44 protein-coding genes, 1 tRNA gene, 1 pseudogene and 1 other annotated feature are annotated in these 53847 nt (G+C 63.8%); of the genes and pseudogenes, 18 read left to right on the top strand and 28 right to left on the bottom strand.

All coding sequences use genetic code 11. The features are described 5' to 3' along the window. A pseudogene (locus C6W92_RS12665) lies at window positions 1-229 on the bottom strand (MBL fold metallo-hydrolase); the annotation flags it as partial. 29 nt (window positions 230-258) lie between these two features. Beyond that, entirely contained in the window at window positions 259-471 is a 213-nt protein-coding gene (locus C6W92_RS12660; RefSeq protein ID WP_129433789.1) for a DUF2892 domain-containing protein, read from the bottom strand. A 355-nt stretch (window positions 472-826) separates the two neighbouring features. Between C6W92_RS12660 and C6W92_RS18190 the strand changes: the two genes are divergently transcribed. The 4 genes from C6W92_RS18190 (at window position 827) to C6W92_RS12640 (ending at window position 3883) form a co-directional block, all read left to right on the top strand. Continuing rightward, window positions 827-1033, top strand: coding sequence for a hypothetical protein (locus C6W92_RS18190; protein ID WP_347232799.1), 207 nt, complete (start codon window positions 827-829; stop codon window positions 1031-1033). Next, window positions 1030-1224 carry a hypothetical protein gene (locus C6W92_RS12650; RefSeq protein ID WP_129433787.1) on the top strand — a complete coding sequence of 65 codons (195 nt, stop codon included), beginning with the start codon at window positions 1030-1032 and terminating at the stop codon, window positions 1222-1224. The genes C6W92_RS18190 and C6W92_RS12650 overlap by 4 nt, the downstream gene beginning before the upstream one ends. Before the next feature lie 176 nt (window positions 1225-1400). Beyond that, window positions 1401-1457, top strand: a sequence feature (sul1 is cis-regulatory element that is thought to sense ions involved in sulfur or methionine metabolism; They are found in Alphaproteobacteria). Between the two features lie 66 nt (window positions 1458-1523). Next, window positions 1524-3014, top strand: a complete 1491-nt coding sequence (locus C6W92_RS12645) for a SulP family inorganic anion transporter (protein ID WP_129433785.1) — start codon at window positions 1524-1526, stop codon at window positions 3012-3014. Between the two features lie 14 nt (window positions 3015-3028). Next, window positions 3029-3883: a universal stress protein gene (locus C6W92_RS12640; protein ID WP_129433783.1), complete on the top strand. Its 855-nt coding sequence runs from the start codon at window positions 3029-3031 to the stop codon at window positions 3881-3883. 109 nt (window positions 3884-3992) lie between these two features. Here C6W92_RS12640 and C6W92_RS12635 read toward each other — a convergent pair whose 3' ends face one another. The 5 genes from C6W92_RS12635 to C6W92_RS12615 all read right to left on the bottom strand — a co-directional run bounded on the left by C6W92_RS12635 (window position 3993) and on the right by C6W92_RS12615 (window position 10181). Continuing rightward, window positions 3993-4757: an FCD domain-containing protein gene (locus C6W92_RS12635; protein WP_129433781.1), complete on the bottom strand. Its 765-nt coding sequence runs from the start codon at window positions 4755-4757 to the stop codon at window positions 3993-3995. After that, entirely contained in the window at window positions 4726-5682 is a 957-nt protein-coding gene (locus C6W92_RS12630; protein ID WP_129433779.1) for an oligopeptide/dipeptide ABC transporter ATP-binding protein, read from the bottom strand. The genes C6W92_RS12635 and C6W92_RS12630 overlap by 32 nt, the downstream gene beginning before the upstream one ends. Then, on the bottom strand, window positions 5683-7548 hold the full coding sequence (locus C6W92_RS12625; protein ID WP_129433777.1) for a dipeptide/oligopeptide/nickel ABC transporter permease/ATP-binding protein: 1866 nt from the start codon (window positions 7546-7548) through the stop codon (window positions 5683-5685). Continuing rightward, window positions 7545-8492, bottom strand: a complete 948-nt coding sequence (locus tag C6W92_RS12620) for an ABC transporter permease (protein ID WP_129433775.1) — start codon at window positions 8490-8492, stop codon at window positions 7545-7547. Before C6W92_RS12620 ends, C6W92_RS12625 begins: the two co-directional genes overlap by 4 nt. A gap of 108 nt (window positions 8493-8600) precedes the next feature. Next, on the bottom strand, window positions 8601-10181 hold the full coding sequence (locus C6W92_RS12615) for an ABC transporter substrate-binding protein (RefSeq protein ID WP_129433773.1): 1581 nt from the start codon (window positions 10179-10181) through the stop codon (window positions 8601-8603). Window positions 10182-10282: 101 nt separating this feature from the next. Between C6W92_RS12615 and C6W92_RS12610 the strand changes: the two genes are divergently transcribed. After that, complete coding sequence (locus tag C6W92_RS12610) at window positions 10283-10948, top strand: DUF1028 domain-containing protein (protein ID WP_129433771.1); 666 nt, start codon at window positions 10283-10285, stop codon at window positions 10946-10948. An 88-nt stretch (window positions 10949-11036) separates the two neighbouring features. On the opposite strand, the gene C6W92_RS12605 is transcribed toward C6W92_RS12610, so the two are convergent. Further along, a complete protein-coding gene (locus tag C6W92_RS12605; protein WP_241691156.1) occupies window positions 11037-11483 on the bottom strand; it encodes an Lrp/AsnC family transcriptional regulator in 447 nt (148 codons plus the stop codon). Window positions 11484-11587: 104 nt separating this feature from the next. Here C6W92_RS12605 and C6W92_RS12600 point away from each other — a divergent pair, with 104 nt between their 5' ends. Further along, window positions 11588-12523, top strand: a complete 936-nt coding sequence (locus tag C6W92_RS12600) for an EamA family transporter (RefSeq protein WP_129433768.1) — start codon at window positions 11588-11590, stop codon at window positions 12521-12523. 66 nt (window positions 12524-12589) lie between these two features. Here the strand turns inward: C6W92_RS12600 and C6W92_RS12595 are convergent, their stop codons facing one another. Then, window positions 12590-13549, bottom strand: a complete 960-nt coding sequence (locus tag C6W92_RS12595; RefSeq protein WP_129433766.1) for an L-malyl-CoA/beta-methylmalyl-CoA lyase — start codon at window positions 13547-13549, stop codon at window positions 12590-12592. A gap of 257 nt (window positions 13550-13806) precedes the next feature. Here C6W92_RS12595 and dgcN point away from each other — a divergent pair, with 257 nt between their 5' ends. Genes dgcN through C6W92_RS12580 form a run of 3 tightly spaced genes read left to right on the top strand, consistent with a single transcriptional unit; the run spans window position 13807 to window position 16690 of the window. Continuing rightward, on the top strand, window positions 13807-14808 hold the full coding sequence (gene dgcN / locus C6W92_RS12590; protein ID WP_129433764.1) for an N-acetyltransferase DgcN: 1002 nt from the start codon (window positions 13807-13809) through the stop codon (window positions 14806-14808). 51 nt (window positions 14809-14859) lie between these two features. Continuing rightward, window positions 14860-15825 carry an N-acetyl-D-Glu racemase DgcA gene (gene dgcA, locus C6W92_RS12585; protein ID WP_129433762.1) on the top strand — a complete coding sequence of 322 codons (966 nt, stop codon included), beginning with the start codon at window positions 14860-14862 and terminating at the stop codon, window positions 15823-15825. 4 nt (window positions 15826-15829) lie between these two features. After that, complete coding sequence (locus C6W92_RS12580; RefSeq protein WP_129433760.1) at window positions 15830-16690, top strand: D-amino-acid transaminase; 861 nt, start codon at window positions 15830-15832, stop codon at window positions 16688-16690. A 142-nt stretch (window positions 16691-16832) separates the two neighbouring features. On the opposite strand, the gene C6W92_RS12575 is transcribed toward C6W92_RS12580, so the two are convergent. Both C6W92_RS12575 and C6W92_RS12570 read right to left on the bottom strand, forming a co-directional pair. Continuing rightward, a complete protein-coding gene (locus tag C6W92_RS12575) occupies window positions 16833-17861 on the bottom strand; it encodes a proline racemase family protein (RefSeq protein WP_129433758.1) in 1029 nt (342 codons plus the stop codon). Between the two features lies 1 nt (window position 17862). Continuing rightward, on the bottom strand, window positions 17863-19899 hold the full coding sequence (locus C6W92_RS12570; protein ID WP_129433756.1) for an NADH:flavin oxidoreductase: 2037 nt from the start codon (window positions 19897-19899) through the stop codon (window positions 17863-17865). Between the two features lie 116 nt (window positions 19900-20015). Between C6W92_RS12570 and C6W92_RS12565 the strand changes: the two genes are divergently transcribed. From C6W92_RS12565 to C6W92_RS12545, 5 genes are all read left to right on the top strand, one after another. After that, window positions 20016-20699 carry a TetR/AcrR family transcriptional regulator gene (locus C6W92_RS12565; protein WP_129433754.1) on the top strand — a complete coding sequence of 228 codons (684 nt, stop codon included), beginning with the start codon at window positions 20016-20018 and terminating at the stop codon, window positions 20697-20699. Then, entirely contained in the window at window positions 20699-22183 is a 1485-nt protein-coding gene (locus C6W92_RS12560; protein ID WP_129433753.1) for an FAD-dependent oxidoreductase, read from the top strand. Before C6W92_RS12565 ends, C6W92_RS12560 begins: the two co-directional genes overlap by 1 nt. Window positions 22184-22446: 263 nt before the next feature. Then, window positions 22447-22944, top strand: coding sequence for a VOC family protein (locus C6W92_RS12555; RefSeq protein ID WP_129433752.1), 498 nt, complete (start codon window positions 22447-22449; stop codon window positions 22942-22944). Window positions 22945-23002: 58 nt separating this feature from the next. After that, window positions 23003-23869: a branched-chain amino acid aminotransferase gene (locus C6W92_RS12550; RefSeq protein ID WP_129433751.1), complete on the top strand. Its 867-nt coding sequence runs from the start codon at window positions 23003-23005 to the stop codon at window positions 23867-23869. Between the two features lie 50 nt (window positions 23870-23919). Then, complete coding sequence (locus C6W92_RS12545; protein ID WP_129433749.1) at window positions 23920-24441, top strand: glutathione peroxidase; 522 nt, start codon at window positions 23920-23922, stop codon at window positions 24439-24441. Window positions 24442-24709: 268 nt separating this feature from the next. Here C6W92_RS12545 and tdh read toward each other — a convergent pair whose 3' ends face one another. The 10 genes from tdh to C6W92_RS12495 form a co-directional block, all read right to left on the bottom strand. After that, window positions 24710-25732 (bottom strand): L-threonine 3-dehydrogenase, encoded by a 1023-nt coding sequence (tdh, locus tag C6W92_RS12540; RefSeq protein ID WP_206735530.1) that lies wholly within the window; start codon window positions 25730-25732, stop codon window positions 24710-24712. A gap of 1 nt (window position 25733) precedes the next feature. Then, window positions 25734-26669 carry a cysteine synthase family protein gene (locus C6W92_RS12535; protein WP_164989232.1) on the bottom strand — a complete coding sequence of 312 codons (936 nt, stop codon included), beginning with the start codon at window positions 26667-26669 and terminating at the stop codon, window positions 25734-25736. Further along, window positions 26666-27862 carry a glycine C-acetyltransferase gene (locus C6W92_RS12530; protein WP_129433745.1) on the bottom strand — a complete coding sequence of 399 codons (1197 nt, stop codon included), beginning with the start codon at window positions 27860-27862 and terminating at the stop codon, window positions 26666-26668. Before C6W92_RS12530 ends, C6W92_RS12535 begins: the two co-directional genes overlap by 4 nt. Window positions 27863-27937: 75 nt before the next feature. Beyond that, the gene (locus tag C6W92_RS12525; RefSeq protein WP_129433743.1) at window positions 27938-29935 is read right to left on the bottom strand and encodes a hydantoinase/oxoprolinase family protein; all 1998 of its coding nucleotides are present in this window, start codon (window positions 29933-29935) and stop codon (window positions 27938-27940) included. 55 nt (window positions 29936-29990) lie between these two features. Then, a complete protein-coding gene (gene queG, locus C6W92_RS12520; protein ID WP_129433741.1) occupies window positions 29991-31043 on the bottom strand; it encodes a tRNA epoxyqueuosine(34) reductase QueG in 1053 nt (350 codons plus the stop codon). Window positions 31044-31109: 66 nt separating this feature from the next. Further along, the gene (locus C6W92_RS12515; protein ID WP_129433739.1) at window positions 31110-31775 is read right to left on the bottom strand and encodes a glutathione S-transferase family protein; all 666 of its coding nucleotides are present in this window, start codon (window positions 31773-31775) and stop codon (window positions 31110-31112) included. A gap of 61 nt (window positions 31776-31836) precedes the next feature. Further along, entirely contained in the window at window positions 31837-32565 is a 729-nt protein-coding gene (gene mtgA / locus C6W92_RS12510) for a monofunctional biosynthetic peptidoglycan transglycosylase (RefSeq protein WP_129433737.1), read from the bottom strand. A gap of 173 nt (window positions 32566-32738) precedes the next feature. Further along, a complete protein-coding gene (gene gltB, locus C6W92_RS12505) occupies window positions 32739-37271 on the bottom strand; it encodes a glutamate synthase large subunit (protein ID WP_129433735.1) in 4533 nt (1510 codons plus the stop codon). Window positions 37272-37319: 48 nt separating this feature from the next. Then, window positions 37320-37763 (bottom strand): GFA family protein, encoded by a 444-nt coding sequence (locus C6W92_RS12500; RefSeq protein ID WP_129433733.1) that lies wholly within the window; start codon window positions 37761-37763, stop codon window positions 37320-37322. A gap of 113 nt (window positions 37764-37876) precedes the next feature. Next, window positions 37877-39310, bottom strand: coding sequence for an NAD(P)-dependent oxidoreductase (locus tag C6W92_RS12495; RefSeq protein WP_206735529.1), 1434 nt, complete (start codon window positions 39308-39310; stop codon window positions 37877-37879). A 214-nt stretch (window positions 39311-39524) separates the two neighbouring features. On the opposite strand from C6W92_RS12495, the gene C6W92_RS12490 reads away from it, so the two are divergent. Then, a complete protein-coding gene (locus tag C6W92_RS12490) occupies window positions 39525-40331 on the top strand; it encodes an undecaprenyl-diphosphate phosphatase (protein ID WP_129433731.1) in 807 nt (268 codons plus the stop codon). A gap of 6 nt (window positions 40332-40337) precedes the next feature. On the opposite strand, the gene C6W92_RS12485 is transcribed toward C6W92_RS12490, so the two are convergent. After that, entirely contained in the window at window positions 40338-41318 is a 981-nt protein-coding gene (locus tag C6W92_RS12485) for a complex I NDUFA9 subunit family protein (protein WP_129433729.1), read from the bottom strand. A gap of 145 nt (window positions 41319-41463) precedes the next feature. Here C6W92_RS12485 and C6W92_RS12480 point away from each other — a divergent pair. Beyond that, window positions 41464-41550 (top strand) — tRNA-Leu (locus C6W92_RS12480). A 141-nt stretch (window positions 41551-41691) separates the two neighbouring features. Continuing rightward, window positions 41692-42657: a site-specific integrase gene (locus C6W92_RS12475; RefSeq protein WP_129433727.1), complete on the top strand. Its 966-nt coding sequence runs from the start codon at window positions 41692-41694 to the stop codon at window positions 42655-42657. A gap of 193 nt (window positions 42658-42850) precedes the next feature. Here C6W92_RS12475 and C6W92_RS12470 read toward each other — a convergent pair whose 3' ends face one another. Both C6W92_RS12470 and C6W92_RS12465 read right to left on the bottom strand, forming a co-directional pair. Further along, window positions 42851-43300, bottom strand: coding sequence for a Hint domain-containing protein (locus tag C6W92_RS12470; protein ID WP_129433725.1), 450 nt, complete (start codon window positions 43298-43300; stop codon window positions 42851-42853). Window positions 43301-43320: 20 nt separating this feature from the next. Beyond that, on the bottom strand, window positions 43321-44661 hold the full coding sequence (locus C6W92_RS12465) for a Hint domain-containing protein (protein WP_129433723.1): 1341 nt from the start codon (window positions 44659-44661) through the stop codon (window positions 43321-43323). A 154-nt stretch (window positions 44662-44815) separates the two neighbouring features. Here C6W92_RS12465 and C6W92_RS12460 point away from each other — a divergent pair, with 154 nt between their 5' ends. Beyond that, window positions 44816-45958, top strand: coding sequence for a phosphotransferase (locus C6W92_RS12460; RefSeq protein WP_164989231.1), 1143 nt, complete (start codon window positions 44816-44818; stop codon window positions 45956-45958). A 40-nt stretch (window positions 45959-45998) separates the two neighbouring features. On the opposite strand, the gene C6W92_RS12455 is transcribed toward C6W92_RS12460, so the two are convergent. The 4 genes from C6W92_RS12455 to C6W92_RS12440 form a co-directional block, all read right to left on the bottom strand. Then, the gene (locus tag C6W92_RS12455) at window positions 45999-46427 is read right to left on the bottom strand and encodes a FecR domain-containing protein (RefSeq protein WP_129433719.1); all 429 of its coding nucleotides are present in this window, start codon (window positions 46425-46427) and stop codon (window positions 45999-46001) included. A 111-nt stretch (window positions 46428-46538) separates the two neighbouring features. Further along, complete coding sequence (locus tag C6W92_RS12450) at window positions 46539-47273, bottom strand: response regulator transcription factor (RefSeq protein WP_241691154.1); 735 nt, start codon at window positions 47271-47273, stop codon at window positions 46539-46541. A 282-nt stretch (window positions 47274-47555) separates the two neighbouring features. After that, complete coding sequence (locus C6W92_RS12445) at window positions 47556-50846, bottom strand: PAS domain-containing protein (protein ID WP_129433715.1); 3291 nt, start codon at window positions 50844-50846, stop codon at window positions 47556-47558. 357 nt (window positions 50847-51203) lie between these two features. After that, complete coding sequence (locus C6W92_RS12440) at window positions 51204-53186, bottom strand: transporter substrate-binding domain-containing protein (protein ID WP_164989230.1); 1983 nt, start codon at window positions 53184-53186, stop codon at window positions 51204-51206. Window positions 53187-53847 lie beyond the last annotated feature (661 nt).

Below are 53847 nucleotides of genomic sequence, written 5' to 3'. Positions count from 1 at the left end.
CGATGATCCATTCGAGGCTCAGCCCCTCGCGCTCGATATGGGCGATGATCGTGTCGGCATGCTCATGGGTGATGCGGCCCGCCGCATAGTCGATATCCATCACCGAATCGACGATCGCGCAGGCGTTGGACACGGGATCCTTGACGATATAGCTGATCGTGTTCGTGGCCGCGTCAAAGAACGCCTCGATCTGCGGTTTGACATCCATGTTCACGGGATAGTTTGCCATGATGGCGCCCCTTCTCATTTGTCCAGAACTCAGCGCTGGCAGGTGCGGATGTCAAAAATTCGGTACAGCGGACAGAATCGCACCCCCGCCGTCCCAAGCATCACGACACCAACCGCCACCGCGATCCATTTCGGCGCACCCACGGCCAGTGCAGGCACGAACCCGCCGAACGCCATCGCCAGAAGCGCAAGACCGATGAGGGCGCGCAACACCCTGTCAACAGTTCCGATATTCGCAGTCATCAAGTCTCTCCGATTTGATTGAAATCACTAACCGAGTATATCTTTTGGTATTTCTTGTCCGTGACTTGGTCACATAAGCATTCTGTAATATGAATATGTTTGGCAAGTATCCTTCTCGCCGCAGCCACCGTTGCGGGCCTCGCAACCGGCGCGCAGGCCGCCGAGAAAACCTCGTCACCGTTGTCACTTCGCCCGAACCGCAGACACAGCTCATGTCGATGGTGTTGACCATGCAGGCGGTCCAGCACGGCGCCCGCACGCGCATCCTGCTCTGCGGCCCGGCGGTGACATCGCGCTCAGGGATGCGCCCGCCACCGCACCGCAGCCGCCGCGCGACATGAGTCCGCAGGGCCTGATGCAAAAGATCATGGAGGCCGGAGCTACCGTCGAGGTCTGCGCGATCTACCTGCCGGGCGCGGGCGCGGGCCCCGAGGCGCTGACCGGCCTTTATCGCACGGCCCTTGATGGCGGCAAAGCCTGTGCCTTTGCGTATTCTTTTCGACCAGCAAGGAAAGCCTGCCTGCAGGTGTTATCACACAGATCAGCCGGTTTCGCGCCATGATGGTCAACTGGCTGGCCGGGGTCTTTGAACTGGGCAGTGCCGATGGGTCGATCAAGGCCGTGCTTGGTACTGACGCGGAGGCGGCTGCCACGCTGCCGCTTCTTGAAGGCGCCCGGCTCGCGGCGCGCGCGGAAGAATATCCCGCCCCTTACGACGCCGCCGTTCAGCTGCTTTTGCACCGTTGCGCTTGATCGAACGCACCAGTAGTGGTCGGTGCCGTCTCTCCCGTGCTTTGACGTGACATATCCGGGAGCGCCCGGGGTGTGCCGTGCGACCAACACCCATTTGCTCCGTGTTGCGATCCGGGGAGCCATATCTAATCGAGTTGCGCTCCATCACGGAACCCTCTATGCCGCGCCGCAGCGAACCTGGACCCGGGAAGAATCCCGGGTGGCTTTTCCGGCCGCCGATCCGCCGGACAACGACAAACAACCGTGCCCTTGCACTCCGGCTTTGCCCCTCATGCCTTGCCGGTATCGGATACCATGACATGATTTCACTCGACGCCTATCGCAGCCAGTGGCTGGGACACATTCGCGGCGATCTTCTGGCCGGTCTGGTCGTGGCGCTGGCGCTTATTCCCGAGGCTATTGCCTTTTCGATTATCGCCGGCGTCGATCCCAAGGTCGGGCTTTACGCCAGCTTCTCGATCGCCGTGATCGTCGCGATCACCGGCGGCAGGCCCGGCATGATTTCAGCCGCGACCGCGGCGACCGCCGTTCTGATGATCACGCTCGTGAAAGACCACGGCTTGCAATACCTCCTGGCGGCAACGATCCTGGCGGGCCTGCTGCAGATCGCAGCCGGGGTTTTCAGGCTGGGTTTCATCATGCGGTACGTGTCCAAGTCCGTCATGACGGGGTTCGTGAACGCCCTCGCCATCCTGATCTTCATGGCGCAGCTGCCCGAACTGGACCCGCGCGACGTGACCTGGCTGACCTATGTGCTGGTCGCAGCCGGTCTCGCGATCCTCTACCTGTTTCCACTTCTGACGACGGCGATCCCGTCGCCGCTGGTCACCATCGTCGTCCTCACCGTCCTGGCGTTCGCGCTCGGGCTCGACGTGCGCACGGTGGGCGACATGGGTGAGTTGCCCGACACGCTGCCGATCTTTCTCATCCCCCAGATCCCGCTCGCCTTCGAGACGCTGATGATCATCCTGCCCTACTCGGTGGCGGTGGCCGTCGTGGGCCTGCTCGAAAGCCTGATGACACAGAACATCGTCGATGACCTGACCGACACGAAATCGAACCGCAGCCAGGAGATGGTCGGCCAGGGCATTGCCAATACCGCGACCGGCTTTATCGGCGGCATGGCGGGCTGCGCCATGATCGGACAGTCGATCATCAACGTCAAATCCGGCGGGCGCGGGCGGCTGTCGACCTTCACGGCGGGCGTCTGCCTGCTGTTCATGGTGGTCGTTCTGGGCGATCTGGTCAGCATCATTCCCATGGCCGCGCTGGTGGCGATCATGATCATGGTCTCGATCGGGACGTTCTCCTGGTCGTCGATCAAGGCGCTGCGCACCCATCCGCGGTCGTCCTCTGTCGTGATGATCGCCACGGTCGTGACCGTGGTCTACACGCATAACCTCGCCATCGGCGTTCTGGTGGGCGTGCTGCTGTCCGGAATTTTCTTTGCAGGCAAGATCGCGCAACTGTTCCGCGTCCACTCCGGGATCAGCGATGACGGGCGTGTGCGCACCTACCACGTCGAGGGTCAGCTATTTTACGGATCGGTCGAGGATTTCATGGATGCCTTCGATTTCAAGGAAGCCCCAGAACACGTCGTGATCGACGTGAGCCGCGCACATATCTGGGACATCAGCTCTGTTCAGGCGCTTGACCTGGCGATACTCAAGTTCCGTCGTGACGGGGCCGAGGTCGAGGTCGTCGGCATGAATGACGCGACCGAAACCCTCGTCGACCGGCTGGCCATTCACGACAAGCCCGGCGCGATGAACACGTTGATGGATCATTGAGGGAGGGGACAATCATGACCAACAAGATCATCGCATTGGTGGACGGGTCGATATATTCGGAAAGCGTCTGTCATCACGCGGCCTGGATCGCGAAGAGAACCGACGCGCCGGTGGAATTGATTCACGTTCTCGGGCGCCGTGGCGGCCCCGAGAAGCAGGATCTCTCGGGCTCGATCCGTCTCGGGGCGCGAACGAAACTGATGGAAGAGCTGGCCGAACTGGACGCGCAGCGGGCCAAATTGATCAGCCACCGCGGCCGCGCCGTCCTAGAGGATGCGCGCGCGATTGTCGATCAGGACGGCGTTACAGAGATCACCACGCGCCTGCGCCACGGTGACATCGTCGAGACGATCACCGAGATCGAAGAGAATGCCCGGGTCATCCTGATCGGCAAACGCGGCGAAGCGGCGGATTTTGCCAAGGGGCATCTGGGCTCGAACCTCGAACGCATCGTGCGCGCAGCCCATCGGCCGGTTTTTGTGGCATCGCGCGCGTTCCAACCCATCCAGTCGGTGCTTGTCGCCTATGACGGCGGCAGCTCGTCGATGAAGGCGGTGGATCACATCGCGCGCAGCCCGCTTTTCGCCGATCTCAAAGTCACCGTCGTCACGGTGGGCAGCGAAACCCTCGAGATCAACAAGGGGCTGGAAGATGCCAAAGCATTGCTCAAGGCGGCGGGCATCGAGGCGGACACGCGTGTCGTCGAGGGGCAACCGGAAACCGAGCTTGGCACGCTTGTCGAGGAAGAAGGCTTCGGCATGGTCGTGATGGGTGCCTATGGCCACAGCCGCATCCGCAGCCTGGTGATCGGCTCCACCACGACCGAGATGGTGCGTAGCTGCAAGGTTCCCGTCGTCCTCATGCGGTGATTTCCATGACGGTGCCGTCTTCTGACCCCTCGGCTTTCACGGCCCACACCGATGGATGATTCCGGCCTTCTCAGTCCTGCCAGTGATCAAGCCTCGGCCCCGGTGGAGGCTATTCAGAGATAAACCGGCTTTTCATCTCGACCTCCTGCTGGCGCATCAGGGACCACGCGGTTTCCATGTGGTCGGACATGATGGCACGCGCCTGATCGGCGTCGCCCTCGCGAAGCGCCACGACAAGCCGTTGCTGGTGGTCGCGCCCCTGTTTCCAAAGCTCGATATTGGGCGGCGAATAGAGGCGCCGATAGACCGTGAGGTCCGTCAGCAGGTTGACCATGAAGTCGATGATGAACCCAAGCAACGGGTTCTTCGCCTGTTCCGCGAGGATGGCGTGAAACCGAAGCGAGGCGACATGCTGTTCGCGTTCCTCGTCGAGCGTCGTGGCCGGCTCGGAATATTCGGCAATGTTCTCTTCGAGAAGCTGCAGAACCTCCTCGGGCAATTGGCCCGCGAGCGTTGCGGCCAGTTCCGGCTCCAGCGTCAGACGAATCTGGTAGAGATTGTCAATGGTCAATCCCTTGAAATAGAAATAGTTTCCGAGAAGCGCCTTGGCGCGTTGGCGGCTGACCTCGTGGACAAAACTGCCGCCCCCGGGGCCGGTGCGCGTCTTGATCAGACCCTGCGCCTCGAGAATGCGCATCGCTTCACGGATCGTGCCCTTGGCCATGCCGAACCGCTCGATCAGCTCTGCCTCGCCGGGCAAGCGGTCATCGGCCTGCAATCCCTGCTCAACCACCCAATCCTTGATCGCCTCGGCAACCTGGACCGGTCTGCTGAGCTTCGGTTCAGTCTTCGATCGGGTGGTGGCAGGCGGCAAGTTGGTCCTCTCCCATTTCTCTTAGCTCCGGCACTTGCGTGCGGCACAGGTCGGTCGCGCGCGGGCACCGCCCGGCAAATGCACAGCCCGGGGGCGGGTTTAGCGGATCGGGCAGTTCAGACCCCTTCTGTTCGGGCGCGGTCAGCGGCCGGCCCACGACCGGTGCACTGTCCGCCAGCAGTTTTGTATAGGGATGCCGGGGGTTTGCAAAGATGCTCTCGGCCTTGCCGATTTCGACCACTGCACCAAAGTAAAGCACGACAATCCGGTCGCTGACCGCCTCGACCACCGCCAGGTCGTGGGTGATGAACAGATAGGTCAGGCCGAATTTTTCCTTCAGATCAGCCAGCAGGTTCAGCACCTGCGCCTGCACCGAGACATCCAGCGCCGAAACCGGCTCGTCCAGGATCATGATCCGCGGGTTGGCCGCCAGCGCCCGGGCGATGCCGATCCGCTGCGCCTGCCCGCCCGAAAATTCATGCGGATAGCGGTCGAGGAATTCCTCGCGCAGGTTGACCGAGGCAAAAATCTCCAAAATCCGGGCATCGCGCTCGGGCCGGGGCATGCGGTGCAGCCGTTTCAGCGGCGCCTCCATCACCTGCCGGATGGTCTTGCGCGGGTTGAGAGAGCTGTTGGGGTCCTGGAACACGTACTGGATCAGCTTGCCAAACGCCGCCGGGTCGGCGGTGTCAAGCGCGCGCCCTTCGATCTCGATATGCCCTTCGGTCGGCTCCAGCAGCCCCACCAGCATCCGCGCCAGCGTGGATTTTCCGCAACCGGATTCACCCACGACACCCAGCGTCTCGCCGGTCTCGACATCAAAGCTCACCGGCCTGACGGCACGCACCCCGGGCGCGGCAGCACCGAAAAGCGGCTTCTTCAGCGGAAAGGTCTTGGCGAGGTTCTCGATCCTGAGCGCGGGCATCTAGACGGCCTCCTCGGGATAGAGGCAGCGCACGGCACGCGGGTGCGTACCCGCCAGCGGAATGTCACCGGCCCGGCAGCTTTCCCGCGCCTTGTCGCAACGCGGCGCAAAGGCACATCCCGGCGGTAGATCGTCCACCGCCGGTGGCAGGCCGGGGATAGCGGCCAGTGCGCGCCGCCCGCCCCCCAGTTCCGGCACGCAGGCAATCAGCCGCCGGGTATAGGGATGGGCGGGGGCATCCAGCACGGCCCGGGTCGGCCCCTCTTCGACGATCCGGCCAGCATACATCACCGCCACCCGGTCACAGAGCTGCGCCACCACGCCGAAATCATGGGTGATGAAGATGATCGCCAGCCCGCGCTCGCGTCGCAGATCATCGAGCAGCGACAATATCTGCGCCTGGACGGTCACATCCAGTGCCGTTGTCGGCTCGTCGGCGATGATCACGTCCGGCTCATTGGCCAACGCCATGGCGATACCGACCCGTTGCCGCATCCCGCCAGACATCTCGTGCGGATAGTCATCGACGCGGCTTTCGGCATTGGGAATCCGCACGTCCTTGAGCAGTTGAACGGCCCGCGCACGCCCCTCGGCCTTGCCGAGCTTGTGATGTGACCGGATCGCCTCGGCCAGTTGCTCGCCTACGCGATAGAGCGGATGCAGCGTCGAGAGCGGATCCTGAAAGATATACGCCACCCTGTCACCGCGCTTCCGGCGCAGGCTTTCATAAGGGGCACCGATCAGGTCCTCGCCCTGGAACCGCACCGCCCCGCCGGTGATCACGCCGGGGGGCGAGGCGACGAGGCCCATGACACTGAGCGCTGTGACGGATTTGCCCGAGCCGGATTCGCCAATCACGCCGAGGCATTCGCCGGGCTTCACGGCCAGCGACACGCCCCCCACGGCGCGGTAGATGCGTTTGCCGACATGGAACTGGGTCTCCAGGTTCTGGATGGCAAGCAGGTCGTCGGTGGCAGCGGGGATATCGCCGGCGCGTTCGACCAGCGTGGTGGCGCGCGGCCGGCTGAGCGCGCCGGACCGCAGCCGCGGGTCAAGCGCATCACGCACCCCGTCGCCCAGCAGGTTGATCGACATCACGATCAGAAAGATCATGATCCCCGGCACGATCGAGGTGTGCGGGTGCGAAATGAGCGCCGAGCGCGCCTCGCCCAGCATCGAGCCGAGATCGGCCTGCGGCGGCTGGCTGCCGAGCCCGAGGAAGCTGAGCCCGGCGGTTTCGAGGATCATCCAGCCCACCGTGGTGGACATCGCGATGATGATCACCGGAGCCACATTGGGCAGCAACTCGGTCAGGATGATACGGGTATGGCCCATCCCCGCCAGCCGCGCCGCGTCGATAAACTCGCGGCCCGCGAGACCCACGGTGATGCCGCGGATATTCCGGGCAAAGAACGGCACGTTCACCGCCGCCACGGCGATGAGCGCGTTCATCAGCCCGGGGCCGAGGGCGGCGACGATGGCCAGCGCCAGCAGGATGTAGGGGAACGCCATCAGCATATCGACGCCGCGCATGATGATGTTGTCGGTGCGCCCGCCGAAATAGCCGGCAACAATCCCGATGGCTGAGCCGATCGTCGCGGCAATCAGCGCCGCGACGACACCGACGGCCAGCGACAGTCTCGTGCCGTGCAGCAGGCGGCTGGCCAGGTCGCGACCGAGGTGATCGGTGCCCAACAGGTAGCCCTCGGTAAAGGGCCGCTTGAAACGATCGGCGGTGGCGGTGGCGTCGGGGTTTTGCAGCGGCAGGAGCGGCGTGATCAGCACCAGGATCAGGATAGCGGTCAGCACCACCGCACCCATCGCCGCCAGCCGGTTGCGAAAGAGAAGTTTCAGGAACGCGGTCATGTCTTGATCCTTGGATCAAGCAGGCCTTGCGCCACATCAACGGCGATATTGAACATCACGTAGCAGGCCGCAACGAAAACGACGCCCCCCTGCACCAGCAACAGGTCGCGCGTCAGGATCGCGTCAACCAGCATCCGGCCCACGCCCGGCCATTGAAAGACAATCTCGATATAGACTGCCCCCGACAGAACGAACCCGGCCTGAATCCCGAGCACTGGAATGATCGAAACCATCGCCGCGCGCAGGGCATGGCCCATGATCACGCGGCGCTCGTGCACGCCCTTGGCGCGCGCTGTGCGGATGAAATCCTGCCTCAGCACTTCGAGCATGGCCGACCGCGACAGCCGCGCGATGACCCCTGTGGCCACGGCTGCCAGCGCCAGCGACGGCATGATCAGGTGGCGGATCAGGTCGGGCAGATCACCGCCACCATAGATAGCGAACATTCCGCTGACCGGAAGCCACCGCAGGTTCACCGCGAAGAGCAGGATCATCATCATGCCCAGAAAGAAGGATGGCACGGAAATGCCGATGAGCACCACGAAGGTGATCGCCTTGTCGGCAAAGCCATACTGGCGGGCAGCGGAAACCACCCCGGCAAGAATGCCGAGCACCGAGCATAGGACAAACGCCGTGCCCGCCAGGATCAGGGTGGCGTTGAACCGTTCCAGCACCTCGTCGATAACCGGGCGGTTCAATGAATAGGACCGCCCGAAATCTCCGGTCAACATGTTGGAAAGCCAGATGAAATATCGATGCACCAGCGGCTTGTCGAGACCCAGGTCGCGATTGATCTTCGCCACGTTCTCTGGCGTGGCGTAGGATCCCAGGATCGCCGTCGCCGGATCGCCGGGAATGAGCGACATGATCAGGAAAACGATGATGGTGATCCCCAAAAGCACGGGGATGGCCGAGATCAGCCGTTTGAGGATATAGCCGCCCATGATCGCCCCTCCGCGCGCCGTGCCGTTTTCTTCACAAGAAAACGCGCCGAGATCCATTCAGGATTCCGGCTGCGCCCCGGGCACGCGTGGCGCCCGGGACCGAAGGTATCAGTTTTTCACCACGTCTTGCAGATACAACAGGAACGAAGGCTCCAGACCGAAGTTTTCCACCCGGTCGCTGGTCACCGCGTTCTGTTTCCAGTTGGCGACAAAGACCCACGGCGCGTCTTCCTGCACGATGGCCTGCATCTCGCGGTAGAGCCGCGCGCGCTCGTCCTGATCGGTGGCCGTGCGGGCGGCGTCCAGCAACTCGTCCACCTTCTCATTGGCGTAGTAGCCCGAGTTGAACCCGCCCTTGTCGGGCCACGCCTCGGACCGCAGCGCCAGGTAAGGCAGCGTGTCAGGATCGTTGGTCATCCACGCCATCTCGGCCATGTCGGCCTTGCCTTCCAGCCCCGGGTTCACCTCGCCCAGAAACGTGTTCCACTCGTAGGTCTCGATCGTCACGTCGAAACCGACGGCCTCCAGATCGGCCTGGATCGCGGTGCCCATCGGCACCGGGTCGAGCATGCCCGAGCCGCCCTCGGTCACGTAGAACGTTAGCTCCGCGCCCTCTGCCCCGGCCTCGGCGATCAGCGCCTTGGCTTTTTCCGGGTCATGCGGGTACGGGTCCAGCGCGTCGTTATAGGCCCAGGCAAAGGCGGGCGGCGTGGGGCCTGCGGCCACGGTAGCGGTGCCCTCCAGCACGTCATTCACGATCGCCTCCTTGTCGATCGCGTAATTGGCGGCCTGGCGCACCTTCTTGTCGGCAAACGGGCCTTCCTTGGCGTTCAGGATCAGAAACCAGACATGCGGTCCGGCCTGCTCTGAAACCTTGAAACCGTCGCCCTCGAACTGACCCAGCGATGTCGGCGGCACCTCGACCATCAGGTCGATACCGCCGGCCAGCATCTCGGCCACGCGGGTGTTGGCATCGGTGATCGGGCGAAAGACAACCGCCTCGGTCCCGGCGGCGTCGCCCCAGTAGTCATCGTTTCGCTCGACGACCACGGCTTCGTTCGAGCGCCATTCGACAAACCGGAACGGGCCGGTGCCCACTGGGTTGCGGCCAAACTCTTCTTCATGCGCCTCGACAGCGGCGGGCGAGACGATCAGACCGGTCGGATAAGCCAGGTTCGACAGGAACGGGGCATATGGCTCGCTGAGGGTGAATTTCACCGTCATGTCATCGACCACCTCGGTCGATTCCACCGATCCAAAGAAGAACGACAGCGGAAACGGGCCGGTATCGTGATAGGGATGGGTCTCATCCAGCATCCGGTCAAAGTTGAACTTCACCGCATCGGCATTGAACGGGGTGCCATCGTGAAAGGTTACGCCCTCGCGCAAGGAAAAGGTATATTCCGTGCCGTCCTCGCTGATCGACCAGTCCGTGGCGAGCGACGGCTCGACCTCGAGCGTCCCGGACTTGTAACGGGTCAAACCCTCGTAAACATTTACCAGTATCCGGAAATCATTCACCGCGGTCACGGCTGCGGGATCGAGCGATTTCGGTTCAGCGATCTGGCCGACGATCAACACGCCGGGCGGGGTTTGGGCGGTTGCAGAGGACGTGATGGCGCCGATGGCCAGCACCGCTCCCGTGGCGGCCGCCATCAGCCCCCGGCGGGTCCAGGTCATGAATGTCATCGTTGATCTCCCTGTTGGCATGATCCGGCTAATTTATCATGATAAATTGCTTCGGTCAATTTTTCATGATAAATTCCGAATTCTGTTGATAATGGACCGACATGACCTTTTCGATTCTCGCCCGCGACCCAGAAACCGGCTCCATCGGCGGCGCCGCCGCAACGGGTTCTCTGTGTGTCGGCGGCTGGGTCCTGCGCGGCGATCTGGCGGCCGGGATGTCGGCCAGCCAGGGCGCCGCCCCATCGACCTTGTGGGGCGAAGACGTGCTGCACATGATGCGCAACGGCGCCGGAGCGGAACAGGCCGTGGACCGGGTCACGAGCGATGACAAAGGCCGCGATTACCGCCAGCTGGCGGCGCTGGACCTGTCCGGGCAGACCGGCGCCTTTACCGGCGCCTCGAACGAACCGGAAAAGGGCAGCCTGGGCTTCGCGGACGGGATCGTTTCCGGCAACATGCTGGCCAGCACAGGTGTTCTTGACGCGATGGCGGATCGCTTCCTGCACACCCGAGGCGGGTTCGATCATCGCCTGTTGTCGGCGCTTCACGCGGCCGCACAGGAAGGTGGCGATTACCGCGGCCTTCTATCCGCCGCGCTACTGGTGCTGCATCCTGGCAAACCGCCTTTGACCTTGCGGATCGACTATCACCCGGACGACCCGATAGGCGCGCTCCGGGACCTGCATGTCAGGGCAACGACGGGATCCTATGCGAAATGGACAGACCAGGTCCCGACCGCCAGAGACAGGCAGCGCACCCTCGACTGACCGGGGCGCGCGGGCCGCGTTGCGGCATAACTGAGGGGAAATCCGCGCCGGTCAAAGGCAGAAGGAATCGGCGCACGGATACCAGCCGTCAAAGCTCCACCAACCGCTCCTCGATCGGTGAGGATTGCACGACAGAAGAGTTCGTCGCGCCGAAGGGGACGATCCTGTCGATAACCGCCTCCATTTCCGCGACATCGCGCACATGCGCCCGCGCGACGAAACAATCGTCGCCCGACACCCGGTCACAGGCGACGATCTGCGGTGTCTCGCGGATCGCCTCGATCATGTTGTGCATCTCTCCTGGCAGCGGCCGCGCCCGGATCAGGATCGTCAGACCATAGCCGAGGCGTGCCGGGTCGATACGCGCACCGTATCCGGTGATGATCCCGACATCCTCAAGCCGCCGCACCCGGTCCGCCACACTCGGTGCCGACAGGCCGACGCGCCGCGAAAGCTCGGCCCGCGGGATGCGCGCATCGGCGGCCAACTCGCGAAGAATCGCTGCGTCGATGGCATCAAACCCAGCTTCTTTCAAACGAAGGCATTCACGCGAATTTACCTCCTTATTATTCGCATATTCCGTGTTTGACATACTTTCTTTCCATATATTTGGCCGCATTTACCTTGCATCATGTCAGGATGAAAGATCAAGCACCGAACGCTCCCGGCGCGATGTCGCGCCTGTCGGACGCCGTCCCTCCGCACGCATGGTTCGGCGTCTCTGCGGTCTTCCACTATCTTGGGCCGTCTTTGGCCGTGCTGCTGTTCCCGGTCGTCGGGGTTCTCGGCATCGCGTGGTTCCGCATCGCCTCGGCGGCGCTGATATTCGCCCCGGTCACGAGGCCCTGGCAAACATTCCGGCGGTCAACGCACCGCGAGCGCGTGCTCCTGCTGGCGCTCGGCGCCTGCCACGCCGTGATGAACAGCGCGTTCTACCTTGCCCTCGACCGGCTGCCGATCGCCCTTGTCGCGGCTATAGAGTTCATCGGGACGATCGGAATCGCGCTGTGGGGGTTACGGACCGGGCGCAACACGCTCGCGCTCGTTCTGGCGGTCGCGGGGGTCGCGCTCTTGATCGACATTCCCGCGCTTCTGGCGGCCGATGGCGCGGCAAGGACATCCGATCTTCTGGGCCTGTTCTGGGCGATCCTGAACGGGGCCCTGTTCGTTCTCTACATCGTTCTCGGGCACAGAATTTCCGAAAGTGGCGCCTCGGGCGGGGTAGAGCGGCTCGGGGCAGCCATGGCGGCGGCGTTTCTCTTCGTCATGCCGATCGGGTTCATGCAAGCGCTCGCCGCCTTTGGTGCGCCCTTGCTGGTGCTGGCGGGGATCGGTGTCGGCATCTGCTCCTCGGTCATCCCCTATGTCTGCGATCAGCTCGCCATGGCGCGCCTGCCACGCGCCAGCTTTGCCTTGCTGCTGGCGCTGCTGCCGGCATCGGCGACGATCATCGGGGCCATCGTGCTGCGCCAGGTTCCGGGCGCGGTGGATATCCTCGGCGTCGTTCTGGTCATGATCGGGGTGGCGGTGCACCGACCGGCGCCGCCGACCGTCCCCGGGTCGACCACCGCCTGAATCCATGCCGCCGGTCACCGCACAGACGCGGACCGGCGCGCATGGCGCCGGTCCCTTTGGGCAGGCTCACATCGCCGCGATCATCTCGGATTGTTTCACGATCACCTCGGCCTGCTTGATCGAGGCAATATCCACCAACCGGCCCTTGTAGGTCGTGGCCCCCTCGCCGCGGGCCTTGGCCTCTTCCATCGCCTTGAGGATCTCGCGCGCCTCCTGCACCGATTCCTCGGTGGGCGTGAAGATTTCGTTGGCCAGCGCCACCTGCTTGGGGTGGATCGCCCATTTGCCGACCATCCCCAGCGTCGCCGAGCGCCGCGCCTGCGCGCGGAATCCCTCGTCATCCGAGAAGTCGCCGAACGGCCCGTCCACGGGCAAGAGGCCATGCGTGCGGCAGGCGGCGACGATATTCGCCTGCGCCCAGTGCCACGGATCGGACCAGTATTTCTCGCCCCCGCGCAGCATGTAGTAATTCTCCTGCGTGCCGCCAATGCCGGTGGTGGACATGCCCATCGACGCCGCGAAATCCGCCGCCCCGAGGCTCAGGGCCTGCATCCGGGGAGAGGCCGCCGCAATCTCCTCGACATGGGAAATCCCCGCCGCCGTCTCGATGATCGCCTCGAAGCCGAGGCGCTTCTCGCGGCCCTTCGCCGCCTCGATCGAGGTCACCAGCGCATCAACCGCGTAAATGTCGGACGCACAACCCGCCTTGGGGATCATGATCTGGTCAAGCCGGTCGCCGCCCTGTTCCAGCAGGTCCACTACGTCGCGGTACCAAAAGGGCGAGTCGAGTCCGTTGATCCGCACCGAGAGCGTCTTGTTGCCCCAGTCCACCTCGTTGATGGCACGCACGGTATTGGCGCGCGCGGCGTCCTTGTCGGTGGGTGCGACCGAATCCTCCAGGTCGATATTGATGACATCCGCGGCGCTCGTAGCCATCTTCTCGAACAGCTTGTCGTTCGAGCCGGGGCCGAAAAGCTGACAGCGGTTGGGCCGTGCGGGCGGTTGGGGTTGCAGGCGAAAGCTCATCTTGGATCGCTCCCTTGGTTCGGAAATTGCGTGGATACTGGGGGCCGAGGTATGAAATTGCACGCGCCTGCGCAAGCCGGTTTCGTACACCACGGGATGCAAACCACACCAGCACCCATGCGCAGAACCTTCGCGAAATCGTGCCGAAGGCCGAAGAATCCCCCGAAATTTCCGACACCCCCATTGATTCCGGCAGAAAATGGCGCAGCATCCGGTGCAGTCTGCGCGCGAATGCGCACCGCGCCAAGGAGACCGCCATGATCGAGACACCGTACCTGCTGTTCCTGGGCGACGCGCCCGACATGCTCGCCGCCAAGGTCGCCATCGGCATCCGCGACTGGCGGCCCGAGAACGCGCTGGGGCAGATCCGCCTGCCCGGCTGCGGCGCCGACCTCGGGCTGCCCGACATGACCCTGGCCGAGGCACGCGCGGCGGGCGCCAAGACCCTCGTCATCGGCGTGGCCAATCGCGGCGGCGTCATCAGCCCGGAATGGAAGAAGGTGCTGATCGAGGCGCTGGAAATGGATTATGACCTCGCATCGGGGCTGCACAACCTGCTTCGCGACGAGGGCGATCTCGTGGCCGCGGCGCAGACGCATGGCGGCACGCTGCACGACGTGCGGGTGCCGACCGTGGGCTATCCCATCGCCAACGGTGTCAAGCGCACCGGCAAGCGCTGCCTTGCCGTCGGCACCGATTGCTCGGTCGGCAAGATGTATACCGCGATGGCAATGGAAGCCGAGATGGTGGCGCGAGGCATGAAGGCCACGTTCCGCGCCACCGGGCAGACCGGCATCCTCATCACCGGCCACGGCGTGCCGCTCGACGCGGTGATCGCCGATTTCATGGCCGGATCGGTGGAATACCTCAGCCCCGACAACGACCCCGACCACTGGGACATGATCGAGGGACAGGGCAGCCTGTTTCACGTCTCCTATTCGGGGGTGACGCTGGCGCTCATCCACGGCGGGCAGCCCGACGCGCTGATCCTGTGCCACGAACCGACGCGGCGCCACATGCGCGGGCTTCCGGGTTATACGCTGCCGTCGCTCGAGACGCTGCGCGACACCGCCCTGCCGCTGGCGCGGGTGTCGAACCCGGCCTGCGTGGTGGCGGGCGTGTCGGTCAACACCCAACACATGGACGAGGCCGCGGCGCGCACCTACCTTGAAAAGGTCGAGGCCGAAATGGGCCTGCCGACCACCGATCCCTACCGTTTCGGCCCGGGCACGCTGGTGGACGCGCTGGCCGCGATCTGATCGGGCGGGGCCTCCGGTGGGGGTGTTTTTGGAAAGATGAAAGGGGACCGCGTGGAGATTTCGGTAACGCGCGACATTTTCCGGCTGGCGCAGGTCTTTACCATCAGCCGGGGTTCACGGACCGAGGCACAGGTGCTGACGGTCCGGGTGCAGGACGGCGGCGCGGCCGGGTGGGGCGAATGCGTGCCTTACGCCCGCTATGGTGAGACGCTGGACAGCGTGGCGGCGCAGATCGCGGGCCTGCCCGGGGCGGTGACACGCGAGACGCTTCCCGATCTGCTGCCCGCCGGCGCGGCGCGCAACGCGGTGGATTGCGCGCTGTGGGATCTCGAGGCCAAGCGTCGCGGTTGCCGCGTGTGGGATCTGGCCGGGCTACCCGCGCCGGGGCCCGAGATCACCGCCTACACGCTCTCGCTCGACAGCCCCGACGCGATGCAGGCGCAGGCGGCAAAACATGCGCACCGGCCCCTGCTCAAGATCAAGCTGGGCACCCCCGACGACATGCCCCGGCTAGAGGCGGTGCGGCGCGGTGCGCCCGATTCGCGCATCATCGTCGATGCCAACGAGGGGTGGAGCGCCGATATCTACGCCGATCTCGCGCCGCACCTCGCGCGGCTCGGCGTCGCGCTGGTGGAACAGCCGCTGCCAGCAGGTGAGGACGACGCGCTCATCGGCCTTGCGCGCCCCGTGCCGGTCTGCGCCGACGAGTCCTGTCACGACCGTGCAAGCCTGCCCGCGCTCGCGGGGAAATACGACATGCTCAACATCAAGCTGGACAAGACCGGCGGGCTCACCGAGGCGCTCAGCTTGCGCGACGCCGCGCGTGCCGGGGGCTACGGCATCATGGTGGGCTGCATGGTGGGAAGCTCGCTCGCGATGGCGCCCGCGACGCTGGTGGCGCAGGGGGCGGCGGTGACGGACCTTGACGGCCCGCTGCTTCTGGCCGAAGACCGGGAAAACGCCTTGATATTCGACGCCGCCGGGGTTCACCCGCCCGAGGCGGCCCTGTGGGGATGACGATATGCGCACTGTCTACGTGAACGGAGAGTACCTGCCCGAGACCGAGGCCACCGTCTCGATTTTCGACCGCGGCTTCCTGATGGCCGACGGGGTCTACGAGGTGACGAGCGTCCTGGGCGGCAAGCTCATCGACTTCGGCGGCCACCTCGCGCGGCTGGAGCGCTCGCTGTCGGAACTGGACATGAAAAAGCCCGCCGCTTTCGACGACCTGCTCGACATCCACCGCGAACTGGTCCGCGTCAACGGCATCACCGACGGGCTGGTCTATCTTCAGGTCACGCGCGGCAGCGACGGCGACCGCGATTTCGTCTTTCCCGACCCCGAAACGACCGAACCGACGCTGGTGCTCTTCACCCAATCCAAGCCCGGCCTCGCCGACAACCCGGCGGCGAAGACCGGAATCAAGGTGATCGGCATCGAGGATATCCGCTGGGGCCGCCGCGACATCAAGACGGTGCAGTTGCTCTACCCCTCGATGGGCAAGATGATGGCAAAGAAGGCCGGCGCGGACGATGCCTGGATGATCGAGGACGGGCATGTGACCGAAGGCACGTCGAACAACGCCTATATCGTCAAGGGCAACACCATCGTCACCCGGCACCTGTCGACCGACATCCTCCACGGCATCACCCGCGCCGCCGTGCTGCGCTTCGCCCGCGAGGCACAGATGCGGGTGGAAGAGCGCGCCTTCACCATGGATGAGGCCAAGGCCGCCGACGAGGCCTTCGTCACCTCGGCCTCGGCCTTCGTCATGCCGGTGGTCGAGATCGACGGCACGGCACTTGGCGACGGCACACCCGGCCCCGTGGCCAGACGCCTGCGCGATATCTACCTCGAAGAAAGCCTTAAATCGGCGGTTTGAGGGGGTCGTTCAAGATAGGCGCGCGACCCGGACCAGCGATCGGTCAAGATTGACGATGGCAGTCGGGGCGCGTGGTGTCTCGGCACGCACTCGGTTTCGTCCGGGCGTTCAAACACACCGCACACCGTCAGGGGGCGTCAGATCAGCGTGCGCCCCAGGTGTCGGACAGCCGATAGCCCTCCGGCCAGGGATCGGAGGGATCCAGCATGTGCTGGTGCATCCCGGTGATCCAGCCGCGGCCGGAAATCTCGGGATGGATGGCCGGGCTGCCCCCGACCCTGGTTTCGCCGATGATCCGGCCCACAAAGGTCGAGCCGATCAGCGAGCGGGCGGTCAGCCGGTCGCCCTCCTTCATCGTGCCACGGGCGTGCAGCACCGCCATGCGCGCCGAAAGCGCGGTGCCGGTGGGCGAGCGATCCACCTTGCCGGGTTGGATGGCGACGGCGGCGCCGGTCTCCATCCCCTCCGGCCCCTCGCGCAGCGGCCCGGCGAACAGGCAGAACGAGATGTGCCGCCAGTCCGGGTTCTCGGGGTGGGAGAACCCCAACTGCGCGTTGGCGGCATCGGTGATCCTGACGCCGAGCGTGGCAATGTCGTGCGCCTCGTCCTCCGTCAGGGAAAACCCCAGCGTTTCCGCGTCCACGATCACGAAACTGTCGCCGCCATAGGCGGTGTCCACTATCAGCGTCTCCACCCCTTCCACCTCCAGGCGTGCGCCCAGCTTCTGCGCGAAGGAGGGGACGTTGCGCACGAAGATGCGTTCGGCCTTGCCATCGCGGCATTCTGCCCGCACCCGGACCAGCCCGCCCGGCGCTTCGAGCACTAGGTGCGTCTCGGGCTCCTGCATCGGCACAAGACCCCCGTCTAGCAGCACGGTCGCGACGCAGATCGAGTTCGACCCGGACATCGGCGGCGTGTCCTCCGGCTCCATGATGATCCAGGCCGCCTGCGCCTCGGGGTGCTTGGGCGGCACCAGCAGGTTGACATGACGAAACACGCCCCCGCGCGGCTCGTTCAGGACGAAATTGCGCAGGCTCTGGTCGCGGGCAATCCAGCGGCTCTGCTCCCAGATCGTCTCGCCCGGCGGCGGCAGGACGCCGCCGACGATGACATCGCCCACCTCGCCCTCGGCATGGGCGGAAATGACGTGGATTGTCCTGGATGATCGCATGTCAGAGCACCTTGCAAAGCCGCAGCGCATCGTAGATCGCCGCGTGTGTGTTGCGCGCGGCGACCGCGTCGCCGATGCGAAAGAGCTGGTAGCTACCGCGCTCATTGCGGGCCACCTCCTGCGAACGCCCTTCGACCAGCGCCTCGTAATCCACCTCGCCAAGATTGGTCGAGCCGGGGCAGAGATCGAAATATATATCGTCCAGCGGCCGCGTACCGTGGTTGACGACCACCTGGTCGACGTGCCGTTCGCGGGTGACCCCACCATAATCGCTGCCGATCACGGCGCGCAGCGCGTTGCCCTCGCGCCGCACCGCGTCGAGTTTCCACGTCACCGTGAACGTCACGTCATGCTTTTGCAACTCGCGCATGGACGGTGTCAGCGACATGGCCATCACTTCCGGGGCAAAGCTGCGGTCGCGGGTCATGATCTCGACCCTGGCGCCGGTCGCCGCGATCTTCTCGGCGGCTTGCAGCGCGGCATAGTCGCCGGCGTCATCGTAGATCAGCACGTTCGCGCCCGGCTGGGCATCGCCGGAAAGAATGTCCCAGGCCGAGACGACAAGCGCGTCGCCCTCATCGAGAACCTCGGTATGGGGCAGCCCGCCGGTGGCCACGATGATCACGTCGGGATCATGGGCCAGCACGATCGCCTCGTCGGCGAAGGAGTTGAAGTGGAAGGTCACACCCATCCGTTCGCATTCGTTGAGCCGCCACTGGATGAGCTGGATCATCTCCTTGCGTCGATCGGTCTGCGCCGTCAGCCGGATCTGCCCGCCGGGATCGTCCGCCGCCTCGTGGACGATCACCTCGTGGCCCCGCTCCGCAGCGACGCGCGCGGCCTCCAGCCCGGCGGGGCCAGCCCCGACGATCACCACGCGCCGCCTGGTTTCGGCCTCGGCGATCTCGTGCGGCTGCTCCAGCTCCCGCCCCGTGGCCGGGTTGTGCAGGCACAGCGCCATCCCCCCCTGGTAGATGCGGTCGAGGCAGTAATTCGCACCCACGCAGGGGCGGATACGCTCTTCCTCGCCGCGCATGATCTTGGCCACGATATGCGGGTCGGCCATGTGCGCGCGGGTCATCCCGACCATGTCGAGCTTGCCCGACGCCACCGCGTGCCGCGCGGTCGCCACGTCCTGGATCTTGGCGGCGTGGAAGGTCGGAAATTGCGTTGCGGCGCGAATCTCGCCGGCGAAATCCAGGTGCGGCGCACTGCGCATACCCTGAACCGGGATCACGTCGGTCAGACCTGCATCGGTGTCGATATGCCCTTTGACGACATTGAGGAAATCGACCATCCCGCAATCCTTCAGCCGGTGCGATATTTGCAGCCCATCCTCCTTGGTGAGCCCGCCGGGCAGGTCTTCATCGCCCGTATAGCGCACGCCGACGATGAAATCGGGGCCGACGCGCTCGCGAATGGCCGTCAGCGTCTCGAAGGTAAAGCGCAGGCGGTTGTCCAGGCTGCCGCCATAGTCACCGTCGAGATCGTTGGTCAGCGGTGACCAGAACTGGTCCATCAGGTGGCCGTAAGCCTGCAACTCGATGCCGTCTAGCCCCGCCGCCTTCATCCGCTCGGCGGCATCGGCGTAATCCTCGATGATGCGGGAAATATCCCAATCCTCGGCCTTTTTCGGGAAGGCCCGGTGCGACGGCTCGCGCTCATGGCTCGACGACACCACCGGCAGCCAGTCCGCCTTGTCCCAGCGGGTGCGGCGGCCGAGATGGGTCAGTTGGATCATCACCGCGCAATCGTGTTCGTGGCATTCGTCGGCAAGCTGCTTCATCCAGCCGACGACCTCGTCCTTCCACGCGAGGATATTGTTGAAGACCGGCGGGCTGTCGCGCGCGACCGAGGCCGAACCGGCGGTCATGGTGAGCGCCACACCGGCCCGCGCCCGTTCGGCATGGTAGGCGCGATAGCGGTCCTTCGGCATTCCGTCCTCGGGATAGGCCGGTTCGTGGCTGGTGATCATCAGCCGGTTCTTCAGCGTCAGGTGCTTGAGCTGATAGGGCTGGAGAAGGGGATCGCTGGTCATGGGAACCTCCGTGAGTTCCGCGGACGATTCCACAAAATGTTCACCTATGTCAATATTGAGTTCATCGGTGTATATTTTTCTTGAATTGCGGGGATTTCAGCCGTAATCTCGGGCGCATGAGCAGGAAGCCCTCCACCACGGATGATCCCGACAAGAGCTCGGGTTGGCGCGGCTCACGCGAGATCTGGCTTGCGGCGGCCAAGCAGGCCTTTCTCGAAACCGGCCTTGATGCCGTGAAAATCCAGCCCTTGGCGACCCGGCTGAACATCGCCCGCACGAGCTTCTACTGGTTCTTCAAGGACCGGAACGCGCTGCTCGATGCCCTGCTCGAAGAATGGGACGCGAAAAATACCGGGGCCTTCGTCGATGCGACCGGCGCCTATGCCGAGACGATCGCCGAGGCGGTTCTCAATCTCATCGTGGTCTTCCACGACGAAGACCTGTTCGAGCCGCAACTCGATTTCGCGGTTCGGGGCTGGGCACACCAGTCCGACGATGTCATGGCCCGCGTCAATGCGGCGGACGAGCGGCGCCTGGATGCCATCCGTGCGATGTTCGAGCGCTTCGGCTTCCCGCCCGAAGACGCCGATGTCCGGGCACGCACCGTCTACCTCGTCCAGATCGGCTACATCTCGATGCAGGTGCGGGAAAGCCAGGCAGTGCGTATGGCCCGGGTTCCGGGTTACGTGGAAACCTTTTGCGGCGAAGCCCCGACGCAGAGCGAACTTGCCCGGTTCCACGCGCGGCTCGGGTTCCGAACACCCGGCCCCAACACCGCCGAAACAAGGGAGCCGAAGTAATGCGACCACACATCAACGAGCTGGACGAAACGGCATTCGATGTCGTCGTGATCGGGGCCGGGGCGGTCGGATGCGCGACGGCACGCGAACTGGCAGGGCGCGGCTTTCGGACATTGCTGGTCGAGCGTGCAGACATCGGCTCGGGCACCTCGTCCCGGTCCAGCCGGATGCTCTATTCCGGGCTTGGCTACCTCGCCGTGCGGTATCCGCTCTGGCAGATGATCTTCCGGCCGGTCGACATGATCCAGCGCCTTCTTTACACGCGCTCCGTCATGCAGTGCCGGGCTGAACTGGCGCGCCAGATGCCGGGCCACCTCCACAAGCACAGGTTTCACTACCCGTTCCGTCAGGGCGACCGTTACCCGCCCTGGCTCGTCGATACCGGCTTCCGGCTGGTAGAGGCGCTCGGCGGCTGGAAGGTGCCGCTGGACTACCGCCGCATCTCGCATGAACAGGCCGCGACAGAGAGCGCACTGGCAGCCGACCTCGGCGGCCCCCTGCGCGGCGTCGGCGTGTTCGAGGAATACATGTATTCGTGGCCCGAGCGTATCTGCGTCGATACCGCGCTCGATGCCGAGCGCCGTGGCGCCACCCTGCGCACCTACACGGCGGTTACCGGGCTGACGCGGCAGGGCAACGCCTGGACCGTCGCGCTCGAAGAGCGCGCACCAGAAGCCGAGGGCCGCGCGTCGGTCACCGCGCAAATGGTCGTGAACGCGACCGGCCCGTGGGTCGACCGGCTGCCCGGGTGCGGCGGTGCCGGGCCGAACCGCGTCGTCGGCCTGAAAGGCGTCAACGTCATGGTGCGCCTGCCCGAGCGTTACCGTGGCGAGGGCCTGGAAGCCTTTTCAAGCAAGGGCGAGCCCTTCTATGTCTTTCCCTGGCGCGACCATCACCTGATCGGACCGACCGAGACGGTCGTCAGGGATGACCCCGACGATGTCCGCGTGCAGGACCATGAAATCGACTACATCCTCGACGAGGCAAACCGGCTCTTTCCCGACCTCAAGCTGACCCGCGAGCATATTCTGCATTCGTGGTGCGGCGTTCGGCCGATGTCGACACTCGACGGCACCACGACCCGCAACGCCGTGCGCGTCGTCGAGGATCCATCGCAGCCCGGTCTCGCGACGGTGACCGGATCGACCATCATGCTGCACCGCCATGCCGGGCGAAAGGCGGCGCGCGCCGTCGAACGGAGGCTCGGCAAGAGGGGCGAGGCGCCTACCGGACCGATCGACGCCCCGCACCACCTGCGTCCTGACGAGGAGATCGGTCAGGTGGCCGCGACCGAGCATGTCGTGCGCCTGACCGACCTGATCAGGCGGCGTCTGCCCGACGGGCTCGACACGGCACTCGGACGCGACCGCGCCGAGCACCTGTCGCGCATCGCCGCCGCAAGCCTCGACTGGACCGAAGCGCGGCGGCAGGACGAACTGGCGCATTTCGAGCGAGAGACGGCGTCGATTTATCAAGCCCCCTGACCGCGCCCCGGCGGCGTCCAACCGAAGGGCCCGAACGTATCGGTCCCGATGCTCACATATGAACAAGGCGTTTTCCGCACCGCCCGGCAGACGCCCGCAGACGCGTTGCGCGCGATTCACCTCGATGGAGAGTTTGACGCCAGCGGTTTGAGGAGGGCAGCGCCGTCCGCCCGCTCCGCACACCTTCTGCGCCCCCACGCGGAATTGCGCCCGGGGCGCACAGGACGCACCTTTTCCCCAGGCCCAAGGAAAGGAGCCCCGCCATGAAAAACCCCGTTCATCCCGCCACGCGCATCGGCCATGTCCATCTCAAGGTCGCCGATCTCGACCGCGCCATCGGCTTTTATTCCGGCGTGCTCGGCTTCGAGATCATGCAATACTATTCTGGCGGTCGGGCGGCCTTTCTCTCCGCCGGGGGCTATCACCACCATATCGGCCTCAACACATGGGATTCGCTGGGCGGCACGCCGCCGCCCCCGGGCCATACCGGGCTGTTTCACACCGCCTTTCTCTACCCCGACCGCGCGGCGCTGGGCGATGCGGTGCGGCGCGTTCTTGACGCGGGCATCCCGCTCGACGGCGCCGCCGACCACGGGGTGAGCGAGGCGATCTATCTGCGCGACCCCGACGACAACGGGGTGGAACTCTACTGCGACAAGCCCGAATCCGACTGGCCGCGCGACGCCGAGGGCAACCTCGCGATGGTCAACAACCCGCTCGACGTGGATGCCCTTCTGGCCGAGGCCCGCCCCGCGCGCTGATCCCTCTGGACGCCCCGGCGCGGGGGCCCTAACCTGCGCGCCGACAGGAGGGCAGCACATGGCGACAGGCACCAATATCCGCACCTATTTCGAGGGCCGCTGGCACGACGGCGACATCCCGGTGATGAAGGCCGCCGATCACGGCACGTGGCTCGGCTCCTCGGTCTTCGACGGGGCGCGCTACGTGGATGGCATCATCCCCGACCTCGACCGCCATTGCGCCCGGGTCAACGCCTCGGCCGAGGCGCTGATGGTCACGCCCACCGTTTCCGTCGATGATATGCAGGCGATCGTATGGGAGGGGCTCAAGGCATACCCAAAGGACGCGGCCATCTACATCCGGCCTATGTACTGGGCTCTCGACGGCGGCCACCTCGCCGTGCTGCCCAAGCCGGACGCCACCGGCTTTGCCATCTGCCTCGAGGAGGTGCCGATGCCGCCGCCGGGCACCACCACCACGCTCTGCCGCACCCGCTTTCGCCGCCCGGTGCTCGAGGATGCGGTGGTCAACGCCAAGGCCGGCTGTCTCTACCCCAACAACGCGCGCATGCTCAAGGAGGCGCGTGACCGCGGCTTCGGCAACGCGCTGGTGGCCGACGCGCTCGGCAACGTGGCGGAAACGGCCACCGCCAACGTCTTTGCGGTCAAGGATGGCGAGGTGTTCACCCCCATCGCCAACGGCACCTTCCTCGCCGGGATCACCCGCGCGCGCCATATAGACAACATGCGCCGCAACGGCATGACCGTGCACGAGACGGTGATGAGCTTCGAGGATTTCGAGACGGCGGACGAGGTGTTCCTCTCGGGCAACCTGACGAAGGTGACGCCGGTCTCGGCCTTCGAGGACACCCCCTATCAGCCCGGTCCCGTGGCCGAGCGGGTGCGCGAGATGTACTGGGACTGGGCCTTTTCCGACGCGCGGTGATCCGTGCCGCGCGCCAGCGCGTATAACGGGATGACAGACAGGAGAGTCCCATGCGCCTGATCGCCGCCCTATTCGCCACGCTTCTCGCCCTGCCCGCCGCCGCGCTCGACCGCACGGCCCCCTTCGACAGCATCGACGGCGGCGCGCTGCGCCTGTCAGATTGGGCCGGGCGGCCCGTGCTCGTGGTCAACACCGCCTCGCGCTGCGGCTTCACGCCCCAGTATGACGGGCTCCAGGCGCTCTACGACCGCTACCGCGACCGTGGCCTCGTGGTGCTCGCCGTGCCGTCCGACGATTTCCGGCAGGAATTGTCGAGCGAGGCAGAGGTCAAGGAATTCTGCGAGGTGAATTTCGGCCTCGATATCCCGATGACCACCATCACCCATGTGCGCGGGGCCGAGGCGCACCCGTTCTACGCCTCCCTGGCCGCCGAAACGGGCTTCGCCCCGACGTGGAACTTCAACAAGGTGCTCGTCGCCCCCGACGGCCGCGTGGCGGGCACATGGGGGTCGATGACACGGCCCCTCTCGGGCGCGATCACCCGGCAAATCGAGATGCTTCTGGCCGAGTGAGACGGAACGCGGAAGACAGGGTTTGGCCTCGAGTGGTCGTTAGACATGACACTATGAGCCGCGCGAGCGACCGACCGCGGGTGGGCGCACTGGCGATTTGGCTATGCGGTTTATGGCACAAGATACTTCTTAGCTAACAGCAGCTTGCACCGTTGCAAAAGCGCCCGCCCGTCCGGTCGGTCGGTCGCTCGCGCGGCGGCGTGCAAGCACGCCTTGTTCCGCGCGGGGGCAGGAGGCGAATGGCAGCAAGAGGCCCGGACCCTCCCGCTCACCAATCCATCACCACCTTGCCCGAATTGCCCGAGATCATCGCGGCGAACCCGGCCTCGAAATCGTCGATCCCGATGCGGTGCGTAATCAGCCCGCTCACGTCCAGCCCCGATTGCACCAGTGCGATCATCTTGTACCAGGTCTCGAACATCTCGCGGCCATAGATGCCCTTGATATGCAGCATCTTGAAGATCACCGCGTTCCAGTCCACCGCGAACTCGGTCGGCGCGATCCCCAGCAACGCAACCTTGCCGCCATTGTTCATGCGCGCGATCATCTGTTGCATCGCCGCCGAGGCCCCCGACATCTCCAGCCCCACGTCGAACCCCTCGGTCATGCCGATCCCGTCCATCACCTCGCGCAATTGCTCGGCGGACACGTCGACCACATGCTGCACTCCCATGCGGCGCGCAAGATCAAGGCGGTAGGGGTTGATATCGGTGATCACCACCTTGCGCGCGCCCACCTTCTGCGCCACCAGCGCGCCCATGATCCCGATCGGCCCCGCGCCGGTCACCAGCACGTCCTCGCCCACCAGGTCAAAGCTCAGCGCGGTATGCACCGCGTTGCCGAACGGATCGAAGATCGCCGCGATCTCGTCGGGGATGTCCGCAGGAATAGGCACCACGTTCATCTCGGGGATACAGACATACTCGGCGAACGACCCGGGCCGGTTCACGCCTACTCCTCGCGTGTTGCGGCACAAATGCCCCCGCCCCGCGCGACAGTTGCGGCACGCCCCGCAGACGATATGCCCCTCGCCCGAGACCCGCTGCCCGATCCGGTATTTCACCGCCGCCGCACCGCGATCCACGATCTCGCCCACGAATTCGTGCCCCACCACCATCGGCACCGGCACCGTCTTGGCGCTGAACTCGTCCCATTTCCAGATATGCACATCGGTGCCGCAAATCGCGGATTTCTTCACCTTGATCAGCACGTCCGCCGGCCCCGGCTCCGGCACCGGCACATATTCCATCCACAGCCCCGGTTCGGGCTTCGACTTCACCAGCGCCTTCATTTCATTCTGCATTGCCCTGCCCCCACAAATCTGTGCTCAGATATTTCAACCCGCTGTCGCAAACCACGAACGCGACGCAACCGCCCCGCTCCGGCCCCTGCAACAGCCGGATCGCCGCCGCCAGGTTGGCCCCGGCGGAATAGCCGCCAAATATACCCTCGCGACGCGCCAGCATCCGCGCATGCTCCGCCGCCTCGGCCCCCGTGACCGTCACATCGCCCGCCAGGTCGGCCCCGCGCAGATGCACCAGGTCGGGCATTCCGTACCCGCCCCCCTGGATCGGGTGCTCCGCCCGGTCAGGATGCACCGCGTAGCACCGCACCCCCAGAGGCGCAAAAAACCGCGCCGCGCCGCCCACCGTGCCGCCAGAGCCGACAAAATCGCAAAACGCGGTCACCGCGTGGCCCGACTGTTCCCAGATTTCGGGCGCGGTGCCGGTCGCGTGGGCCTCGGGGTTGCCCGCACGCGCGAACTGATCGGCCCGGAACGCGGCGCGGTCCTTCGTGATCCGGCGCGCCTCTTCCTCGACCAGCGCCAGGTCCGCCCCCGACACCTCCCCCGGCCGCGCGCCCTCGGCTTGGCGCACCAGCACCACCTCCGCGCCCAGCGCGCGCATCATCCGCGCGCGTTCCTCGGAATTGCCCTCGCTCATCACCGCGACGAACGGATGGCCCAGCACCGCGCAGACAATCGCAAGCCCCGTGCCCATGTTGCCCGAGGTCAGCTCCACCACCGTCTGTCCATCGCGCAACTCGCCGCTCGCGCGCGCCACCTCGATGATCGCCCGCGCGGCGCGGTCCTTCTTGGAGAATCCGGGGTTGAGATAATCCAGCTTGGCCAGCAACCGCCCCTCGAGCCCCAGGGCCTCCACGACCCGGTGCAATTCGACCAACGGTGTCCCGCCGATCGCGTCGACGACCGAGGGCAGCGGCATCATCTGATCACCCCCAGATCCCGGCCCACGGCGCCAAAAGCGTCCACCGCCCGATCCAGCATCTCGCGGCTCAGCCCCGCGCTCATCTGCGTGCGGATGCGGTCCTGCCCCTTGGGCACCACCGGAAAGGAAAACGCCGCCACGAACACGCCGCGCTCCCCCAGCCGCGCCGCCATCTCCTGCGCCAGTTTCGGATCGCGCAGCATCACCGGGATGATAGCATGTTCGCCGGGCAAGAGCTCAAACCCCAGCGCCCCCATCCGCTCGCGGAAATACGCCGCGTTCTCCCACAGCCGCGCGCGCCGCTCCGCGCCGTCCTCCAGCATGTCGAAGACCTTGAGCGACGCCCCCGCGATCACCGGCGCCAGCGTGTTGGAAAAGAGATAAGGCCGCGAGCGTTGCCGCAACCAGTCCACCACCTTGGCCGACGCCGCCGTATAGCCGCCCGACGCGCCCCCCAACGCCTTGCCCAGCGTGCCGGTCAGGATATCCACCCGATCCATCACACCGAAATGCTCATGCGTGCCGCGCCCGGTCTCGCCCACGAAACCCGTGGCGTGGCAATCATCCACCATCACCAGCGCGTCATACCGCGCCGCCAGGTCGCAAATCTCATCCAGTGGCGCGTAATACCCGTCCATGGAAAACACGCCATCGGTGGCGATCATCCGGTGCCGCGCCCCCGCCGCCTCGCGCAGGCACCGCTCCAGATCGGCCATATCGCGATTGGCATAGCGATACCGCTGCGCCTTGCTCAGCCGCACCCCGTCGATGATGCTCGCATGGTTCAGGCTGTCGGAAATGATCGCATCCTCCGGGCCCAGCAGCGTCTCGAACAGCCCCGCATTGGCATCGAACGCGGCGGCATAGAGGATCGCGTCCTCGGTCCCCAGAAACCCGGCGATCCGCGCCTCCAGCTGTTTATGCTCCTCCTGCGTGCCACAGATGAACCGGACGCTCGCCATGCCGAACCCATAGCGGTCGAGCGCCGCATGCGCCGCCGCGATCACTTGCCGGTGATCGGCCAGCCCGAGATAGTTGTTGGCGCAGAGGTTAATCACCTCGCGCCCATCGGCCAGCCGCACCTCCCCCGCCTGCATCGAGGCGATCACCCGCTCGGATTTGTAAAGCCCCTCGCCGCGCAGCCCCTCCAGCCGCGCCGCCAGGTCCGCGTCGAACCGATCCGTTGCCGCCATGTTCTCCTCCTTCATCTTGCCCCAAATATTCCGGGGGAGTCGCCCGGCACGGGCGACGGGGGCAGCGCCCCCTCCTCAGGCGGCCACCCTCGGCCGCCCCCCCGCCTCTACCACGATCTCCGCCTCCAGAAACACCCGCCGCCCCTCGGCCTCGGCCTCGCGCACCTCCCGCCGCGCGCTCACCTGCACGTCCACGGCCCCCGCCGCCACCGCCGCAGCCCGCGCCTCATTCCCCAGCGCCGCCTCCAGCGCCATCATCGCCGCCTCCGCGTCCGCAAAATCCTCCGGCCCGCTTTCCAGGTGCGCGCGATATCTCCCCTCGGCGGGCGCGGTCACCACGCCCGCGCGCCGGATCACCACCCGACCCACCACCGCGCCGATGGCATTGGCGACGCCGGCATGCTCCGGCACGATCACCTCGGCATGGAGCCGCTCTCCCACCGCGCCATAATAGCTCGCCGCCGAGGCCCCCAACCCGATCACCGGCACGTTCAATCCGGTCTCGATCCGCACCAGCCCCCGGTGCGGCCCAAGACCCCGCTGCATCAGCACATGGCTCGCCAGCGCGGCGGGCGGCAGACCAAAACCCGCCTCCTCTTCGGCGAACCCCACCTCCAGCAGCGCCAGCGCCGTCTGATGCGTCAGCCGGTCCACGATCATCTGCGCCAGCGCTTCCGCCCCCGCGGCCAGCCGATCACCAGATCCCACCCGCTTGCGCGCCACCAGCCCCAGCGCCAGCCGCGCCGCCTCCCCGTCCCAGGCCGAAAGCCGGCCCAGCACATGCGCGGCATCCGAGGGCGTCACCCCGCCCAGTTGCACCAGTCCGCGCCGCACCAACCGGCTCAGCGCGGCGTGATCCATCCGGTTGCGCAGCACCGCCCCCAGCGGTCGTACCGCCCCCTCGATCCGCGCCAGCAGGCCCGCCTCGCGCTCCGACAGCCCCCCGGCCTCGACGCCGGGCACGGCACGCACGAACCGCGCATCCATCTCACCCGGCGCCGCCGCGCGGCCCTGCGCCTCCAGCGCGGCATGCACCGCCTCGGGCGCCTCTACCGCCATCAGGCTCACCGGCACCACCCGCCGGGGCCCAAGGCTCACACCCGCGCCCAGCCCCTCGGCCACGTGCATCTCGCTGTCGCCGCCCAGTCCGAACGTGCGCATTGCCACCGCCTCGACCATGGTGCGCCACGGGCCCACCCGCGCGCCCTCCGGGTCGATGGCGGGCCGCCCGCCGCGCAGCACCGCCACGTCCGTCGTCGTCCCGCCGATATCCGACACCAGCGCATGATCCGCCCCGGTCAGCCACCGCGCCCCTATGAGGCTCGCCGCCGGACCGCTCAGGATCGTCTCGATGGGCCGCTCCCGCGCCTGTGCTGCGCTGATCAGCGCGCCATCGCCGCGCACCACCATCAAGGGCGCGGTGATCCCCTGCCCCCGCAGCACCCCCTCCGCCCGCTCGATCAGCCGCGCGATCATGCCGATCAGCCGCGCATTGAGCAGCGCGGTCAGCGCCCGCTTCGGCCCGTTGAGCTTGGCCGACAGGTGATGCGACAGGCTCACCGGCTTGCCCGTCACCTCGCGGATCACCTCCGCCGCGCGCAACTCGTGCCCCGGGTTGCGCGTCGCAAACACCCCGGCGACGGCATACGCTCCGGCCCCCTGCCCCGCTTCCAGCCAGCGCCGCAGCGCCCCCTCGTCCAGCGCCGCCGCCTCGGCGCCGCCCGCCCCGTGGCCGCCCGCGATCACCAGCGCCGGATCGCCCCCCAGCGCCTCGGCCAGCCCATGCGCCGCCAGGTCCACCTCGCGAAACCCGATATAGATCAGCCCCGCACGCCCGCCCTGCCCCTCGACCAGCGCATTCGTCGCCAGCGTGGTCGACAGCGACGCCAGCCCGATCTCGCCCGCCTGCGCGCCGCTTGCGCGCAACACCTCCGCCACCGCGCGGCCGATCCCCATCGCCAGGTCATGGCGCGTGGTCAGCGCCTTGGCACTCGCCACCACCTCGCGCTCGTCGCGCAACAGCACGGCATCGGTATAGGTGCCGCCCGTATCCACCCCCAATAGCAATGCCATGCGCCCGCTCTCCCGCCTCGCGTCCTTCCGAAGGGGGTGTAACGGCTCTGCCGGGCTATTCCAGCCCGTTTGCGTCATCGGACAGTCGCATCACCGCCCAGCGCGCCGCGTCCGCCACCGCCGCGTCCGCATCCTCGCACAATCCCTGCGCCACCTCCCGCAAGCCGGGATCGCCCGAATTACCTATGGCATAGAGCACGTTGCGCACGAACCGGTCCCGCCCGATCCGCTTGATGGGCGAGCCCGAGAACCGTTCCCGAAACCCGGCATCGTCCAGCACCGCCAATTCCGCCAGCTTCGGCGCAACCAGGTCGTCGCGCGCGGCGTATTTCACCTCCCGCGCCTCGACGGCAAACTTGTTCCACGGGCACACCGCCAGGCAATCGTCGCAGCCATAGATGCGGTTGCCCAGCAACGGCCGCAACGCTTCATCCACCGGCCCCTTGTGCTCGATCGTCAGGTAGGAAATGCAGCGCCGCGCATCCAGTTGATACGGCGCCGGAAACGCATCCGTCGGGCACACGTCCAGACACGCCCGGCACGACCCGCAATGATCCACCTCCGCCGGATCGGCCTCCAGGTCCAGCGTGGTAAACACCGACCCGATAAAGAACCAGCTCCCCAGATCGCGGCTCACCAGGTTGGTATGCTTGCCCTGCCAGCCCAGCCCCGCCGCCTGTCCCAGCGGCTTTTCCGGCACGGGTGCTGTATCGACGAACACCTTCACCTCGCCCCCACCTTCGGCAATCAGCCACCGCGCCAGCCGCTTCAGCCGCTTCTTGACCGTGTCGTGATAATCGCGCCCCCGCGCATAGACCGAGACGTTGCCGCACTCCCGCTGCTCCAGCCCCGCCAGCGCATCCCCCTCGGGCGTATAGCTCTCGCCCAGAACGATCACGCTGCGCGCCTCGGGCCAGAGCACATCCGGCGCCCCCCGCCAGTGCGCGCGCTCGGCGAGCCAGCCCATCTGCCCATGATGGCCACGCTCCAGAAATGCTGCCAGCCGCCCCGGCACATGCCCCACATCCCACGGGCGGCACACCCGGCAGGCGTCGAACCCCTCGGTCACCGCCTGTGCAACCAGTCTCTCTTTCAGCCCCGCCTTCATCTTGCCCCCCAATATCCCGGGGTGAATTGGCCGCAGGCCAAGAGGGGCAGCGCCCCTCCGGCCGCTCTAGAAATCCAGGTCGGCATAATGCGCCGGCGGCGGAAATCCCGGCACCTGATCCGCGAGAATCCCCCGGAACGCGGGGCGCGACTTGATCTTGGCATACCAGTCCTTGACCGCCTCCGAGCGGTGCCAGTCCACGTCCGAGATATAATCCAGCGACGACAGGTGCGCGGCGGCGGCGAAATCCGCCAGCGTCATCACGTCCCCGGCCAGCCACCGCCGATGATCCAGCAGCCACGCCATGTAATCGAGGTGAAACTTGACCGCCCGCGCCCCGTCCTTGACGTTGCGGCTGTCGGGAAAGCCCAGCTTCATGATCTTCTTGTTGACCCGTTCGTAAAGCAGCTTGGCCGTCACTTCGTGGTGGAACTTGTCGTCAAACCACCCCACCAGCCGCCGCACCTCGTAGCGCGCCTCGGCCCCCTTGGGCATCAGCGGCGGCTCGGGGTGGCGCTCCTCGATATATTCGCAGATCGCGGCACTCTCGGCCAGGGTGCGCCCGTCCATGCGCAGCACCGGCACCTTGCCGGCCGGGTTGCGGCGCAGGAAATCGGCGTCCTGCTCCCAGTACCACTCCTCGACCAGCTCGCACTCGATCCGCTTCTCGGCAAGACACAGCCGCACCTTGCGGCAGAAGGGCGAGAGCGGAACGTGGTAGAGCCGGGCCATGTCGGATGCGTGCCTCTGCTATTGGAAACAGCCCCTTCCATGCCCGCTTCCGGCGCGGGTTTCAATCCTCGAAACAGGCGGCGCGGCCGTCGCGGGCGATGGTCGCCGCCCCGTCCACGATCGCCGCCGCGCGTTGCCGCAGCGCCGCCGACGGACGGCTGGCAGAGCGCCCCTTGGGATCGGGCAGCACCGCGGCGAGCCGCGCCGCCTGCACCGCGCTCAGGTCCGCCGCCGCCACGCCGAAATAATGCCGCGCCGCGGCCTCCACCCCGAACACGCCCTCGTCGAACTCGGCGATGTTGAGATAGACCTCCAGCACCCGCCGCTTGGGCCATGCCGCCTCCATCAGCGGCGTGATCGCGGCCTCCAGCGCCTTGCGCGCCCAGTTGCGCCCGTGCCACAGCCACACGTTCTTGACCACCTGCTGGCTGACGGTCGAGGCCCCGCGCACAGAGCCATCGGCGATGGCGTCGCGAATCGCACCCATGTCGAACCCCCAGTGCAGGCAGAAATTGGCGTCCTCGGCGGCCACCGCCGACCGCGCCATCACCGGCGCGATCCGCGCCATCGGCACCGGCTCGCGCGAAATCGCGCCCAGCCGCCGTTCCTCCTGCCAGGTATAGATCGTCGCCGGCGGATCCACCCAGCGATAGGCCAGCAGGCTCAGCACGAACGCCGCCACCACCACGAGCGCGGACCACAACAGCCAGCGCCGCAGCCAGCGCCACACCCCCACCGGGGCCGCCCGCCGCCGCCTGCCCTTCGCCGTTTTCTTCCTGCGTCCCGCCATGGCCCAGCTATAGCGCCCCGCCGCGCCCGGCAAAACCGCTTTGGCGCGGGCGGCGGGGCCTGACCGGCAAAAATGCCCGGATCGGCGCGGCGGGGCACACGCCCCACCGCCTCTTCCTGGTGCAAATACTCCTTACCCGGGCGGTGCAAGCGCCCCGCGCGCGGGGCCTCGCCTCACTCCGCCGGGATCGCCTCCGGCTCCACGCCCAGCGGATGCGCGATCTTGTCGAGCATCTCCCTCGGGCACAGCTGCACGAAACGCGGCAATTCGCGGTCCCAGTATTGCAGGATATCCGCCGCCCGTCGCGATCCGGTCTCGGCCAGGTGCCGCTCGATCAGACCCTTGAGTTCGTCCTGCCAGTGCGGCTCAGTCACCGGGCAGGCGACCAGCGTCTCGCCGTTGACCAACGCGGGCGCGCGATCCTCGGGATCATAGATATAGGCCATGCCGCCGGTCATGCCGGCGCCGAAATTGGCCCCGATCTCGCCGAGGATCACCGCCACACCGCCGGTCATGTACTCGCAGCCATTGCTGCCGCAGCCCTCGACCACCACGTGCGCGCCCGAGTTGCGCACGGCAAACCGCTCGCCCGCGCGCCCCGCCGCAAACAGGTATCCGGCGGTCGCGCCATAGAGCACCGTGTTGCCGATGATGGTGTTCTCGTGCGCGACCAGCGGGCTCGCCATCGGTGGGCGCACCACGATGGTGCCGCCCGACAGGCCCTTGCCCACGTAATCGTTGGCGTCGCCGCTGACCTCGATCTTCAGCCCCGGCGCGGCAAACGCGCCCAGGCTCTGCCCCGCGCTGCCCGACAGCTTCACGGTCAGGTGGTCGGGTTGCAGGCTGTTGCGCATCCCGAAGCGGCGCACGATGTGGGATGAGACCCGCGTGCCCACCGTCCGGTGCGTGTTCTGCACCGTGTAGTGAAGCTGCATCTTCTCGCCATCCTCAAGGAACCGCGCCGCATCGCGCACGATCTCGGCATCCAGCGTGTCGGGCACCTCGTTGCGCGCGCGCGTGCGGTCATAGCGGACGTCCTTGGCCCCATCCACGGTGATAAGCATCGGGTTGAGGTCCAGGTCGTCCAGATGCGCCGAGCCGCGGCTCACCTGCGTCAGCAGGTCCGCCCGCCCGATCACCTCGTCAAGCGACCGCGCGCCGATGCTCGCCAGGATTTCCCGCACCTCCTGCGCGTAAAAGGTGATGAGGTTCACCACCTTGTCCGCCGTGCCGGTGAACTTGGCGCGCAAATCCTCGTCCTGCGTGCAGACGCCCACAGGGCAGGTATTCGACTGGCACTGGCGCACCATGATACAGCCCATCGCGATCAGCGCGGCGGTGCCGATGCCGTATTCCTCGGCCCCCATCATCGCCGCCATCACGATGTCGCGCCCGGTGCGCAGGCCACCATCGGTCCTGAGCGTCACCCGCCCCCGCAGGTTGTTCATGCTCAGCACCTGGTGCGCCTCGGTCAGGCCCATCTCCCACGGCAGCCCGGCATACTTGATCGAGGTGGCGGGGCTCGCGCCCGTGCCGCCATTGTGTCCCGAGATCAGGATCACGTCGGCCTTGGCCTTGGCCACCCCGGCGGCAATCGTGCCCACGCCCGACTGCGCCACCAGCTTCACGGTGACCTTCACAGTCGGATTGATCTGCTTCAGGTCATAGATGAGCTGCGCCAGGTCCTCGATGGAATAGATATCGTGATGCGGCGGCGGCGAGATCAGCGTCACCCCCGGCGTCGAATGCCGCAGCCTCGCGATCAGCTTGGTCACCTTCATCCCAGGTAGCTGCCCGCCCTCGCCGGGCTTGGCCCCCTGCGCGATCTTGATCTCCAGCTCCTCGCAATGGTTGAGGTACTCCGCCGTCACGCCGAACCGGCCAGACGCCACCTGCTTGATCTTGGCGGAGGGGTTGTCGCCATTGGCATCCGGCGTGAAATGCGCCGGGTCCTCGCCGCCCTCGCCACTGTCGCTGCGCGCGCCGATCCGGTTCATCGCGATGTTGAGCGTCTTGTGCGCCTCCGGGCTCAGCGCCCCCAACGACATCCCCGGCGTGACAAACCGCTTGCGGATCGCGGTGACACTCTCGACCTCCTCGATCGGCACCGCCTCGCCAATCGGCTTGATCGCCATCAGGTCGCGCAGATGGATCGGCGGATTGGCCTGAAGCGTGGCCGAATACCGCTTCCACAGCTCATAGCTCGCCTTGTTGCAGGCCATCTGCATCATGTGCATGGTCTGCGCGCCCCAGGCATGGGTCTCGCCCGACTTGCGCGCCTTGTAGAAGCCGCCGATCGGCAGGATATCCTGCCCGCCTCCGAAGGCGCGGCCATGCACCTCCTCCAGCTTGGCCTGGATACCGCTCACGCCGATGCCGCTGATCCGGCTCACCAGCCCCGGGAAATACTCGGCGCACATCGCGCGCCCCAGCCCCACGGCCTCGAAATTCAGCCCGCCGCGGTACGACGACATCACCGAAATCCCCATCTTCGACATGATCTTGAGAATGCCCAGATCAATCGCCGCGCGATAGCGCGCCACCGCCTCGGTGAGGCTGCCCTCGATCAGGCCCCGGCGGTTGCGATCAGCGATGGTGTCCTCGGCGAGGTAGGGGTTCACCGTGGTCGCCCCCGCGCCGATCAGCACGGCGAAATAATGCGGGTCGATGCACTCCGCCGACCGCACGTTGAGGCTGCAAAACGTCCTCAGGCCCTTGCGCGTCAGGTGGGAATGCACCGCGGATGTCGCGAGGATCATCGGCATCCCGATGCGCGCCTCGCCCAGCCCGTGATCGCTCAGCACGATATGCCCGATCCCCGACCGCACGGCATCCTCGGCCTCGGCGCGGATACGCTCCAGCCCCGCCTGCAACGCCCCCGTGCCGGGCGCAAAGGTGCAGTCGATCTCGGCCACGTCCGCATCGAACGCGCGGATCATCTCCTGCCACTGCGCATTGGCCACGAACGGGCTTTCCAACACGATGATCTCGGTCTGCGCGCTCGACTCGTCAAGCACGTTCTTGAGATTGCCAAACCGCGTCTTGAGGCTCATCACCCTGAATTCGCGCAGGGAATCAATCGCCGGGTTGGTCACCTGGCTGAAATTCTGCCGGAAGTAATGGCTCAGCGGGCGGTATTGCCGCGAGAGAACAGCGGCAGGCGTGTCATCGCCCATCGAGGCAATCGCCTCCTTGCCGTCCTCGGCCATCGGCGCGAGGATCGATTCGATCTCCTCGATGCTGTAGCCCGCCGCAATCTGCCGACGTCGCAGGTCGCCCCCCTCAAAGAGCGGCGCCTCGGTCACGCGGGCAAGCACCCCATCAAGCTCGTTGATCTTGCCCACCCACTCGCCGAACGGCTGTGCTTCGGCCAGCCGGTTCTTCATCTCGGCATCGTGGAACAGGCGGCCCTCGGTCATGTCCACCGCGATCATCTGCCCGGGGCCAAGCGCGCCCTTCTCTCGCACGCTCGATTCGTCCACCGGCACCATGCCCGCCTCGCTCCCGGCGATCAGCAGCCCGTCACCGGTCACGACATAGCGCATCGGCCGCAGCCCGTTGCGGTCGAGCCCGGCACAGACCCAGCGGCCGTCGGTCATGGCAAGCGCGGCAGGGCCGTCCCACGGCTCCATCACGCTGTTGCAGTAGGAATACATGTCGCGCCACGCCGCGGGCAGGTCCTCGGCCTGCTTGGACCAGGATTCCGGCACCAGCATGGTCTTGGCCATCGGCGCCTTGCGGCCCGCGCGCACCAGCACCTCGAACACGGCATCCAGCGCCGCGCTATCCGACGATCCCTGCGCCACGATCGGCTTGATATCCTCGGCCATCTCGCCAAAGGCCGACGACGCCATGCGGATCTCGTGGCTCTTCATCCAGTTTAGATTGCCCTTCAGCGTGTTGATCTCGCCATTATGCGCCAGCATCCGGAACGGCTGCGCCAGCCACCATTGCGGGAACGTGTTGGTCGAATAGCGCTGGTGATAGATCGCGAAGGCGCTCCTGAACCGCTCGTCCATCAGGTCGGGATAGAACACCGCCACCTGCTCGGCCAGCATCATGCCCTTGTAGATGATGCTGCGGCACGACAGGCTCGCAATATAGAGCGCGCCGACGCCCGCCGCCTGCGCCGCCTTCTCGATCCGGCGGCGAATGACATACAGCTCACGCTCAAAGCTCTCCTCATCCAGCCCCTTGGCGTCCGATATCAGGATTTGCTCGATCTCGGGCCGCGTCGCGTTGGCCTTCTCGCCCAAGCAGGAGACATCGACCGGCACATGCCGCCAGCCATAGATCGTGTGCCCCATCCGCAGCACCTCGGTCTCCACGATGGTCCGGCAGCGCTCCTGCGCGCCAAAATCCGTGCGCGGCAGGAACACCTGCCCCACCGCTACCAGCCGGTTCTCGTTCGGCTCGTGCCCGGTGCGCCGGATCTGGTCATAAAAGAACGGCACCGGGATCTGCACATGGATACCCGCGCCGTCGCCGGTCTTGCCGTCGGCATCCACCGCGCCGCGGTGCCAGATCGCCTTCAGCGCGTCGATCCCCGCCTGCACCACCTTGCGCGAGGGTTTGCCGTCGATGCTGACGACAAGGCCCACGCCGCAGGACGAATGCTCCTCCTCATGGGCATACATGCCATGCTCGGCCAGCCAGTCGCGCTTGGACTCTTCCTTGGCTGCCCAGTTGCTATCGAAATCCGACATCGCGATTACTCCTCATCCTGCGCCGGGGCGCATCCGTTTAATTCCACTCTAGGACCCGTCCGGCACCGACCGTTCCGACGCCTCGTACTCGGCCCGCGTCATGCGCTTGTGCCCGCCCGCCAGCACGACGCTGGCAAACGCCTGGTCCACGTATATCTCGTGCGACAGGGGCAGCCCCCGCGCACCGTCGAACAGCCCCGGCATCAATTCGTATGGCCCGTCATCGTCCCTGATCCAGAGCTGCGTGCCGCACTCCGCGCACCATGCGCGCTCGGCGAATGACGACGAGCGATAGCGCTGCACCGGACCCGTCACCTCGACCGCGTCAACCGGTGCCTCCAGCACCCACATCGCCGCGCCGCTCCAGCGGCGGCACATGGAACAGTGACAGGCGCTGATGGCCGCAGCATGGGACCGAACCGTGACCTTTACGGCCCCACAGAGGCAACGCCCTGTCAATTCGTCCGACTCTGGTTTCCTGGCTTCACCCATTTGGGTCACTTGTCCTGTCCTTTTTGGAACCGGTCCTGCATCCTCACCAATCCGTTGCAGCACCGTCACGCACCCGCCTCGAACCTTGCGGTTCGCGGCGTGAACCTACAGGTTCATTCCGCCGCAATGGCCTGCGCGGGGCGCAGATCGTCGAGGATCGCGGCCGCCGCGTCGCGCCCATCGCGGATCGCCCAGACCACGAGGCTCGCGCCGCGCACGATGTCGCCCACCGCGTAAACGCCGTCCAGAGCGGTGCGCCCGGTGGTGAACTCGGCCTTGACCGTGCCCCAGCGTGTGACCTCCAATTCCTTTTGATTCCAAAGGGTTGGCAGGTCTTCAGGTTCGAACCCCAGCGCCTTGATGACCAAGTCGGCGGGCGCATCCTCGACCGCGCCCTCGATCGGCTCGGGGCTTTGGCGGCCCGTCGCGTCCGGCGCGCCAAGGCGCATCTTCTGCACCCGCACCGCGTTCACCGGGTCGCCCGCGAAACCCACAGGCGCGCTAAGCCATTCAAAAACCACGCCTTCTTCCTCGGCATTGGCCACTTCACGTTGACTTCCGGGCATGTTGTCACGGTCGCGACGGTAGAGGCAGATGACTGATTTCGCGCCCTGCCGCACGGCGGTGCGCACACAATCCATTGCGGTATCGCCACCGCCAACCACAACTACTTGTTTCCCCTCGGCATTCAGCTCGCCGCTGTCGAACTCCGGCACGCTGTCGCCAAAGCTCACCCGATTGCTCGCCGTCAGGTAGTCGATGGCCCGCACGATGCCCTGCGCCACTGCGCCCGGACCATCCAGATCGCGGCTCTTGTAAACCCCGGTGGCGATCAGTACCGCGTTGTGTTTATTGCGAATTTCGTCAAAGCTTATGTCCGTCCCGACATCGCAGTTCAGCACGAATTCCGCGCCACCCTGTTCAAGCTGTTCGATCCGGCGCATCACCACGTCCTTCTCCAGCTTGAAGCTGGGGATGCCATAGGTCATCAGCCCACCCGCGCGGTCGGCGCGGTCATAGATCGTGACCTGCACGCCCGCGCGCCGCAGCACGTCGGCAGCCGCGAGCCCACCAGGGCCGGAGCCGATTATCCCAACGGATTCAACACGTTCAGAGGTGGGAGAGATGGGTTCGACCCAGCCTTCCTCCCACGCGGTGTCGGTGATGTACTTCTCCACCGCGCCGATGGTGACGGTCCCGTGGCCCGCCTGCTCGATCACGCAATTGCCTTCGCACAGCCGGTCCTGCGGGCAGATGCGTCCGCAAATCTCCGGGAAGGTGTTGGTCAACTGGCTGAGTTCATACGCTTCTTTCAACCGCCCCTCGGCGGTGAGGCGCAGCCAGTCGGGGATGTTGTTGTGCAGCGGGCAATGCGTCTGGCAATAGGGCACGCCGCACTGACTGCACCGCCCGGCCTGCTCCTTCGCCTTCGCATCGGCGAATTCGGCATAGATCTCATGGAAATCCTGCCTGCGCGCCTCTGCCGTCCGCTTCTCAGGCATATCCCGCCCGATCGACACGAATTTCAGCATGGGTTGCTTCGCCACGTCTTCACCTCCCGGAATTCTGAGAGCGCCCTTTTATACCATATGCCAAAGCATGAAAAGGCAGTATTGCTGACATATATTAAGAAATATAACGCCACCGCTCGGTTCTGGAGGCGATTCTTAACACTTTTAGGTCCGATTCGGATATATTATTCGGGTTGTCATTGAAACTCAGGCGCTTATACGGGCCGCAGGCTGGCCCGGGACCCGTTCGATGACGCTGTTTTCGCTCTTTCTGCTCGCGATCATCCAGGGCGTCACCGAATTCCTGCCTATTTCGTCCTCGGCGCATCTCGCGCTTCTGCACCAGGTCAACGGCAGCGGCGAAGAGGATGTCGCTCTCGACGTGGCGGTGCATCTGGGCTCGATTCTCGCCGTGATCGCCTATTTCCACGCCGAATCCTCCGCCGCCGGGCGTGGTCTCGCCGACCTCCTGCGCGGCAGACGTCAAAGCACTGACGCACGACTGGCCCGCAACCTTCTGCTCGGCACGGTACCGCTGGTGATCACGGGGGCTGTTATCGTGATCATGGGCTGGGAAGACGCACTGCGCGACACCCGCGTGATCGGCTGGACGATGATCGTCTTCGGCATCCTCCTGTGGTGGATCGACCGGGTCGCCCCGCAAACCCTGCACGCACCTGACTGGACCATTCGCCGCGCGCTTATCATGGGGCTGTGGCAAGCGCTGGCGCTCATCCCCGGCGTGTCTCGCTCTGGCATCACCATCACCGGCGCGCGCGCCATCGGGCTCGAGCGCCGCGACGCCACGCGGCTGTCGATGCTCATGTCCATCCCGGCAACGCTCGCCACCGGAGCAGTGCTGGCCATCGACCTCGCGCAGGCCGATGCCGGGCTTGATCTGCTCGGTCGCGCAGCGTTCGCCGCGCTGTTCGCTTTCGCCGCGGCGTGGTGCGCGCTGTGCGTGATGATGCGCTTTCTCGACCGGGTGAGCTTCACGCCATACGTGATCTACCGGGTTGCACTCGGCGTGGTGCTGCTAGCCCTCACTTATGGTTGAGGAGCGTTACGCCTTGAAATTGCTGGCGGATTCGTGGATTGCCTCGTATTGGCCCGCAGGCCGGAACCGCCACAGGTAATCGGGCAGAACCGCCTCGGGTGCCACCGGATCGATCCCTAAATCGGCGAAGGTCCGCGCGCCCACGCTCACTACGTTGTCCACCCGCAGGCTGCGCACCTGGTCGCGCGTGATCTGCGGCGGCACGAAGCCGAACGTGATCGTTTCCACGAATTCCATCACCGCCGCCATAACTGACGCGATCCCGAACGGGATTCCGACGATCAGACGGCGCCGGCGTATAACCCCAAGCATCATCTTCATCAGCTCGCGGAACGTGGCCACCTCGGGCCCGCCCAGCTCGTAAATGCCCGGCTCCACCGCGCCCATGGCAGCCTTGGCCGCCGCGTGCGCGACGTCATCCACATTGACAGGCTGAAACCGCGTGTCGCTTCCGACGACCGGGATCACCGGCGACAACCGCGCCATCCCCGCGAACCGGTTAAAGAACTGGTCCTCCGCCCCGAAGATGACCGAGGGCCGCAGGATCACCGCCTGCGGAAAATGTGCAGCGATACCGGCCTCTCCGGCGGCCTTGGTGCGTGCGTAGATGCTTGCCGAATTGGCGCTCGCGCCGATGGCCGAGAGGTGGACGAGCTGTGCCACGCCCTGCTCGGCGGCGATGCGCGCGATCCGCGTCGCGCCCTCGTCCTGTACCGCGTGGAAATTATTGCGCCCGCCACGGTCGAAGGTGCCCACGCAATTGACCACAGCATCCGCGCCCAGCATCACTGCGCGCACACTGGCATCGTCACGGATGTTGCAGAACACCGGCTCCACCTGCCCGGGCACGCCGTAGGGCTTGACATGCATCGCCTCGTTGGGACGGCGCACGGCAACCCGCACCCGCCAGCCCGCAGACGCCATGCGCCGCGCAATATAGCGTCCTACGAAACCTGATCCGCCATAGATGGTGACGAGCTTGGACATAGGGGCCTCCGGGCTGCGCATGATCCCCTCTTTCCTAACGTCGCCGCGCCCGCCCGACAAGACGATAACGCCTGCGGGCCAAATCGCGCGAAATCGCCGTTGACACCCGGTCGGGCTGCGTCTAAATGCCGGCGGCACGACACCTGCCCAGGTGGCGGAATTGGTAGACGCGCTGGCTTCAGGTGCCAGTGGCCGCAAGGCCGTGGAGGTTCGAGTCCTCTCCTGGGCACCACCCGTTTCATCCATACACGATCATAAACGGATAAAACCATTCAAAATCAGTGTATGTACCTGAATCTCTGAATATCGCGGCTTGTCATGTGTGCGTAAAATCGCGCATCCTTTTACGCACAAATTACCCACGTGCGTAAAAATGGCCTCCATCACGAAACACACCAAAGGCTGGCGAGCACAGGTAGCGCGCCGAGGCGTTCGCAAGTCCATGGTGTTCCCGTCCAAGCAGGAAGCCAAGGACTGGGCCGCTCGGGAAGAGTACCAGATCATCAACAGCGGCAAGATCGCGGCGGCGATGAGCCTGTCCAGCCTGTTCGACCGATATGCGCGAGAGGTGTCCCCCCAAAAGCGTGGTCACCGCTGGGAAGAGATACGTCTTCAGCGCATGGCGCGTGAGATCGGCCACCTTCGCCTGGGCGACATGGAAGCACGCGACGTCGCTGCCTGGAGAGATGCCCGGTTGCGTGACGTGGCACCCGGCTCTGTACGGCGTGAAATGGGGCTCCTGAGCTCCGTCCTGCGTCAGGCACGGGAGGAATGGGGCTTGATGCGAGACAACCCCATGAAGGGGGTTCGCAAGCCTGCGGAACCGGCCCCCCGTGACAGGCTTCCATCCGATCATGAAATCGAACGCATGGCCCGTGTCGCGGGCGATGATCTGTCTACCCTCACGGCCCGGACATTTCATGCTTTCCGATTCGCCTGTGAGACAGCGATGAGGGCGGGGGAGATCGTGGGGCTGACCTGGGATCATCTGGATCTGGATACCCGGGTTGCCCATCTTGCGAAAACCAAGAACGGATACCCCCGGGATGTCCCGATGAGCAAGGCGGCGGTCGCGCTGCTGCGCGCCCTCCCGAAACGCGATCCGGTCTTCGGGCTATCCTCGCAGCAGCTCGATGTCCTGTTCCGAAAGATCAAGGACAAGGCCCAGGTCGAGGGGCTGACCTTCCACGACAGCCGGGCCCATGCGTTGACCAAGCTTTCCAGGAAAGTGGATGTACTGACGCTGGCGAAGATCAGTGGCCACCGGGATCTGCGCATTCTTTCCAATACTTATTACCGCGAAACTGCGGGAGATATCGCGAAGCGCCTGGATACTTGACAACGCCCGCACATTGCAAACGAACTACCAAAACCAGTCAAGCCAATGCCCTCTTTGCGAGAGGACGATTACGCCGCTTCCCCCACTTTTTTCCTGTCATCAAACCAGGTTAACGAGGACGAGCAGACCATTGCTATTTCAAGCGATCTTTCCATCGGAATGCTGCCGGTCAAAGCACACCCTACCGTCAAGGTTACTGCGGACTCTGAAACACGTCAGCTGAGAACGTTGCACACAACGATCCGTTTGCCACGATCAATCTCGATTTTGCGAAAAAGATCGCAAAATACGTGACTTCCTTCCTTGTCAACGGTTTGCAGTCCGGCAAAGACACGGCTTCCACCAATTCGACCTCACGGCGGCGCTTCTTGAACTGCGATGGGGGGCAACACATGATTTTCTGTCTCCTTGAAACTATAAGAGGACGGCAGGGCATTCCGGGAGCAAAGGTGTCTCTGGCTATCTCTACCGGATGCAATTCTTCAGTAGTTTCATGAAGCAATACTTTGCGCGCCAGAATATCAATTATCTCATCCTTGCCATCCGAAAACGGATTAAAGACCCCTTGTCCTATCATCAAATCCTGAACGGCAATACTCTTTCCGTCAGGGCTCGTTTGAATTTTGGTTCCGTACGTGAGCATGATCACACTCGTCCATGAAACTACCTTCCCAGCAGACGAACTTCATATCCTTTCAGAACCGTCCGTGCAGTATCTCCGTAAACATCGAGGCCCGATTCTTCAAATAGCTCCAGGAAAAGATAGGCAAGCTCCTGCCGCACTTCCTCATCGAATGCATTGACGCCTTGCTGCCCAGGGTGAAAGCTCTCTGTCCAGATGCCATTCGACAATATCACCTCATGATTGTCGAAGAGAAGATGGTAGTAGTGGACCTTTTTGCAAGTGACTGTCCTGATACCTTCACGACTCACAAGGTGTTTCACAGCTACCAGGGCTTCGCTTGTCGCAAACAGCATGTCTAGATTGGCGCCATTCAGAAGGACCCGGTGGTTTGGCGACAGCCAAACAGCGCTCTCGTTGCCATTTAGAGCCCCGGGATCAATTTTCACCGGGGCCATGTTATCAACACCATCCACTTGGCGGGAGCCGATCCAGCGGATCTCCTGTATGCCATTGTCGCGGCTGATTACCTTGTCGCCCACCTGCAGGTTCTCGACCGATACCAGACCGCCGATGGTTGCGATTTGCGTCCCCGCCACGAAGCATGGGACATTGGTGTTGTCAAAAGTGAACTCGTCCGGGTCTACCGGTGTTCCGCCATCCTCGATGGTGAGATCGATATCTCCGATCTCGCCTGAATAGTCGACTCCATCAATCGTTCCGTCAACAACACCGTCTTCGGCATCCGCCCGCAGCATACCCAGCGCAGAGCCGAAATCGTTCGAAGGGTCAGTGTCGGCATCGTTCACGGCCTGCAGCGTGGTCTCGTTATAGAAGCCACTCAGATCCACGAAGTTGTTATTGGTCTGGTCACCGTCGTCAGTGGACCCGGTCTGATCCAGGAAATCCGTGATCGTGTCCGACCCATCACCACTGTTGTAGATGAACGTATCGTTGCCCTGACCGCCTGTCAGCGTGTCATTGCCCTGACCGCCCGACATGGTATCGTTGTCCGCGTTGCCGAACAACTTGTCGTTGCCGGAGCCGCCATAGAGCGTATCCTCACCCTGGTCACCGTAAATCTCGTCATTCCCGGCATCGCCGTATAGCAGGTCGTCGCCAGGAACGTTCAACACTTCCCCTGACTTGCTGGACTTGCCGCTCTTGCTGGACTGGTCGGGAAGATCCCCACGATCCCCGTAGATCGTATCGTCACCACCGCCGCCAAAGACCTCGTCGTCTCCGCCATACCCGTAGATGAGGTCGCTGCCATCGGTGATCTCATCGCCCTGAACGTCGGTAAAACCGACGTTCATCGTGTCTCCGGAAGCAGTCCCATCAACCTTGTCGTCACCCTCTTCGGACTTGCTGCTACCGGACATCTCGAAACTCCTTCACCCAGGCCGATTGAACGAACCGCACTCCTCTGAACACACGGGTTTCTGCCAAAAAAATATGTCGAATTTTTGCGAGAGCCGCGCTAACTTTTCGCAAGCAAACCCTAAAACTGCCCGATTCTCCAATAAGAAGAAAGCGTTGAGCAACCTTGTCTCGCTGTGGCCGCTCTGGTTGGAAACAATAGGGGTGAAACAAGTGCTACTGGATCACGTTTCGGTAAAATCCGAGGGTAAGTATTGGCGCGGTGCCACCGGAAGCCGGGCGATGGAGTGGTGTTCTGAGCAAGGAATTACACTCAAGTCGACCGAATCGGTTCGCCCCTGGTCAACAGTCTGGCGTGTCACCGACATGACGGGTCAACCCTGCATACTGAAGGCGAACGCGTTCGTTCGGCCCGGCGCCGACCGAATGCACGCCACGCTTTCCAAGACTCTTGGGCCATCTGCGCCCGCACTGATTGCCTCATGTCCCGAGGAGGGGCTGTTTCTCTTCGAAGATGCAGGAATTGGAATGGTCGGGACGGCTGAGCTTTTGAAAGTTTACGGTCGGGCACAGGGCATATTCTCCCGAGACACAGCAGCCCTGGAGGCGATTCCAGATGTGAGCGCGATGGACGTCCTCGAGCATTTCAAGGCGCTGGCAAACGATTCCGACGGCAATGCGGTGAACAATATCTTGATGCATTTAGAGACCGAGGATCTGCGGAACCTGCGTCTTAATCTCGACGCCCATGGGGATGTCCTGGCAACGCTCGCGGCCCGCATCGACGCATTTGAGCCGACCGTCAACCACTGCGACCTGATTTCCCAGAACGCCGCGCGGCGCAACGATGGCAGTGTCTGCATCATCGATTGGGACGATACGATCCGCTCGGCCCCCGGCTGGTCGCTCATTTCGTCTTTCTCGGGATGTTTGCGTGTCTACGCAGCTCTGAGAGAAACCAGCCTCTACAAGGACGAGGCACAGAAGGACGCCGACCTCTTCCGGATCGGCACCTACATCAAGACCCTCGTTGAAAGCTCGGCCTACACACACCGCGACCTGCTCGAAATCATTCCCATTGCTGCTATCTTTGGCACGTTGCGAGAAGCAACAGCGCTCACGCCATTCGATCTCAATGTCGGACCTCGGGGCATCGGTCGTGCTGGGCGGATCGCCAAGCGACTTGCTCCTCGCGTTCGCCAAGTGTTTCGCACGGCACTATTGGTATCGACCGCTGAGCAGCGTGGGCTACAGCTTCCGACCCGCATTCTTCCCGTTGCGGACATGGCAGACGCCTAGGGGTAATGAAGCCGTACCCGACCGACAACGAGAAGACGTTTCAAGGGGAAACCGTGAAATCGAAGACAGTTCCTCGGATGCCCATCGTCGCGTTGGGAGTACGGATGGCATAAGCGGATTTGTCGCTGTTCCCACTGAAAAAACGAAACGCGCCCTGTACCGCATTGACGGTAAAATTGCTTGCCGTATCCGAACTGTCGAACAGGATCGTTTCGATCACAAGTTCGGAGCTTGAGCCGATTGCAATCTTCGTTTCGTCTCGAAACCTCAACTGGACCTGTCCGGAAGAGCCCGTCCTGATGACATCACCCAAATTTATGGACTGACCTTGCTGAAGAGCATTTTCCTGCCCGTCACGGGTGATCGTAGCTGTTTGCTCAACATCAAGCGCCTCTCCGACTGCCTGCGCCGTAACTACGCTTGGCATAGTCGTCATTACAACGATGGCGATCGCTTGCTTCAATGACATTGAGTAACTCCTATGTGCATACTCTGCCGTTAAAGTCGGGTTCAAGTCAAGAAATGTCTGGATCAACCCGGCACTTCGCCGCGCTAAGGACGGGGGTGAAGAAGCTGATATTCATGAACAGCCGCTGTGACCGTTGGAAGGGAGGGAGAATGCGTATCCGATTCCGTGCACCGTTCGGATGTAGTGGGACCGGCCTTCGGGCACCGGCAGCTTGCGTCTCAATCGGCTCACAATGCTATCGACGGCGCGATCATAAACCTCCCAGTCGCGTCCCTTGATCGCGTTCATCAACTGGTCACGATCAAGAACCTGCCCGCGCCGGTTCAGAAGTGCAACGAGCAAATTGAACTCTGCTGTGGTCAGTTCGATCTCATTGCCATCTGGCGCGAATAGAAGCCGGGCCCCAAGGTCAAGTCTGTATCCATCGAACGCGATGGCGTTTTCTGTGTCCGTCGCATTACCCGAGGCCGGGCCGACTTCGTCCTGGGCTGTCTTATTTTTCTGCGTTCGGCGCAAGACGGCGCGCACGCGCGCTGCCAGCTCGCGCATCGGAAACGGTTTTTGGATATAATCGTCAGCACCAATCTCGAGGCCAACGATACGATCGGTGTCCGCTGTGCGCCCACTCAAGATAATGACACCACAAGCCGGGTTTCGCGACAGCTCTTGAATCAAGGACATACCGTTGCCGTCGGGTAGCCCAAGGTCGATGATGTAGATGTCGAACGCTTCGTCGGCTTGCTTGTCCCGGAACCCGGAGATCGTTCTGACAGTGCTTACGTCATACCCGTCTCGGGACAGGGCATGATCCAGCAATGAGGTGATTTCATCCTCATCATCCAACACCAGGACCTTTGGCCGTAGCACGAGCGGCTCCTGTTAAGTAGCGCAGCAAAACCTAGCCAAAAGTATACTCAAAATCCCCCAAATTGATATAGGCGTATGAGCCAACAGCACCATATCCCTTGGAATAGGGTGCACGTATTCGCCAGCGCAGTTCAAAGACGCGTCTTCTCTCTGGCGTCAACGGCACTCTCCCGCCGCGCGCCCGCTGAAGCGCGCACGCAGCGGTTGCAGAGAATGGTTGGCGTTGCCAAGCCACCGCGGTATCGGCAGCGACTCTACGAGCTAAGCATCCAACTGCTCTCGCAGGCGCCGCGCAAGGTCTTCGCGGCGATAGGGTTTTGGCAGGAGCTCGACATTCTCGTCCAGTCGGCCTTTGTGCAGGGTCACATTCTTCGTATAGCCAGACGTATAGAGAACCTTTAGATCCGGGTAAGCGGCCCTCGCCGTACGGGCCAGCTCTGCGCCATGCATGCTGCCCGGCATGATCACGTCGGTGAACAGCAAATCGACACTCGGGTCCTGTTCCAGCAAAGCCAGAGCCTCATCGGCATTCTCGGCTACCGAAACGCGATACCCAAGAGCCCGAATCTGGGCCTCGGCGTGTTGACGCAGGTCGGGATCATCCTCCACGATCAGAATGTGCTCTCCGCGCCCCGGGGGAACATCCTTCTGGGAGGGCGGAGAGACGGCATCCGTCTCTTCGTTCGCCAGCGGCAAGTAGATGTTTACGGTCGTTCCTTCACCGATTTCCGAGTAAATCCTCGCCTCGCCCCCGGACTGCTTCACGAACCCGTAGGTCGAGCTGAGACCTAGGCCAGTGCCCTTCCCTGCAGGCTTTGTCGTGAAGAACGGGTCGAACGCCCGCTGTTGTACATCCCTGGTCATGCCGATCCCATCATCTGTGACAGAAATAGCGAGGTAGCGCCCGGCTGCAAGGTCTGCGGCCTCGACTTCCGACGTGTCGTCAAAGATGCGGGTCGAGGTTTCCACGGTGATCGTGCCGCGCTCCCCGATGGCATGACGACTGTTGATCACCAGGTTCAGGATTGCGCTCTGTAACCGTGCCGGATCAATGAGCACGACAGCATCCTCGGCCTCCAGGGCAAAACGTAATGTGATCCCCTCTTCGACCCCCTGTCTCAACAGGGATTCCGACCGCAGGATGAGTTCGTTGACGTCGACCGGCACCGGCTCCAGCGGTTGGCGCCGTGAGAAGGCCAGCAGGCCATCCGTCAGGTAGGCTCCCCTCTCGGCGGCATTGAGGATCGCATTGGCCATTCTTTCCTGGCCCGGATCGGTCACGCTATCAATCAGCAATTCGGAATTGCCAAGGATGATGGTCAGCAAGTTATTGAAATCATGCGCCACGCCTCCCGTCAGGTGACCGATGGCTTCAAGCTTTTGAGAAGCTCGGAGTTTCTCATCCAATTCTCGCAATTCCGTCACATCTGTCATGCCAGCCACCATGCGTAGGGCCTGTCCCTCCGAGTTGCGAATGATGAACGCGCGGTCCTCCACGATCGAGTAGCCGGCTTGCGCATTTCTCACCCTGTACTCGGCACTCCAGGTCGACAGATCACTCTGGATGGCATCAAAAAGACTGTTACGTACCCGCTCTCGATCGTCTGGATGAATGCGGGCAATCGAGGCATCGAATGTCTGAGGTTCATCGCTGATATCGAAGCCAAAAACCTCCTCGTAGTTGTCGCTGAGCCAGAAAAGGCCGGTCGCGATGTCCCAATCCCAAATCACATCGCTACTGGCGCGGCTAATCAGGCGGAAGCGCTCTTCGCTCTCGAGAATACGTTCTTCATAACGCTTGCGGTCCGTAACATCGCGGAGCACTGCAACCCGGTACGCGATCTGCCCATTGCGATCTTGAATCGGGCTGGTGTGCGCTTCGAACCACCTTCCCCCACCCGACTTGGCGTTCACGAATACCTCAGCAGTGGCTGACGTGCCGGCGCTGATGGCACGCTGCAGTTCTGACACAGCCCGCCCGGAACGTTCGATGTCAACGAAGAACCAGGGTGACTGGCCGATCAGTTCCTCGGAATTGTAGCCGAGCTGCTTCTCCGTGGTGTTATTCGCGTAGATGACTTCTTGCTCGTCCCATTCACCCGTTCCGACCTTCACCACGGTCAGGATGTCGTCCACGCTTTGGACTGCAGATTCCAGCAATTTAAGCCATTGGCGTGCATGCTGTTTTTCGCTGTCATCGCGAAAATAGATCGCCAACCCACCTGGTGTCGGGTGGACATTCACATCCAGCCACCGTGAAAGGGCAGACACGTACTCGACCGACGATCGGCTCTCTCCTGTTTCGATTGCTTCCAGGCACTTGTGTTCGAAACTCGAGCCGCGGGCCGCAGGGAAAATATCCCAAAAGTTCCTGCCCTGCACGTGACTCGGTTCCAAACCGAACAACTCACTGCCACGACGATTGATGAAGGTGACGGTCCCAGCAGTGTCCAGTGTAACAAAACCGTCCCCGATCGAGGCGAGCACGCTCTGCAACTGAGCGTTCCGGCGATCAGCCTCCTCTCGAGCCGACACGAGCTCTGTGACATCCTGGATCGCACCCTGCACGGCGACAAGTTTGCCTGTTTCGTCGAATTGGGGTTCCCCAAGCGTTCGGACGGTTATCTGGCGACCATCGGCGGTGTTCATCCTGAAGATGTCATCGAAGGCTTCGCCGTTCTTGATGCAGGCGTCGAAGAGACGTCGCATGCGGTCACTATCTCCAGCGGCGTAGTACTCCACAGCCGCTGCCGGCGAAATTTTTATATCGGGCGGAAGGCCGCGGATATGCGCCGTCCCATCGGACCATATCTCGTGCTCATCACCAAGTTCATAGCGCCAGCCGCCGAAATTCGCCTTTTCCGCTGCCATGCGCACCAGCGCCTCGCGGCGCTCGGCCCGCGCTTCGGCCGCGTCTCTTGCGGCCTTGGCCGTCTTGAGTTTCGAAATGTCGCGGATCGTGCCGACGGCGTAGCGGATTTTTCCATCTTCATCTCCTACAAACTCGGCACGCTCCTCAATCCACTTGGTCAGCCCTTGAGGGTCTGCGAGACGGTATTCCAGTTCCAGAGTCCCTCCGTCGCGCCACCAGTCAGCGCGCAACTGCGCAACACGGTCCCCGTCATCGGGATGGATGTGAGCACGCAACACGTCCTCAAAGCTTTCTGTGGCAGCGATGGACGTGCCGAACAGCACGTCGCAGTTCTCACTGCAGAACGTGCGTCCATCACCCAAGTCCTGTTCCCAGCTTGCGATCTCGCCGACGTACTCTGCGCGAACGAGGTGTTCCCGAAGACGCCTTTCCCGACGGTAATATCCGAGAAGCTGGGCATGGAAGCGATCGCCGAAATATTTGGCCAGGGCCGCGCAGATGAAGACGAACAGCAGACCCTTAAGGGTTTGCACCAGCTCGAGATCGGCCACATCGCCGATACTCGCCACAAGCAGGTCACCAATAATGATCCAAGGGACTGAAAATAGTAGAAATATTCCAGCGAGCCATGAGCCGATCCGTGGCTCGGTTTCGTCGCTACGTCGCATCTGCTCCGCCATCGTCTCTCCAATATTTGTTGTTGGCGGCAGACGAAGCCTTCCCCCAAACCGCAGCGTGCCCCATCCACGAGCCACCCCAAACTGCGCCCGAGATTTCCACTATTCCAAGGAGACGGAAGAATACAGAGGCCTCTCAATCATACCAGCTAACCTTCCGAACGACAAATTTCGTTCGGCTGGCTTTCAGCTAAATGGTAGCGAACGACCTACGCCCTCCGCACCAAAGCCTTCCCGATTCGCGTAACCGCAACCCATTGCGATTGATGAAGATAATCCCACTCAGAACACGCCGTTCATCAGTGTGCCGCTTCCGGTCTGAACCTGCCGACTTGATATCTGGAAAACGAAAGACGATAGTCAGCCCTTCGCGGCCAGCTTGGATGCCAGCACCTCTCTCAAGTCTTTGGCACGTACAGGTTTTGGGAGCAGAAGATAGTCTCGCCTCGGACCACTTCCTCCCGCATCCTCCAGCTCTGCGTAACCGGACATGAGAATGACAGGAAGATCGGGAAACCTTTCCCGCACGCGGTCCGCGAGACCGGGCCCCTGTAAAGGGCCTGGCATCACCACGTCCGTCAAAAGTAGATCGAATTCCAAGCCGGAAGTCAGCCGCTCCAGAGCTGCCTGACCGTTTTCGACCGCAGTCACCTGGTAACCCATGTTCTCCAGCTGCATTAGGAGCGTGTTACGGACGTACTCGTCGTCCTCAACCATCAGGATCCGACCGGATGCGGTGGTTTGCGGTGCCGCTTCCTGTGCGCTGGGGGCCGACGATTGGATGTCGGTTTGCTTGAAGTACAGTTCGACAGTGGTTCCTGCGCCCGGCTCGGTCAGGATACGCAGGCCTCCATTCGACTGCTTCATGAAGCCGTGAACCATGGCCAGGCCCATGCCAGAGCCCGCGCCGACCTCCTTCGTCGTAAAGAATGGCTCGACAGCCTTCTCACGCACCTCAGGGGGCATCCCGTGGCCGGTATCAGAGACGCTCACGACGACATATCGGCCCGGTTCGAGATCAGCCTCAAGGACTTCGATGCTGTCGCTATCCAGCCTTCTCGCGGTGGTTTCGATCGTCAAACGGCCGCCGTTCGGCATCGCATCGCGCGCGTTGAGTGCGAGGTTCAGGAGCGCGGATTCGAACTGGGCCGGATCGACGCAGGTCTTCAAAGTGCCTTCGGCTTGATCATTCTCGACCTGTATGCTCTCGGGCAGGACACGACTGACGATCCGGTGCACGTCCGGCATCGTGGCGCTGATATCGAGGACTTCAGGCTTGAGCGAGGCGCGGCGCCCGAAAGAGAGAAGCTGCTTTGTCAGGCTCGCTCCGCGTTCCGACGCCCTGATCGCATCTTCGAGCAGGCGGAAAGCCCGCGCGTTCCGAATTTCGTCGCGGAGCATGTCGAGATTGCCCATGATGACAGCCAACATGTTGTTGAAATCATGAGCAACTCCGCCGACGAGTCGCCCGAGCGCCTCAATTCGCTGAGCTTCCATAACCTTCGCCTCGGCATTTTTGCGCTGAGCGATTTCGGCCTTCAGGGAGGTGACCGAGTCCTCCAGGCGCGCCGTGCGGAGTTTGACCGTACGACGTAAGGCGACGATCATTCCAAAGGAGAGCAACAGAACCACTATGACAGCCGCGACCGCCGTATGGAACCACTCTGGAAGCGCCGGGGCTTGCTGAGTGATCCAGCGCCTTTCGGCATTCCTGAAAGCCGAGCCGGGGGTTGTTTGCTGCTCGTAAATCGCCAAGTTCAGCGCTTTCAAGAGTAGGTCGGCACTTTGGGGCGACAATGCGAAGTGCAATGTTGAGACGTCAAACGGGATCGGAGCGACGCGAATATCCTCCCTCCTCCGAGGCTGTCTGGCGAAGAAGCTGTTGACTATCGCCGCATCGGCCTCACCGGACGACAGCCGCTGCACCGTTTCGTCCATGGAACCGACTTCGATCATACGCGCTTGGTCGAGGTCGGTACGAAGTCGATTCAGAAGGACTTCCCCCTGAATGCTGTCCTCGACAACCGCGATCCGCAGACCATTCAGATCTTCGATCGTATTCACGGACACCGAGTCGCCGACCAGGATTGAAGACCATGCGTAAAGGGCCGGATGGTCGACAAGTTTGAACCGGGCGTCCCTTTCCTCTGAGTGAGCCACATCGGGCATTAAGTCGATCTCGCCGAGCTCAAGCAGTTCAAGGCATTCGGCCCATTGGCAATCCACCCAAACGACTTGGTGACCAAGATCCTGGAGGATGGCGAGGGTGAGCTCAGGCCAGAAGCCCGAGGGCTCACCTTCTGCATCGCGGAATATCTTCGGCGCGTTTTCGTAAATGCCCACTCGCAAGGTCTCCGCATGACCGGGGACCGCCATACCGAGTGCAAGTGTTACTGTCGCAATCCTCATTGGTCTGAAACAGGCCGTCACCAACTTTGACGGACAGGTGACAGATTGCTTCAGGCGTCGGACGTTATTCATGAGGATCACGAAATCGGAAGCCCAGACTGCGCGGTGTTTACCTGCACCGGTTCACTCGCATCGCGCTGTCTTTCCAAGGTCAACGGAATCTTCTGACATCGAGGAAAACAGGCCAGCCGATCAAGCACACCTGCCAAGTTTTCCCCCTATCGCGCTGTCGCATCTAGGATGCGGATGTATGAAAAGAAAACGGCGATGCTCGCTACAACCTTAAGTTTGACATAATGGTTTAAAGTATGAACCAGCTTGCCCGGCAGATCAACTTTTGCGTTTTAGTTGGCCATGGATTCAATCATTTTGCAGCCCACAGGACTATGCTGGACAGATCGGGTGGTAGCCTACGCTCCCCTTCCCGGACAGACCTTTCCCAAGGCCTCTGCGAAGGGTGCGGACGTATACTGAACGACTACCGGCTGGCGCCGGTAGGATCAGCGATGTGCTGTTCCAGGTACTGAAGTACGATGTCTTCGGTGATGGCACCGTTAGTGGTTGAAAAGTACCCTCGCCCCCAAAACCGGCAGCC

Source organism: Roseovarius sp. A46, assembly GCF_004126395.1.
Classification (GTDB): Bacteria; Pseudomonadota; Alphaproteobacteria; order Rhodobacterales; family Rhodobacteraceae; genus Roseovarius; species Roseovarius nitratireducens.
The sequence above is the reverse complement of the archived record's forward strand: the minus strand, read 5'-3'. Positions and strand labels throughout refer to the sequence as shown.

What these genes read in the sequence shown, in the direction of transcription:
- C6W92_RS12660 (WP_129433789.1), bottom strand. Translation starts at nt 471, where the DNA reads ATGACTGCGAATATCGGAACTGTTGACAGGGTGTTGCGCGCCCTCATC.
- C6W92_RS18190 (WP_347232799.1), top strand. Translation starts at nt 827, where the DNA reads ATGCAAAAGATCATGGAGGCCGGAGCTACCGTCGAGGTCTGCGCGATC.
- C6W92_RS12650 (WP_129433787.1), top strand. Translation starts at nt 1,030, where the DNA reads ATGATGGTCAACTGGCTGGCCGGGGTCTTTGAACTGGGCAGTGCCGAT.
- C6W92_RS12645 (WP_129433785.1), top strand. Translation starts at nt 1,524, where the DNA reads ATGATTTCACTCGACGCCTATCGCAGCCAGTGGCTGGGACACATTCGC.
- C6W92_RS12640 (WP_129433783.1), top strand. Translation starts at nt 3,029, where the DNA reads ATGACCAACAAGATCATCGCATTGGTGGACGGGTCGATATATTCGGAA.
- C6W92_RS12630 (WP_129433779.1), bottom strand. Translation starts at nt 5,682, where the DNA reads ATGCCCGCGCTCAGGATCGAGAACCTCGCCAAGACCTTTCCGCTGAAG.
- C6W92_RS12625 (WP_129433777.1), bottom strand. Translation starts at nt 7,548, where the DNA reads ATGACCGCGTTCCTGAAACTTCTCTTTCGCAACCGGCTGGCGGCGATG.
- C6W92_RS12620 (WP_129433775.1), bottom strand. Translation starts at nt 8,492, where the DNA reads ATGGGCGGCTATATCCTCAAACGGCTGATCTCGGCCATCCCCGTGCTT.
- C6W92_RS12615 (WP_129433773.1), bottom strand. Translation starts at nt 10,181, where the DNA reads ATGACATTCATGACCTGGACCCGCCGGGGGCTGATGGCGGCCGCCACG.
- C6W92_RS12610 (WP_129433771.1), top strand. Translation starts at nt 10,283, where the DNA reads ATGACCTTTTCGATTCTCGCCCGCGACCCAGAAACCGGCTCCATCGGC.
- C6W92_RS12600 (WP_129433768.1), top strand. Translation starts at nt 11,588, where the DNA reads ATGAAAGATCAAGCACCGAACGCTCCCGGCGCGATGTCGCGCCTGTCG.
- C6W92_RS12595 (WP_129433766.1), bottom strand. Translation starts at nt 13,549, where the DNA reads ATGAGCTTTCGCCTGCAACCCCAACCGCCCGCACGGCCCAACCGCTGT.
- dgcN (WP_129433764.1), top strand. Translation starts at nt 13,807, where the DNA reads ATGATCGAGACACCGTACCTGCTGTTCCTGGGCGACGCGCCCGACATG.
- C6W92_RS12580 (WP_129433760.1), top strand. Translation starts at nt 15,830, where the DNA reads ATGCGCACTGTCTACGTGAACGGAGAGTACCTGCCCGAGACCGAGGCC.
- C6W92_RS12575 (WP_129433758.1), bottom strand. Translation starts at nt 17,861, where the DNA reads ATGCGATCATCCAGGACAATCCACGTCATTTCCGCCCATGCCGAGGGC.
- C6W92_RS12570 (WP_129433756.1), bottom strand. Translation starts at nt 19,899, where the DNA reads ATGACCAGCGATCCCCTTCTCCAGCCCTATCAGCTCAAGCACCTGACG.
- C6W92_RS12565 (WP_129433754.1), top strand. Translation starts at nt 20,016, where the DNA reads ATGAGCAGGAAGCCCTCCACCACGGATGATCCCGACAAGAGCTCGGGT.
- C6W92_RS12560 (WP_129433753.1), top strand. Translation starts at nt 20,699, where the DNA reads ATGCGACCACACATCAACGAGCTGGACGAAACGGCATTCGATGTCGTC.
- C6W92_RS12555 (WP_129433752.1), top strand. Translation starts at nt 22,447, where the DNA reads ATGAAAAACCCCGTTCATCCCGCCACGCGCATCGGCCATGTCCATCTC.
- C6W92_RS12550 (WP_129433751.1), top strand. Translation starts at nt 23,003, where the DNA reads ATGGCGACAGGCACCAATATCCGCACCTATTTCGAGGGCCGCTGGCAC.
- C6W92_RS12545 (WP_129433749.1), top strand. Translation starts at nt 23,920, where the DNA reads ATGCGCCTGATCGCCGCCCTATTCGCCACGCTTCTCGCCCTGCCCGCC.
- tdh (WP_206735530.1), bottom strand. Translation starts at nt 25,732, where the DNA reads ATGAAGGCGCTGGTGAAGTCGAAGCCCGAACCGGGGCTGTGGATGGAA.
- C6W92_RS12535 (WP_164989232.1), bottom strand. Translation starts at nt 26,669, where the DNA reads ATGATGCCGCTGCCCTCGGTCGTCGACGCGATCGGCGGGACACCGTTG.
- C6W92_RS12530 (WP_129433745.1), bottom strand. Translation starts at nt 27,862, where the DNA reads ATGGCGGCAACGGATCGGTTCGACGCGGACCTGGCGGCGCGGCTGGAG.
- C6W92_RS12525 (WP_129433743.1), bottom strand. Translation starts at nt 29,935, where the DNA reads ATGGCATTGCTATTGGGGGTGGATACGGGCGGCACCTATACCGATGCC.
- queG (WP_129433741.1), bottom strand. Translation starts at nt 31,043, where the DNA reads ATGAAGGCGGGGCTGAAAGAGAGACTGGTTGCACAGGCGGTGACCGAG.
- C6W92_RS12515 (WP_129433739.1), bottom strand. Translation starts at nt 31,775, where the DNA reads ATGGCCCGGCTCTACCACGTTCCGCTCTCGCCCTTCTGCCGCAAGGTG.
- mtgA (WP_129433737.1), bottom strand. Translation starts at nt 32,565, where the DNA reads ATGGCGGGACGCAGGAAGAAAACGGCGAAGGGCAGGCGGCGGCGGGCG.
- gltB (WP_129433735.1), bottom strand. Translation starts at nt 37,271, where the DNA reads ATGTCGGATTTCGATAGCAACTGGGCAGCCAAGGAAGAGTCCAAGCGC.
- C6W92_RS12500 (WP_129433733.1), bottom strand. Translation starts at nt 37,763, where the DNA reads ATGGGTGAAGCCAGGAAACCAGAGTCGGACGAATTGACAGGGCGTTGC.
- C6W92_RS12490 (WP_129433731.1), top strand. Translation starts at nt 39,525, where the DNA reads ATGACGCTGTTTTCGCTCTTTCTGCTCGCGATCATCCAGGGCGTCACC.
- C6W92_RS12485 (WP_129433729.1), bottom strand. Translation starts at nt 41,318, where the DNA reads ATGTCCAAGCTCGTCACCATCTATGGCGGATCAGGTTTCGTAGGACGC.
- C6W92_RS12475 (WP_129433727.1), top strand. Translation starts at nt 41,692, where the DNA reads ATGGCCTCCATCACGAAACACACCAAAGGCTGGCGAGCACAGGTAGCG.
- C6W92_RS12470 (WP_129433725.1), bottom strand. Translation starts at nt 43,300, where the DNA reads ATGCTCACGTACGGAACCAAAATTCAAACGAGCCCTGACGGAAAGAGT.
- C6W92_RS12465 (WP_129433723.1), bottom strand. Translation starts at nt 44,661, where the DNA reads ATGTCCGGTAGCAGCAAGTCCGAAGAGGGTGACGACAAGGTTGATGGG.
- C6W92_RS12455 (WP_129433719.1), bottom strand. Translation starts at nt 46,427, where the DNA reads ATGTCATTGAAGCAAGCGATCGCCATCGTTGTAATGACGACTATGCCA.
- C6W92_RS12445 (WP_129433715.1), bottom strand. Translation starts at nt 50,846, where the DNA reads ATGGCGGAGCAGATGCGACGTAGCGACGAAACCGAGCCACGGATCGGC.